This window comes from uncultured Friedmanniella sp., assembly GCF_964244005.1.
In the GTDB taxonomy this organism is placed as follows: Bacteria; Actinomycetota; Actinomycetes; order Propionibacteriales; family Propionibacteriaceae; genus Microlunatus.
In genome coordinates this window covers 1-56,790 of the sequence record NZ_CAXTHG010000005.1, presented here as the reverse complement: position 1 = coordinate 56,790, position 56,790 = coordinate 1, and the positions used below count along the sequence as shown (strand labels likewise).

At 70.1% G+C, this 56,790-nt stretch carries 52 protein-coding genes, 2 tRNA genes and 1 pseudogene (1 of these 55 only partly in view); 19 read left to right on the top strand and 36 right to left on the bottom strand.

Going from position 1 to position 56,790, the window contains the following annotated elements; genetic code table 11:
- The 5 genes in view from ACFE76_RS04625 to ACFE76_RS04605 are tightly spaced (at most 56 nt apart) and all read right to left on the bottom strand, a layout consistent with a single transcriptional unit that may run on beyond the window.
- Nucleotides 1-290, bottom strand: partial view of a histidine phosphatase family protein gene (locus tag ACFE76_RS04625; RefSeq protein ID WP_375430570.1) — the beginning only. Its footprint begins 349 nt before the window's first position; the window shows 290 of its 639 coding nt (coding positions 1-290); the start codon lies at nt 288-290; its stop codon lies off the left edge, out of view.
- The gene (rsfS, locus tag ACFE76_RS04620) at nt 287-655 is read right to left on the bottom strand and encodes a ribosome silencing factor (RefSeq protein WP_375430569.1); all 369 of its coding nucleotides are present in this window, start codon (nt 653-655) and stop codon (nt 287-289) included. Before rsfS ends, ACFE76_RS04625 begins: the two co-directional genes overlap by 4 nt.
- Before the next feature lie 52 nt (nt 656-707).
- A complete protein-coding gene (nadD, locus tag ACFE76_RS04615) occupies nt 708-1,385 on the bottom strand; it encodes a nicotinate-nucleotide adenylyltransferase (RefSeq protein WP_375430568.1) in 678 nt (225 codons plus the stop codon).
- A 10-nt stretch (nt 1,386-1,395) separates the two neighbouring features.
- Nucleotides 1,396-1,530, bottom strand: coding sequence for a hypothetical protein (locus ACFE76_RS04610; RefSeq protein ID WP_375430567.1), 135 nt, complete (start codon nt 1,528-1,530; stop codon nt 1,396-1,398).
- Nucleotides 1,531-1,586: 56 nt separating this feature from the next.
- Nucleotides 1,587-2,825, bottom strand: a complete 1,239-nt coding sequence (locus ACFE76_RS04605; protein ID WP_375430566.1) for a glutamate-5-semialdehyde dehydrogenase — start codon at nt 2,823-2,825, stop codon at nt 1,587-1,589.
- Nucleotides 2,826-3,206: 381 nt separating this feature from the next.
- Between ACFE76_RS04605 and ACFE76_RS04600 the strand changes: the two genes are divergently transcribed.
- Entirely contained in the window at nt 3,207-5,252 is a 2,046-nt protein-coding gene (locus tag ACFE76_RS04600) for an AAA family ATPase (RefSeq protein ID WP_375430565.1), read from the top strand.
- A gap of 215 nt (nt 5,253-5,467) precedes the next feature.
- On the opposite strand, the gene ACFE76_RS04595 is transcribed toward ACFE76_RS04600, so the two are convergent.
- From ACFE76_RS04595 to ACFE76_RS04570, 6 genes are all read right to left on the bottom strand, one after another.
- Complete coding sequence (locus tag ACFE76_RS04595) at nt 5,468-5,974, bottom strand: methylated-DNA--[protein]-cysteine S-methyltransferase (RefSeq protein ID WP_375430564.1); 507 nt, start codon at nt 5,972-5,974, stop codon at nt 5,468-5,470.
- A gap of 9 nt (nt 5,975-5,983) precedes the next feature.
- Nucleotides 5,984-7,069, bottom strand: a complete 1,086-nt coding sequence (locus ACFE76_RS04590; RefSeq protein ID WP_375430563.1) for an ABC transporter ATP-binding protein — start codon at nt 7,067-7,069, stop codon at nt 5,984-5,986.
- A complete protein-coding gene (locus ACFE76_RS04585) occupies nt 7,066-8,175 on the bottom strand; it encodes an ABC transporter ATP-binding protein (RefSeq protein WP_375430562.1) in 1,110 nt (369 codons plus the stop codon). The genes ACFE76_RS04590 and ACFE76_RS04585 overlap by 4 nt, the downstream gene beginning before the upstream one ends.
- Before the next feature lies 1 nt (nt 8,176).
- Nucleotides 8,177-9,121: an ABC transporter permease gene (locus tag ACFE76_RS04580; RefSeq protein WP_375430561.1), complete on the bottom strand. Its 945-nt coding sequence runs from the start codon at nt 9,119-9,121 to the stop codon at nt 8,177-8,179.
- Nucleotides 9,122-9,146: 25 nt separating this feature from the next.
- Nucleotides 9,147-10,172, bottom strand: a complete 1,026-nt coding sequence (locus tag ACFE76_RS04575; RefSeq protein ID WP_375430560.1) for an ABC transporter permease — start codon at nt 10,170-10,172, stop codon at nt 9,147-9,149.
- A gap of 76 nt (nt 10,173-10,248) precedes the next feature.
- Nucleotides 10,249-11,976 carry an ABC transporter substrate-binding protein gene (locus ACFE76_RS04570; RefSeq protein WP_375430559.1) on the bottom strand — a complete coding sequence of 576 codons (1,728 nt, stop codon included), beginning with the start codon at nt 11,974-11,976 and terminating at the stop codon, nt 10,249-10,251.
- Between the two features lie 492 nt (nt 11,977-12,468).
- On the opposite strand from ACFE76_RS04570, the gene ACFE76_RS04565 reads away from it, so the two are divergent.
- Both ACFE76_RS04565 and ACFE76_RS04560 read left to right on the top strand, forming a co-directional pair.
- Nucleotides 12,469-12,747, top strand: a complete 279-nt coding sequence (locus tag ACFE76_RS04565) for a hypothetical protein (RefSeq protein WP_375430558.1) — start codon at nt 12,469-12,471, stop codon at nt 12,745-12,747.
- Between the two features lie 8 nt (nt 12,748-12,755).
- Complete coding sequence (locus ACFE76_RS04560) at nt 12,756-13,271, top strand: hypothetical protein (RefSeq protein ID WP_375430557.1); 516 nt, start codon at nt 12,756-12,758, stop codon at nt 13,269-13,271.
- Nucleotides 13,272-13,308: 37 nt separating this feature from the next.
- Here ACFE76_RS04560 and proB read toward each other — a convergent pair whose 3' ends face one another.
- The 4 genes from proB to rplU form a co-directional block, all read right to left on the bottom strand.
- Nucleotides 13,309-14,451 carry a glutamate 5-kinase gene (gene proB, locus ACFE76_RS04555; protein ID WP_375430556.1) on the bottom strand — a complete coding sequence of 381 codons (1,143 nt, stop codon included), beginning with the start codon at nt 14,449-14,451 and terminating at the stop codon, nt 13,309-13,311.
- On the bottom strand, nt 14,432-15,865 hold the full coding sequence (gene obgE / locus ACFE76_RS04550; protein WP_375430555.1) for a GTPase ObgE: 1,434 nt from the start codon (nt 15,863-15,865) through the stop codon (nt 14,432-14,434). Before obgE ends, proB begins: the two co-directional genes overlap by 20 nt.
- Before the next feature lie 87 nt (nt 15,866-15,952).
- The gene (gene rpmA / locus ACFE76_RS04545) at nt 15,953-16,237 is read right to left on the bottom strand and encodes a 50S ribosomal protein L27 (RefSeq protein WP_375430554.1); all 285 of its coding nucleotides are present in this window, start codon (nt 16,235-16,237) and stop codon (nt 15,953-15,955) included.
- A gap of 7 nt (nt 16,238-16,244) precedes the next feature.
- Nucleotides 16,245-16,553: a 50S ribosomal protein L21 gene (rplU, locus tag ACFE76_RS04540; protein ID WP_375430553.1), complete on the bottom strand. Its 309-nt coding sequence runs from the start codon at nt 16,551-16,553 to the stop codon at nt 16,245-16,247.
- Nucleotides 16,554-16,689: 136 nt separating this feature from the next.
- Between rplU and ACFE76_RS04535 the strand changes: the two genes are divergently transcribed.
- Complete coding sequence (locus ACFE76_RS04535; RefSeq protein WP_375430552.1) at nt 16,690-17,463, top strand: HipA family kinase; 774 nt, start codon at nt 16,690-16,692, stop codon at nt 17,461-17,463.
- Nucleotides 17,460-17,846: a DUF3037 domain-containing protein gene (locus ACFE76_RS04530; RefSeq protein WP_375430551.1), complete on the top strand. Its 387-nt coding sequence runs from the start codon at nt 17,460-17,462 to the stop codon at nt 17,844-17,846. Before ACFE76_RS04535 ends, ACFE76_RS04530 begins: the two co-directional genes overlap by 4 nt.
- A 53-nt stretch (nt 17,847-17,899) precedes the next feature.
- On the opposite strand, the gene ACFE76_RS04525 is transcribed toward ACFE76_RS04530, so the two are convergent.
- The 3 genes from ACFE76_RS04525 to ACFE76_RS04515 all read right to left on the bottom strand — a co-directional run bounded on the left by ACFE76_RS04525 (nt 17,900) and on the right by ACFE76_RS04515 (nt 23,588).
- Nucleotides 17,900-19,309 (bottom strand): FAD-dependent oxidoreductase, encoded by a 1,410-nt coding sequence (locus tag ACFE76_RS04525; protein WP_375430550.1) that lies wholly within the window; start codon nt 19,307-19,309, stop codon nt 17,900-17,902.
- Nucleotides 19,310-19,383: 74 nt separating this feature from the next.
- Entirely contained in the window at nt 19,384-22,518 is a 3,135-nt protein-coding gene (locus ACFE76_RS04520) for an Rne/Rng family ribonuclease (protein ID WP_375430549.1), read from the bottom strand.
- Between the two features lie 332 nt (nt 22,519-22,850).
- Nucleotides 22,851-23,588, bottom strand: coding sequence for a TIGR03936 family radical SAM-associated protein (locus tag ACFE76_RS04515; RefSeq protein ID WP_375430548.1), 738 nt, complete (start codon nt 23,586-23,588; stop codon nt 22,851-22,853).
- A 126-nt stretch (nt 23,589-23,714) separates the two neighbouring features.
- On the opposite strand from ACFE76_RS04515, the gene ACFE76_RS04510 reads away from it, so the two are divergent.
- On the top strand, nt 23,715-25,229 hold the full coding sequence (locus ACFE76_RS04510) for a Dyp-type peroxidase (protein WP_375430547.1): 1,515 nt from the start codon (nt 23,715-23,717) through the stop codon (nt 25,227-25,229).
- Nucleotides 25,230-25,319: 90 nt separating this feature from the next.
- Here the strand turns inward: ACFE76_RS04510 and ACFE76_RS04505 are convergent, their stop codons facing one another.
- The 4 genes from ACFE76_RS04505 to ACFE76_RS04490 form a co-directional block, all read right to left on the bottom strand.
- On the bottom strand, nt 25,320-25,637 hold the full coding sequence (locus ACFE76_RS04505) for a putative quinol monooxygenase (RefSeq protein WP_375430546.1): 318 nt from the start codon (nt 25,635-25,637) through the stop codon (nt 25,320-25,322).
- Between the two features lie 14 nt (nt 25,638-25,651).
- Entirely contained in the window at nt 25,652-26,275 is a 624-nt protein-coding gene (locus ACFE76_RS04500) for a pyridoxamine 5'-phosphate oxidase family protein (protein WP_375430545.1), read from the bottom strand.
- A 92-nt stretch (nt 26,276-26,367) separates the two neighbouring features.
- Nucleotides 26,368-28,266 (bottom strand): sensor histidine kinase, encoded by a 1,899-nt coding sequence (locus tag ACFE76_RS04495; protein WP_375430544.1) that lies wholly within the window; start codon nt 28,264-28,266, stop codon nt 26,368-26,370.
- A complete protein-coding gene (locus tag ACFE76_RS04490) occupies nt 28,263-28,922 on the bottom strand; it encodes a response regulator (RefSeq protein WP_375430543.1) in 660 nt (219 codons plus the stop codon). Before ACFE76_RS04490 ends, ACFE76_RS04495 begins: the two co-directional genes overlap by 4 nt.
- A gap of 164 nt (nt 28,923-29,086) precedes the next feature.
- On the opposite strand from ACFE76_RS04490, the gene ACFE76_RS04485 reads away from it, so the two are divergent.
- Nucleotides 29,087-29,497, top strand: a complete 411-nt coding sequence (locus tag ACFE76_RS04485) for a hypothetical protein (protein WP_375430542.1) — start codon at nt 29,087-29,089, stop codon at nt 29,495-29,497.
- A gap of 14 nt (nt 29,498-29,511) precedes the next feature.
- Here ACFE76_RS04485 and ACFE76_RS04480 read toward each other — a convergent pair.
- From ACFE76_RS04480 to ACFE76_RS04460, 5 genes and pseudogenes are all read right to left on the bottom strand, one after another.
- Nucleotides 29,512-31,469: pseudogene (locus ACFE76_RS04480) on the bottom strand (TIGR03960 family B12-binding radical SAM protein).
- Between the two features lie 2 nt (nt 31,470-31,471).
- A complete protein-coding gene (locus ACFE76_RS04475; protein ID WP_375430541.1) occupies nt 31,472-32,710 on the bottom strand; it encodes an NAD(P)/FAD-dependent oxidoreductase in 1,239 nt (412 codons plus the stop codon).
- A 7-nt stretch (nt 32,711-32,717) separates the two neighbouring features.
- The gene (ndk, locus tag ACFE76_RS04470) at nt 32,718-33,149 is read right to left on the bottom strand and encodes a nucleoside-diphosphate kinase (RefSeq protein WP_375430540.1); all 432 of its coding nucleotides are present in this window, start codon (nt 33,147-33,149) and stop codon (nt 32,718-32,720) included.
- A complete protein-coding gene (locus tag ACFE76_RS04465; RefSeq protein ID WP_375430539.1) occupies nt 33,146-33,526 on the bottom strand; it encodes a DUF4233 domain-containing protein in 381 nt (126 codons plus the stop codon). The genes ndk and ACFE76_RS04465 overlap by 4 nt, the downstream gene beginning before the upstream one ends.
- The gene (locus ACFE76_RS04460) at nt 33,523-34,992 is read right to left on the bottom strand and encodes a bifunctional folylpolyglutamate synthase/dihydrofolate synthase (protein ID WP_375430538.1); all 1,470 of its coding nucleotides are present in this window, start codon (nt 34,990-34,992) and stop codon (nt 33,523-33,525) included. The genes ACFE76_RS04465 and ACFE76_RS04460 overlap by 4 nt, the downstream gene beginning before the upstream one ends.
- A gap of 102 nt (nt 34,993-35,094) precedes the next feature.
- Here ACFE76_RS04460 and ACFE76_RS04455 point away from each other — a divergent pair, with 102 nt between their 5' ends.
- Both ACFE76_RS04455 and valS read left to right on the top strand, forming a co-directional pair.
- Nucleotides 35,095-36,099, top strand: coding sequence for a hypothetical protein (locus ACFE76_RS04455; protein WP_375430537.1), 1,005 nt, complete (start codon nt 35,095-35,097; stop codon nt 36,097-36,099).
- A gap of 54 nt (nt 36,100-36,153) precedes the next feature.
- Nucleotides 36,154-38,754 (top strand): valine--tRNA ligase, encoded by a 2,601-nt coding sequence (gene valS, locus ACFE76_RS04450; protein WP_375430536.1) that lies wholly within the window; start codon nt 36,154-36,156, stop codon nt 38,752-38,754.
- A 57-nt stretch (nt 38,755-38,811) separates the two neighbouring features.
- Here valS and ACFE76_RS04445 read toward each other — a convergent pair whose 3' ends face one another.
- On the bottom strand, nt 38,812-39,846 hold the full coding sequence (locus tag ACFE76_RS04445; RefSeq protein ID WP_375430535.1) for an NADPH:quinone reductase: 1,035 nt from the start codon (nt 39,844-39,846) through the stop codon (nt 38,812-38,814).
- Between the two features lie 564 nt (nt 39,847-40,410).
- On the opposite strand from ACFE76_RS04445, the gene ACFE76_RS04440 reads away from it, so the two are divergent.
- From ACFE76_RS04440 to ACFE76_RS04430, 3 genes are read left to right on the top strand one after another with little or no spacing between them, the layout of a single operon-like run.
- A complete protein-coding gene (locus ACFE76_RS04440; RefSeq protein ID WP_375430534.1) occupies nt 40,411-41,088 on the top strand; it encodes a DUF998 domain-containing protein in 678 nt (225 codons plus the stop codon).
- The gene (locus ACFE76_RS04435) at nt 41,085-41,546 is read left to right on the top strand and encodes an SRPBCC family protein (RefSeq protein ID WP_375430533.1); all 462 of its coding nucleotides are present in this window, start codon (nt 41,085-41,087) and stop codon (nt 41,544-41,546) included. Before ACFE76_RS04440 ends, ACFE76_RS04435 begins: the two co-directional genes overlap by 4 nt.
- A 22-nt stretch (nt 41,547-41,568) precedes the next feature.
- Complete coding sequence (locus ACFE76_RS04430) at nt 41,569-42,180, top strand: mismatch-specific DNA-glycosylase (protein WP_375430532.1); 612 nt, start codon at nt 41,569-41,571, stop codon at nt 42,178-42,180.
- Here ACFE76_RS04430 and clpX read toward each other — a convergent pair.
- From clpX to tig, 4 genes are all read right to left on the bottom strand, one after another.
- The gene (gene clpX, locus ACFE76_RS04425) at nt 42,149-43,438 is read right to left on the bottom strand and encodes an ATP-dependent Clp protease ATP-binding subunit ClpX (RefSeq protein WP_375430531.1); all 1,290 of its coding nucleotides are present in this window, start codon (nt 43,436-43,438) and stop codon (nt 42,149-42,151) included. The genes ACFE76_RS04430 and clpX overlap by 32 nt on opposite strands.
- Before the next feature lie 134 nt (nt 43,439-43,572).
- Complete coding sequence (locus ACFE76_RS04420) at nt 43,573-44,250, bottom strand: ATP-dependent Clp protease proteolytic subunit (protein ID WP_375430530.1); 678 nt, start codon at nt 44,248-44,250, stop codon at nt 43,573-43,575.
- A gap of 14 nt (nt 44,251-44,264) precedes the next feature.
- Complete coding sequence (locus ACFE76_RS04415) at nt 44,265-44,879, bottom strand: ATP-dependent Clp protease proteolytic subunit (RefSeq protein ID WP_375430687.1); 615 nt, start codon at nt 44,877-44,879, stop codon at nt 44,265-44,267.
- Between the two features lie 656 nt (nt 44,880-45,535).
- Nucleotides 45,536-47,029 (bottom strand): trigger factor, encoded by a 1,494-nt coding sequence (gene tig / locus ACFE76_RS04410; protein ID WP_375430529.1) that lies wholly within the window; start codon nt 47,027-47,029, stop codon nt 45,536-45,538.
- A gap of 182 nt (nt 47,030-47,211) precedes the next feature.
- On the opposite strand from tig, the gene ACFE76_RS04405 reads away from it, so the two are divergent.
- The 3 genes from ACFE76_RS04405 to ACFE76_RS04395 all read left to right on the top strand — a co-directional run bounded on the left by ACFE76_RS04405 (nt 47,212) and on the right by ACFE76_RS04395 (nt 48,666).
- A tRNA-Pro gene (locus ACFE76_RS04405) sits at nt 47,212-47,284 on the top strand.
- Between the two features lie 46 nt (nt 47,285-47,330).
- Nucleotides 47,331-47,404: transfer RNA gene (locus ACFE76_RS04400), tRNA-Gly, on the top strand.
- A 23-nt stretch (nt 47,405-47,427) separates the two neighbouring features.
- Nucleotides 47,428-48,666 carry an alpha-hydroxy acid oxidase gene (locus ACFE76_RS04395; RefSeq protein WP_375430528.1) on the top strand — a complete coding sequence of 413 codons (1,239 nt, stop codon included), beginning with the start codon at nt 47,428-47,430 and terminating at the stop codon, nt 48,664-48,666.
- Here ACFE76_RS04395 and ACFE76_RS04390 read toward each other — a convergent pair.
- The 3 genes from ACFE76_RS04390 to ACFE76_RS04380 all read right to left on the bottom strand — a co-directional run bounded on the left by ACFE76_RS04390 (nt 48,663) and on the right by ACFE76_RS04380 (nt 51,684).
- Nucleotides 48,663-49,577 (bottom strand): SMP-30/gluconolactonase/LRE family protein, encoded by a 915-nt coding sequence (locus tag ACFE76_RS04390; RefSeq protein WP_375430527.1) that lies wholly within the window; start codon nt 49,575-49,577, stop codon nt 48,663-48,665. The two genes, ACFE76_RS04395 and ACFE76_RS04390, sit on opposite strands and share 4 nt — an antisense overlap.
- Nucleotides 49,574-50,905, bottom strand: a complete 1,332-nt coding sequence (locus ACFE76_RS04385; RefSeq protein WP_375430526.1) for an MFS transporter — start codon at nt 50,903-50,905, stop codon at nt 49,574-49,576. The genes ACFE76_RS04390 and ACFE76_RS04385 overlap by 4 nt, the downstream gene beginning before the upstream one ends.
- Nucleotides 50,906-50,991: 86 nt before the next feature.
- Complete coding sequence (locus tag ACFE76_RS04380; protein WP_375430525.1) at nt 50,992-51,684, bottom strand: IclR family transcriptional regulator; 693 nt, start codon at nt 51,682-51,684, stop codon at nt 50,992-50,994.
- Between the two features lie 95 nt (nt 51,685-51,779).
- Between ACFE76_RS04380 and ACFE76_RS04375 the strand changes: the two genes are divergently transcribed.
- From ACFE76_RS04375 to ACFE76_RS04360, 4 genes are all read left to right on the top strand, one after another.
- Nucleotides 51,780-52,028 carry a hypothetical protein gene (locus ACFE76_RS04375; protein ID WP_375430524.1) on the top strand — a complete coding sequence of 83 codons (249 nt, stop codon included), beginning with the start codon at nt 51,780-51,782 and terminating at the stop codon, nt 52,026-52,028.
- Complete coding sequence (locus tag ACFE76_RS04370; protein WP_375430523.1) at nt 52,025-53,197, top strand: acetyl-CoA C-acyltransferase; 1,173 nt, start codon at nt 52,025-52,027, stop codon at nt 53,195-53,197. The genes ACFE76_RS04375 and ACFE76_RS04370 overlap by 4 nt, the downstream gene beginning before the upstream one ends.
- Before the next feature lie 1,188 nt (nt 53,198-54,385).
- Nucleotides 54,386-55,123 carry a hypothetical protein gene (locus ACFE76_RS04365; protein WP_375430522.1) on the top strand — a complete coding sequence of 246 codons (738 nt, stop codon included), beginning with the start codon at nt 54,386-54,388 and terminating at the stop codon, nt 55,121-55,123.
- 279 nt (nt 55,124-55,402) lie between these two features.
- A complete protein-coding gene (locus ACFE76_RS04360; protein WP_375430521.1) occupies nt 55,403-56,194 on the top strand; it encodes a hypothetical protein in 792 nt (263 codons plus the stop codon).
- A gap of 98 nt (nt 56,195-56,292) precedes the next feature.
- Here ACFE76_RS04360 and ACFE76_RS04355 read toward each other — a convergent pair whose 3' ends face one another.
- Nucleotides 56,293-56,625 carry a CPCC family cysteine-rich protein gene (locus tag ACFE76_RS04355; protein WP_375430686.1) on the bottom strand — a complete coding sequence of 111 codons (333 nt, stop codon included), beginning with the start codon at nt 56,623-56,625 and terminating at the stop codon, nt 56,293-56,295.
- Nucleotides 56,626-56,790: the final 165 nt, after the last annotated feature.

The window sequence follows — 56,790 nt, the reverse complement described above, 5'->3', positions numbered from 1 at the left end:
TCGTCACCGGTCAGCCCCTCCCAGGAGCCGACGTGGATCTCGCGCAGCCGCTTGTCGGTGGTCACCTCGAGCCCGGTCAGGCTGGCCAGCGCGCCTGCGGTCTCGCGGGCCCGGCTCAGGTCGCTCGACCAGAGCACGGCGGGCTCGAGCGCGGCCAGCACGCGGGCGGCCCGGGCGGCCTGACCCCGACCGACCTCGTCCAGCTCGATATCGGCCTGCCCCTGGAACCGGTTGATCAGGTTCCACGCCGTACGGCCGTGCCGCCACAGGATGATCCGCTGCGCGGTCACCGGCGCTCGTCCACGCCCAGCGGGATCACCGGGCAGTCGCTCCACAGCCGCTCGAGGGCGTAGAACTTGCGCTCCTCGCTGTGCTGGATGTGCACCACCACGTCGAGGTAGTCCAGCAGCACCCAGCGCTGCTCGCGGTCCCCCTCGCGGCGTACGGGCTTGGTGTCCAGCTCGCGGAGGGCTTCCTCGATGCCGTCGACGACGGCGCCCACCTGGCGCTCGTTGCTGGCGGTGACGACGAGGAAGACGTCGGTGATGGCCAGCTGGTCAGAGACGTCATAGGCGATCAGGTCGGTGCCGAGCTTGTCGACGGCAGCGGTGGCTGCCTTCCGGGTGAGCTCGAGGGCACGGTCGGTTGCGGTCACAAGGTTCCTTCGGTTGAGGACCGCGGCGCGATCCTGACGGGACGCACCGCCCTCAGGGGTGGTAGAGCCCGCGCTTGGCGATGTACTGCACGATGCCGTCCGGCACCAGGTACCAGATCGGGTCCAGCTGGTGCACCCGTGCCCGGCACGCCGTCGAGGAGATGGCGAGCGCTGGGATCTCCAACAGGGTCACCCGCCGCTGAGGCAGCTGGTCGATCACGGTCGTGTCGAGCTCGACCCCCGGTCGGGTGCACCCGACGAAGTGCGCCAGGTCGAAGAGCCGGTCGACCTGGTGCCAGGTGAGGATCTGGGTCAGGGCGTCGGCTCCGGTGATGAAGTACAGCTCGACGTCGCCGCCCCGCTCGGCACGTATGTCGGTCAACGTGTCGACGGTGTAGGTCATTCCCGGCCGGTCGATGTCGACCCGGCTGACCGTGAAACGGGGGTTGGAGGCGGTCGCGATCACCGTCATCAGGTAGCGGTCCTCGGCGGCGGAGACCTGGCGGTCGATCTTCTGCCACGGCTGGCCGGTGGGCACGAAGACCACCTCGTCCAGACCGAAGTGCATCGCCACCTCACTGGCCGCGACCAGGTGCCCGTGGTGGATGGGGTCGAACGTGCCACCCATCACGCCGAGCCGGTGCGGTCGGCTGGGGTCGGCCCCCGGCGTACGGGCGAGGCCGGTAGCCCGGTCCGGTCGGACTCGCGCGCCCTCGGTCGAGTCGGTCACAGCCTGACCACTAGCTGTGGGGACGGCCCTTGCCCAGCGCGAGCGTGATCAGCAACAGGATGACCAGCAACCCGAACGCGATGATGCCGAACACATACGGCGGCACCGGCAGCTCGGTCTCCAGCAGGGTCAGTCCGTAGGTCATGCCCGCAGCCTACCGTCAGCGCCGGGGTGGGCTCGCGAGCCCAGCACGCGGCGCGTTCAGCCGCGGACCTGACCCGATCCGGTGACCACGTACTTCGTGGACGTCATCTCGGCCAGGCCCATCGGCCCCCGTGCGTGCAGCTTCTGGGTCGAGATGCCAATCTCGGCGCCGAAGCCGAACTCGCCCCCGTCGACGAACCGGCTGGACGCGTTCACCAGCACGGCCGCGGCGTCGACCTCGGCGGTGAACCGGGCCGCCGCCCGCTGTGACTCGGTGACGATCGTCTCGCTGTGGCCAGTGCTGTAGCGGCGGATGTGCGCCAACGCCGCGTCGAGGTCGTCGACCACAGCGGCAGCGAGGTCGAGGGACAGGTACTCCTCGGCGAAGTCGCCATCAGTGACGGGCACGACCTCGCCGTAGGCGGCCACCCCGGCGTCGCCGTGCACCGTGACGCCGGCGGCCGCGAGGGCGGCGAGCGCGGCGGGCAGGAACGTCTCGGCCGCCGCTGCGTGCACCAGCAGGGTCTCGGCGGCGTTGCAGACCGACGGTCGCTGGGTCTTGGCGTTCAGCAGGATCGCGAGAGCCGTGTCCGGGTCGGCAGTGGCGTCGACGTAGACGTGGCAGTTGCCGACCCCGGTCTCGATCACCGGCACCTGGCTGCCGCGGACGACGTGATCGATCAGGCCGGCCCCACCGCGCGGGATGAGGACGTCGACCAGTCCGCGCGCCGCCATCAGCTCATCGGTCACCGCCCGCGGGCCGGGGACCAGCTGCACGGCGTCCGCCGGCAGGCCGACCTCGGCGAGCCCGGTGCGGAGCGCCTCGGTGATCGCGGCGTTGGAGTCGGCGGCCGAGGACGAGCCGCGCAGCAGGACGGCGTTGCCGGACTTGAGGCAGATCCCCGCCGCGTCCGCGGTCACGTTCGGACGCGCCTCGTAGATGATGCCCACGACCCCGAACGGGACGCGCACCTGTCGCACCTCGACGCCGTTCGGGTTGGTCCAGCCGCGGACGACGTCACCCACCGGGTCCGGGAGCGCCGCCAGGTCACGCAGTCCGGCGCCCATCGCGTCGACCCGGTCGGGAGTGAGCCGCAGCCGGTCGACCAGCGCCGCCGACGTCCCGGTGGCCTCGGCGCGGGCGACGTCACTGGCGTTGGCCTCGAGCACGGTGGACCCGGCCTTGGCCAGGGCGTCCGCCATCGCGTGCAGGCCCTCGTCCTTGTGTGCTCGGGTGGCACGGCCGAGCACCCGGGCTGCGTCCCGGGCCCGGATCGCGTACGCGTTGACCGTCACCACCCCAACGTATAGCGGTCAGGTCGATCGCTGGAATTCAGTTCACCAACCGGGCGGCGGGAGCAATCCGGCCGCCGGTCCGCTTCACATTGATTAGCCGGCCATCTGGTGGAGCAAAGCCACCTCCCGATGACAAACTGGACTCACATTCGCACACGTCCGGACGAGCGGCGGTCGTCGACGGCAGCCGGGTAACCTCCACCACAACGCCGCCGCAGGCGTGCTCACCGCCACCGTCACGGTCGGCTCGATATCGGTGAGCTATTCTTCAGAGCCCATTCTGGCCCGCACAGCCGATGGGAGATGGAAAGATGTCAGCACACTCGAGACCGGGGACACCGTTCGCGTGAGACGGCGGTTTTCGAGGACAGGAGCACGGACGTGAGCAGACTGGTGTTGCCAGACGATCTGGCTGTGCTGATGTCGGGTCGCCCCTACATCGATGTGGTCGGCCCGGCCTCGCCGTGGCCGATCCCGGCCGGCTGGTGGGAGCAGACCCGCGCCCGCGTCCGTGAGCTCGTCGAGGACCCGCGGGCCGGCGCCACCCAGAACTGGACCAGCTGGCCCGACCAGACCCGAGACGTGGCCCCGTTCCTGCAGAACCTGGCGATGTCCCTCGGCGGCTACGTCGCGATCTTCACCGGCGAGTTCGCCCAGTTCCCCGAGCAGCTGGTCGATGAGTACCTCGCACCCAACCAGCGCCGAGAGCCGATGGTGGCCCGCAACTGGTACATGACCGACTGCGAATGGCCGCTCTTTCTCTACAAGTACGCCGGTGCCGACCCCGGCGCGCGACGCGGCGCTCTCGAGCTGTCCCTGGAGTGCGTCCGGCTGCTCTCTGCGGTCGGACCACTGCGCCCCCGGGCCGAGGCGCTGATCGGGCTCTATCACCGGGTGCTGGCCACCCCCAGCCTGCTCGACTTCCACACCAGCGCCGGTTTTCCCGAGGTGGCACGGCTGTGGCGGCACTCCCTGATGACCGATGCCGAACAGGAGGTGCTGCCGGAAATCGGTGGGTGGGGTGCGGCTCTGTCCTGGTCGTACCAGGGTCTCGAGGCGGTGCACGACCACCTGAGCCAGGTCACCAACCGGGCGGAGACGCTGCCGGAGGTCGTTGCGGCGATGGCGCTCGGCGACCAGGTCGAGACGCTGCCCGCCGGACTGGCGATCGCGGTCGGCTCCGAGCGGTTCTACGAGATCACCGCCGCCTTCGAGCAGCGCCAGCACGGCTTCGACGGGGCCGAGTGGCTGCAGTCGAACCGCGGCTGGCTGACCCGGGCGTTGCTGAGCGGCGAGATCGCCGCATGCCGGGCCTGGCTCGCCATGGCCGCGCAGGTCTCCCGCGTCGTGGCCGGGCTGCCCGGGCCGCCGACCCCGTCGGCCGCGCCGGACACCATCGGCTTTGTCACCGACGTCGAGGAGCTGTTCACCTTCAAGCGGACCGTCAACCCGATGGTGCGCTCCTTCGCCGACGCCGGCCTCAGCCGGACCGCGCTGGCCAAGCCGGTCCGCCCGCGGGTGCCCCGCCCGCTGGGCTCCGAGGCCGAGGAAGAGGAGTTCGAGGACGACACCGTCGTGCCCGAGGTCGAGATCGGCGACCCGCAGCAGGAGCTGGCCGAGCTGGTCGGCCTGGCCCCGATCAAGGAACAGGTCCGGCGGCTGGTGGCTGAGGCCAAGGCCGACCAGCTGCGGATCGACGCCGGCATGCCCCAACGCGACCGGTCGCGGCACATGGTCTTCGTCGGCAACCCGGGAACGGCCAAGACCACGGTCGCCCGGCTGCTCGCGCGTATCTACGCCCAGCTCGGCACCCTCTCCAACGGTCACCTGGTCGAGGCGAGCCGCGTCGACCTGGTCGGGCAGTACATCGGCCAGACCTCGCCCAAGGTCCGCAAGATGGTCAACAAGGCGTCCGGCGGGGTGCTGTTCATCGACGAGGCGTACGCGCTGATCCCGCACGACTCGCACCGCGACTTCGGTGTCGAGGCGGTGTCGACGCTGCTCAAGCTGATGGAGGACCGACGCGACGAGGTCGTCGTGATCGTGGCGGGCTATCCCCGCGAGATGCAGCGCTTCCTCTCCTCCAACCCGGGCCTGGCCTCCCGCTTCCCCAAGACGCTCACCTTCGACGACTACGACGACGACGAGCTGTTCTCGATCTTCGAGCTGACCGCCCGCCGCCAGGGCTTCGAGATCGGTCCCGGTGTCGAGTCGCGCGTCCGCGCCCTCATCCCCGCGCCGCACCCCGCCGGCTTCGGCAACGGCCGCTTCATCCGCAACGTGTTCGAGGAAGCGGTCTCGATCCAGGCCGAACGCCTGGTCAGCCTGGACGCCCCCACCTCGGACCAGATCCGTACGCTGCTGGCCGAGGACCTGCCCACCGAGCCGCCCGCCGACGACGCCGGCCCGCAGGGCATGTACCTGTAGGTCCCATCCCGGCCCGGCCCGGCGCTGTCACCGGCCGCTGCTGCCGGGACCCGCGGCCACCCGGCCCACCCTGTCCGGTCACTTCACACGCTGTGGGGCGACCTCACCGGTGCGCGCGCACTGGTGAGGTCGCCCGCGAGCCTGTGAAGTGACCGTGCAGGAAGGTACGGGTGCCCCAAAAGCGGGGAGCGGTGGGCCGGGAGAGCGCTGGCGGGTCAGAGCAGGGTCGGCGGGAGGGCGCCTTCGAGCTCGAGGAGCCAGCGCTTGGTGGCGAGCTCATGGCCGGGCTCGCCGCCGGAGAAGCCGCCGAGACCGTTCGAGGCGACGACGCGATGGCAGGGGATGACGATCGGGATGGGGTTGCCGCCCATCAGCGAGCCGATCGCGCGGGGCGGCAGGCCGGTGCCGCTGCGGCGGCCGAGCTCGGCGTAGGTGATGGTCTCCCCGTAGCCGATGGTGGACATCGCCTGGAGCACGGCGCGCTTGCGCGGCTCGAGCGGCGGCAGGTCGAGCACGAGGTCGAAGTCCCGGCGCTCCCCCGCGAAGTACTCCCGCAGCTGGTCGAGCACCTGCTCGAGGCTCTCGTCCGCCTGGGTCGACTCGTCCCGCGTCTCCGGTGATCCCCAGCCGCAGGCTCGCAGTCCGGCCGGTCCGCCCACGACGTGGATGGTGCCGACCGGTGAGGCGTACGAGGCGTGCGCCAGCGTCGCGGTCAAGACCATGGCTCCAGCCTAGGCCGAGGCAGCCACAGGCTCCACGACCAGATCGGGATCGTTGACCCCGATCCGGCCGACCAGGATCTCCTCCGCGAAGTGGCAGGCGACCCGACGGCCGGGGGCCGGCTCGATCTCGCGCAGCACCGGCACCTCGTCGTCGCAGCGGGTCGGCTGCCGGTACGGGCAGCGGGTGTGGAAGCGGCAGCCGCTCGGCGGGTTGGCCGGGCTGGGCAGGTCGCCGCGCAGCAGGATCCGTTCTCGCCGGTCCTCCACCGCCGGGTCGGGGATCGGGATCGCCGACATCAAGGCGATGGTGTACGGGTGCAGCGGCTGCGCGTACAGGTCGTCGCTGTCGGCCTCCTCCACCAGGGTGCCGAGGTACATCACGCCAATCACGTCGCTGATGTGGCGGACCACGGCCAGGTCGTGCGCGATCACCAGGTAGGTCAGGCCGAGGATGTCCTGCAGGTGCTCGAGCAGGTTGATCACCTGCGCCTGCACCGAGACGTCGAGCGCGCTGACCGGTTCGTCGGCGATCACCAGGTCGGGGTTGAGGATCATCGCCCGCGCGATGCCGATCCGCTGTCGCTGACCGCCGGAGAACTCGTGCGGGTACTTGGCCAGCGACCCGCGCGGCAGCCCGACGACGTCCAGCATCGACGCGGCCTTGGCCAGGTGGCTGCGGCCGGAGTCGGACCCGAACTCGGCCCGATCGGCCTCGGCCAGACCGTGGACGCTCAACGGCTCGGTCAGCGAGCTCTCCACCGACTGGCGCGGGTCGAGGCTGGAGAGCGGGTCCTGGAAGACCATCTGCATCCGCCGCCGGATCAGCCGCAGCGGCTCGGCTTTGAGCTGGCGGATCTCCTGGCCGTCGAAGACCACCTTGCCCGCGGTCGGCTCCTCGAGCCGCAGGATCGCCCGGCCGAGCGTGGACTTGCCGCAGCCGGACTCCCCCACCAGGCCGTACGTCTGGCCAGCCCGGACGGCCAGGTCGACGCCGTCGACCGCCCGGACGTGCCCGATGGTCCGGTCGATCACCAGCCCGCGCTTGATCGGGAAGTGGACCTTGAGCCCCTCGACCCGCAGCAGCACCTCGCTCATCGCCGCTCCCCTTCCGAGTCGGCGTCAGTGAGCGCCCGAGCAGCCACGGGCGCTGACAGCTCGGGCTCCTCGGGGGCGGGGTGGACGCAGCGGACGAGGTGTCCGGCCCGGCCCAGCGGCTCCAGCTCGAGGTCAGAGACCACGCAGTCGTCGGCGGCGTGCCGGCAGCGGGGGGCGAACGCGCACGCCTTGGACCAGGCGATCGTGTCCCGTGGCGTACCCGGGATCGGCTGCAAGGGTTCGCCGCGCGGCGCGTCGAGCCGCGGGATCGAGCCGAGCAGACCCTCGGTGTAGCGGTGCCGCGGGTGCTCGAACAGCTCACGCCGCGACGCGGACTCCACCACCCGGCCCGCGTACATCACGTTCACCGAGTCGCACAGCCCCGCAACCACTCCGAGGTCGTGGGTGATCATCACCATGGCCGTGCCGAGGTCGTTCACCAGCTCTTTGAGCAGCTCGAGCACCTGGGCCTGGATGGTCACGTCCAACGCGGTCGTCGGCTCGTCGCAGATCAGCAGGGCCGGCTTGCAGGCCAGCGCGATCGCGATCAGCGCCCGCTGTCGCATGCCGCCGGAGAGCTGGTGCGGGTACTCGTGCAGTCGCCGGCCCGGATCGGGGATGCCGCAGCGACGCAGCAGGTCCTCGGCCTCGTCCTCGGCCGCTTTCCGGCTGATGTCCTGGTGCCGGCGCAGCACCTCCGTCACCTGCAGCCCGACCGGGATCACCGGGTTGAGCGAGCTCATCGGGTCCTGGAAGACCATCGCCAGCTCGCGGCCCCGCAGGTCGGACAGCTCGGCGTCGTCCATCTCCAGCAGGTTCCGGCCGCGGTACAACGCCTTGCCGCTGACCTGGACGCCGCGGCTCGGCAGCAGACCCATGATGGCCATCGAGGTGACCGACTTGCCGCTGCCGGACTCCCCGACGATCCCGACGACCTCGCCGGGCCGGACGCTGAAGGAGACGCCGTCGACCGCCCGGGTGGCCCGGCCGCCGCGGCGCTGGAAGGTGACGTCGAGGTTCTCGACCTCCAGCAGCACCTCGTTGCGGTTGACCGGTTCGCGGGTGGACCGGCGGACGAGCGTGGTGTCGCTCACGGCGTGGCTCATCTCATCTCCTGGACTTGGGGTCGAGGGCCTCGCGCAGTGCCTCGCCGAAGAGGGTGAACCCCAGGGCGGTGATGGCGATGCAGATGCCGGGCAACAGGGCCAGGTGCGGGTCGGACTGCAGTCGGTCCTGGGCCTTGACCAGCATCCGGCCCCACTCGGCGGTGGCTGGGTCGGGCGCGCCCAGCCCGAGGTAGGACAGGGCAGCGACCTCGATGATCGCCGTCGCCAGCGTCAGGGTCGCCTGGACGATCACCGGACCGAGGGAGTTGGGCAGTACGTGGCCGAGGATGATGCTGTGCCGCTTGAGCCCGAGCGAGCGCGAGGCGAGCACGTAGTCCTGGTTGCGTTGCGCCAGCATCGAGCCCCGCAGCAGCCGGGCGAAGATCGGCACCTGCGCGGCGCCGATGGCGATCATGATCGCGCTGGGCCGCTGACCGAGCACGGCGGCGATGCTGACCGCCAGCAGCAGCGACGGGATCGAGAGCAGGATGTCGACGATCCGCATCACCAAGGTGTCGACCCAGCCACCCAGACCACCGGCGAGGGTGCCGAGCACCGCGCCGCCGACCAGTCCCAGCGCGGTGGAGACGACGCCGATGATCAGCGACGCGCGAGCCCCGTAGATCAGCTGGGTGAACAGATCCGAGCCGAACGGGTCGAGCCCGAGCAGGTGGTCGGCCGAGGGACCGGGCACGCTGCTCGGGGTCACCTGGTCGATCCACTCCGTGCTGGCCTGCCGGTAAGGAGCGAGCAGGGGCGCAAAGATAGAGATCAGCACAAAGACCAGGACGATCGCGGCTCCGACGATCGCGCTGGGGTTGCGGCGGAGCCGGATGAACGCGCCCCGCCACAGGCTCGTCCCGCGGTCGTCGGCCTCCAGGTCGCCCATCAGATCCGACAGGGCCTGCGGACGGGCCGGCTGCATCACCTCGAGGGCGCTGGTCATCTGCTGCTCCGTCCGTCGAAGGTGGTCATGCTGCCCGCAGGCGGGGGTCGATGACGCCGTAGAGCAGGTCGACGACCAAGTTGATCAAGGCGTAGATCACGGCGATGAAGAGGATGAACCCTTGCAGCACAGCGAAGTCGAGTCCGCTGATGGCGTCGAAGAGGTAGGAGCCGATGCCGTTGAACGCGAACACCGACTCGGTCAGCACGGCCCCGGCCAGCAGCGCGCCGGTCTGCAGCCCGATCGTCGTGGTGACCGGCAGCATGGCGTTACGGAGCACGTGCCGGCGGGTGATCAGGCTGCGAGCGAGACCCTTCGACTTTGCCGTCCGCACGTAGTCCTCGTTCAGCACGTCGATCACCGATGCCCGGGTCATCCGGACGATGATCGCCAGCGGGATGGAGCCGAGCGCGATGCCCGGCAGGATCAGGTGGGTGATCGCGTTCCAGGAGGCGTCGAACTCTCGGGTCAGCAGTCCGTCGAGGACGTAGAAGTTGGTGATGTGGGTGGCGTCGATCTTGGGATCCTGGCGGCCCGAGGTCGGCAGGAACGCCAGCACGTGCAGCGGTCCGGGGATGCCGACGGCGAAGACGATCTTGAGCAGGTAGGCCAGGACGAACACCGGCACCACGACGCCGAGCAACGAGCCGGCGACGAAGATCCGGTCGATCCAGCCGCCCGCGTTCTTGGCGGCGAGGTAGCCGATCGGGATGCCGAGCACGATGGCGAACAGCAGCGCGGCGAGCGACAGCTCCACCGTGGCGGGGAACCGTTCCAGGAAGGTGCCGAGCACCGGCTGACCGGTTCGCGGCGAATCGCCAAAGTCGCCGCGCAGGAGCCGACCGCTGTAGGTCAGGTACTGGGTCAGCAGCGGCTTGTCGAAGCCGTACGTGGCGTTGACCTGGGCGATCGAGGCCGGGGTGGCCTTCTCCCCGAGCAGTGCGCGGGCCGGGTCGCCCGGTAACGCTCGCACCCACGCAAAAAGGAGCACGCTCAACCCGAACAGCACCGGCACCAGCAGCAGCAGCCGCCGGATCACGAATCTCAGCACCTCAAGGGTCCCCCCGTCTGCGGCGATGGAGAAGCCCGCTCCGGCCCCCGGTGAGGGGCCAGAGCAGGACCCGTGGTCACTTGCTGACGGTGATGTTGTTCCAGACCTCGTCCTGGGTCGGGCTGGGCTGGAAGCCCTGCACGTCCTTGGAAAAGGCCAACGAGGGTGCTGGGTGAGACAGCGGAACGCCGGGGACGAAGTCGGCGATCTCCGCGTTGATCTTCTCGTAGGCCGCAGTCTGCTCCTCCCGCGTCGACAGCTGACGGGCGCTATCGAGATCCTTGAACAGCTGCTCGTTGTCGAAACCCCATTCGGCCTGCTTCTGGCCGAAGAACACGCCGATGAAGTTGTCCGGGTCGTTGTAGTCGCCGGTCCACCCGAGCAGGTGGATGTCGTGCTTGTCGGCCCCCGCGTCACCCTGGATCAGCTGAAGGTAGTCGGGGTTCCACTTGGCGGCCACCGGCGTGATCTTGATGCCGACCTTCTCCAGCTGGGACTTGATCACCGCGAAGGTGTCCTCCGGCGCCGGCATGTAGGGCCGCGAGACCCCGGTCGGGTAGGCGAACTTCAACGTCAGGTTGCTCTGCCCCGCTTCGGCCAGCAGTGCCTTCGCCTTCTCGGGGTCGTACGGATAGGCGTTGACCTTATCGTTGTAGCCAGCCACGGTCGGCGGCACGAACTCGATCGCCGGCACGGAGCCCTCGGGCAGCGACGACTTCACCACGGCCGTACGGTCGATCGCGTACGTGATGGCCTGGCGCACCCGGATGTCGGCCAGCGCCTTGTTCTTCTGGTTCATGCCTAAGTACAAGATGTTGAAGGCGGGCCGGTTCACGATCGAAAAGCCGGCGTCCTTCAGCGGCTGGATGTCAGCGGGGCCGACGAGGTCGTAGCCGTCGATATTCCCAGCCTCGAGCTCCTGAGTGCGAGCCTTGGGATCGCTGATGGTTCGGATGATCACGGTCTGCGTCTTGGCCTTCTCGCCCCAGTAGTCGGGGTTGGCCTTGAGGACGATCTGCTGGCCGCGGTCCCACTTCTCGAAGACGTAGGGACCGGTTCCGGTCGGGTGAGCCGTGGCGTACTCGGAGAAGCGCGGGCTGTCCGTCGTGCCGGTGGTGTTGTCGGCGTTGTACTTCTCGAGCGCCGTCGGGCTCTGCATCGAGAAGGAGGGCAGCGTCATCGCCTGGACAAAGCTGGCGAACGGCTTCTTCAGCTTGATCACCGCGGTCGTGGCATCCGGAGCGGTGCAGTTGTCGTAGATCCCGCCGGTCTTGCCGGTCTTGAAGCCCCTGAACAGGGCGCCGTAGTAATACGTGATGTCAGCGGACTGGTTGACGCCGGTCCACTTGTACCAGCGGTCGAAGTTGGCACAGACGGCCTTGCCGTCGAAGGCCGTCCCGTCAGAGAACTTGACCCCCTCCCGCAGCGTGAAGGTCGTGCTCTTGCCGTCGCTGCTGATATCCCACTTCGTGGCCAGCGAAGGCTCGACCTCGGTCGTGCCCGGCTTGGAAGCAACCAGGCCCTCGAAGATCTGACGTGCTGGCCGGAACGACTCACCGTCGCTGGCCATCGCCGGATCGAACGTCGCCGGGTCCGAGGAGGCAGCAAAGGTGAACGTGGTGTCACCGGTGGTGGTGGTCGTCCCGGTGTCGCGTTCGCTCTTGGCGCAGGAAGCCATCGCCGTCACGGCCGCGACCGACGCCAGGACGGCGACGGTACGGGTGAACGCGGTCGAGCGCGTGCGAGCGGAAAAACTGGCGCGAGCGGAGCGGGCTCCGGCCTTCGCGGCGAGCGATGTAGTCAACGTCCACCTCTGGTGTGCAGGCGACGCCCCCGGGCTGACCAGCGTCTACTGTTCACGAGGAAGCGTCGGTCTGGGAAATTGCTCTGACCCTATCCCAGGCCTGAGGAAAAGCCGTGAATGGACTGTGTGCCGCAACATGGCAGTAACAAGCGCAGCCTCAGTGGTCCTATCACGATCCAAACTTTGGTCGGCAGCCGTCGAGCGGACCCGCCGATCCTTCCGTTCCGACCTGTAGCTCCCGAGCGGCCGGCCGGGGTGTTGACAGCTGCGTGGATGTCGTGTCAACCTCCACAGGTGCTGCGCAGCTCAGGTCGACAGGTCCTTTGCGTAGCGACGCTCTTGGTGGCGAGTTCTGGGTGCAGCTCGTCGCTCGGGCCTGCACCACCAAGCCCGGAAACGCCTGGGAATCGCGCTACAACCGCTGCCGTCGCCCCGCTTCCTGATCCTGCCGCGGTCCGCGCCGGCTTTCCTGACGTCCTCTCCACTGTGCCCGTGGCTCAAGCCAGTCAGGAAGGTTCGGGCACCGTCACTACTCACGACTGGCCGGCGGAAAGCAGCGCTGTCCGGGTATTTATAGGGTGCCTGGGTGCTGGTGACTTCACCGTGAGGACTGATGACAACTTCTATACGGGCACCTGCACGATCTCGGCGCAAGCAAGTGCCTTGATTCCTTTCTCGTCCAGCAAGCCACCAAAGACGCTTCGGCTTGATGTCGAGCCGTCCACTACGTATTCCTTCATCGCCTACCCGGCGAAGAAGCTCAACAACTGAGGAGCTCTATGCCAAATCGGGTAGCGAAGCGCATTGCAGTGGTTCTTGCGATCACCAGCTGCGTACTCGCGATGCAGGTCGTTGCAAGCCCCGAAGCGCACGCGGAGGCTTGTGCTCGGAACAATCCTTCGGTCAAAGTTGGCAAGGAATACTTCAAGGCGTCGAAGGAGCGGGTTGGGGGCGGCGCAGGTGTCACCTTGCACTTGGAGGAGGGCAACGACTGGACCGTGAGTGCCAATCTCAAGGCCACGGCAGGGATTGACACGACCAAGATCAAGAAGTTGGTCAAGGCCGAGATCGATGTTACGGTGAGCGGCAGCTACTCGGGACACGTCAAGAAAGGAGCCGACTGGACCGTGCCTGACAATTGGAAACGCGGCTGGTTCGCAGCTGGCGTCGACAAGCACAAGGTCTCAGTTCGCAATGACATCCGTCTCCCCAACTGCAAGCTCGTCCGAACCGACAAGGGCACCACCTATGTCGTTCAGCCAGGCGCCGTTTACGACCACTGGCGCACTGCCTGAAACCTGGACCCTTTCAGCGACACGAAGCCTGACTGAGTCAGAGGTCGAGCAGCACCAGGGCGTCGCGGTGGACGACCGTACGGTCGTAGCCGGCGCCGAGCTCGGCGGCCAGGTCGCGGGTGCTGCGGCCGAGCAGCGGCGGCAGCTCGTCGGCGTCGTAGTTGGCCAGGCCGCGCGCCACCACGGTGCCGTCCGGGCCGACGAGGTCGACCGGCTCGCCGGCGGAGAACTGGCCCTCGACCCCGGTCACGCCGGCGGGCAGCAGCGAGGCGTGCCGCTCGACGAGCGCCCGGACCGCCCCGGCGTCGAGCCGCAGCACGCCCTGGGCGTCGCTGGCGTGCCGCAGCCACAGCAGCCGGGTCGGGCGCCGCTTGCCGGTGGGGTGGAAGAGGGTACCGACGGGTTCCCCCGCCAGCGCCTCTGCGGCCTGGTCCGCGTTCGTCAGCACCACCGGGATGGCCGCCGAGGTGGCGATCCGGGCGGCGTCGATCTTGGTCACCATCCCGCCGGTTCCCACCGCCGTGCCGCGGGCGGAGACGTCCAGACCGTGGAGGTCGGCCTCGCCATGGACGTCGGTGATCCGCCGGGCCCCCGGGGTGCTCGGCTTGGCGGTGTACAGGGAGTCGACGTCGCTCAGCAGCACCAGCGCGTCGGCGTGGACGAGGTGCGCGACCAGCGCGGCCAGCCGGTCGTTGTCGCCGAACCGGATCTCGTGGGTGGCGACGGTGTCGTTCTCGTTCACCACCGGGACCACGCCGAGCTCGAGCAACCGGCCGAACGTACGGAAGGCGTTGCGGTAGTGGCCGTGCCGGGTGACGTCGTCGACGGTCAGCAGCACCTGTCCGATGCCGAGCCCGTACGCCCCGAAGAGGTGGGTGTAGTAGCCCATCAGCAGGCCCTGGCCGACCGAGGCGGCCGCCTGCTGGGTGGCCAGGTCCCGCGGTCGGGTCCGCAGCGCGAGCGGCGCCAGGCCCGCGGCGATCGCGCCGGAGGAGACCAGCACCACCTCGCGACCGGCCTGGCGCACCCGGGCGAGCGCGTCGACCAGCGCCTCGATCCGGGCCGGGTCGATGCCACCCTCGGGGGTGGTCAGCGACGAAGAGCCAACCTTGACCACCACGCGGTGCGCGGTGGCGATGGCGGTTCTGGTTACTGCGACCTCAGTCACTGCCGGGTTCATCGTCGTCGGCGCGGTAGGCCGCGTCCTTGTCCCGACGGCGGCGCACTGCCGGACGCTCCTCCGTGAAGCGCTGGTCCTCGCCGCGGCGGCTGAGGATCTCGGCCCCGACGTCGACCTGCGGGGCAAAGTCGAAGACGACCGCGTCGGCCCCGCCGATGGCGACGCCGTCGCCGGCACGCGCGCCCAGGTCGAGCAGCTTGTCCTCGATGCCGATCCGGTTGAGCCGGTCGGCGAGGTAGCCCACAGCCTCGGTGTTGTTGAAGTCGGTCTGCCGCACCCAACGCTCGGGGTTGTCGCCGCGGACGCGCCACAGCTCGCCCTCGGCGGTGACCGTGAACTCCACGGCCTTGCCGTACGCCTTGGGTCGCAGCACGATCCGCTGCGGGGCCGGGGCGGGCATCGCAGCCCGGCGGGCGGTGACCAGCTCGGCCATCGCGAAGGTCAGCGCCTGCAGCCCGACCCCGCTCTTGGTCGAGATCTCGAAGACCGGCAGGCCACGAGCCCGGACGTCGTCGGCGACCAGCTCGGCCAGCTCGTGCGCGTCGGGGATGTCGATCTTGTTCAGCGCGACCAGCCGGGGCCGGTCCTCCAGCCCGCCGTGCGCGGTGAGCTCGGCCTCGATCACGTCGAGGTCGCTGAGCGGGTCCCGACCCGGCTCGAAGGTCGCGCAGTCCAGCACGTGCACCAGCGCGGCACAGCGTTCGATGTGGCGGAGGAAGTCGTGTCCGAGCCCACGGCCCTCGCTCGCGCCCTCGATCAGACCGGGCACATCGGCGACGGTGTACGTCGTCTCGCCGGCGACGACCACGCCGAGGTTGGGGATCAACGTGGTGAACGGATAGTCGGCGATCTTGGGCCGGGCCCGAGAGATCGCGGCGACGAGCGAGGACTTCCCCGCGCTGGGGAACCCGACCAGCCCGACGTCGGCGACGACCTTCAGCTCGAGCGTGATCGTCCGGGTCTCGCCCTCCTCGCCGAGCAGCGCGAAGCCTGGGGCCTTGCGGGCCGCCGAGGCGAGCGCGGCGTTGCCGAGACCGCCCTTGCCGCCCTGGGCGACCACCAGCTCAGCGCCCTCCTCGGTGAGGTCGGCGAGCTGTTCGCCGGTGTCGGCGTCCAGCACCACGGTGCCGTCGGGGACCGCCAGCACGATGTCCTCGCCGTTCGCGCCGTTGTTGTGGTCACCGCGGCCCGGCTGACCGTTCGTCGCGCGACGGTGGGACTGGCGGTGGTAGTCCACGAGCGTGGTCAGCCCGTGCTCGACGCGCAGGATGACCGATCCACCGTCGCCGCCGTTGCCGCCGTCCGGTCCGCCGAGCGGCTTGAACTTCTCGCGGTGGACCGAGGCGACGCCGTTACCACCGTTCCCGCCGTACACGTGCAGCGTGACCTGGTCGACGAAGCTAGGGATCGCCATGCCGCGCTCCTCTCGTACGGGGTGAAATGACAGAAGGGCGGCCCCCCGAAAGGGCCACCCTCCTGGTCGAGCTCGTGCTGGGCGAAACTAGGCGGAGACGGCCTCAGCCGGCGTCGTCTCCTCGACGAGCAGGATGTTCACGACGCGACGGCCACGCTTGGTGCCGAAGTCGACGTGGCCCGGACGAAGCGCGAAGAGCGTGTCGTCGCCGCCACGACCGACGCCGTCACCGGGGTGGAAGTGGGTGCCGCGCTGCCGGACGATGATCTCGCCGGCGTTGACCAGCTGGCCACCGAAGCGCTTGACGCCGAGGCGCTGAGCGTTCGAGTCGCGGCCGTTCCGGGTGGAAGATGCGCCCTTTTTGTGTGCCATGTCTGCCTCAGCTCTCGATACCGGTGACGCGGACCTGGGTGTAGTGCTGTCGGTGACCCTGGCGCTTCCGGTAGCCGGTCTTGTTCTTGTACTTCAGGATGTGGATCTTGGGGCCCTTGGACGCGCCGATCACCTCGGCGGTCACGGACACGGACTCCAGCGCGGACGCTGCCGAGGTGACGGTCTCGCCATCGACCAGCAGCAACGGCTGCAGGTTGAGGCTGGAGCCCACCGCGCCGTCGAACTTGTCGAGCTCGAGGACGTCGCCGACGGCGACCTTGTGCTGGCGGCCGCCACTACGCACGACTGCGTACACGCCTGACCTACTCTCTTGGGATGTCTTTCGGAGGCATGCACGCACAGTGCAACCACGGGCGCACGCCGAGGAACTAGATTACGCGGCGGCCATCAGCGGCGTCAAACCGCCGAAGCGCCACACTACTGTGGCTCGCGTGCTCCCCCAGATCGAGGCGACCGCCTACCTGACGCCCCTCCGCGAGGGCGGGTCGCTGCCGGGACTGATGGAGGCCGACGACCTCGGCACCTACGTGGTCAAGTTCACCGGCGCCGGCCAGGGGCCCAAGGCGCTGGTGGCCGAGATCGTGGTGGGTGAGCTGGGCCGGGCGCTCGGCGTGCGGGTGCCCGAGCTCGCGCTGATCGAGGTAGACGTCGAGATCGGTCGACGCGAGCCCGACGAGGAAGTCCAGGAGCTCGTCACCGCCAGCGCCGGGCTGAACCTCGCTGTGGACTTCCTGCCCGGGTCGGTGGGCTACGACCGCGGCTTCGAGGTCGACCCGGTCGATGCGGCCCGGATCCTCTGGCTGGATGCGTTCGTGGCCAACGTGGACCGCAGCGTCCGGAACACCAACTTGCTGATCTGGCACCGGCAGCTGTGGGCGATCGACCACGGCGCCTGCCTCCGCTTCCACCACGCCTGGGGGCGGGTCGAGGCGTTCGCGGGCTCGACGTACGACTACGGCGACCACGTGCTGGCCCGGATCGGCGACGCCCGCCGCGTGCACGAGGAGCTGAGCGCCCTGGTCACGCCGGGACTGCTGGCGCAAGTCCTCGCGCTCGTGCCCGACGCGTGGCTACAGCCCGACCCGACCCGTCCGGACCCGCGTTCCCCCCAGGACGCCGACGCCGCGCGCGAGGCCTACCAGGAGTATCTGCTCGCCCGCCTCGCCGCGGCCGAGCGGTGGCTACCGACGGAGACCCGCTCGTGAGCCGGCACGCCTTCCAGTACGCCGTGCTGCGGGCGGTGCCGCGGATCGACCGCGGCGAGTTCGTCAACGTCGGGGTCATCCTCTACTGCCAAGCCCTGGACTACCTGCACGCGTCCGTCGTCGTGGACCCGGTCCGGCTGCGAGCCCTGGCCGGCGACGTCGACCTGGACGCGGTCCGGACGTCGGCCGAGGCCGTGGTCGAGGCCTGCCGCCGGCCCGAGGGCACCGCCCGGGAGAACACCGGCCTCGCCCACACGTTCGGTCGGCTGACCGCCCCGCGGAGCACGGTCGTCCAGCCCTCCCCCGTGCACGCCGGGGTCACCGCCAACCCCGAGCACACCCTGGCTGGGCTGCTGACCCGGCTGGTGGCGCCCCCGCGCTGATTGTGTGTTCACTTCTGTGGCGTAGTCGCCAGAAAAGTGCACACACTCCTGGCTCAGACCGGCGAGCCGCTCTCGCGCGCGGCCGCCAACAGCTCGACCCGGTGCGCCAGGGTGGTCCGCAGCCGACCGTGGGTGGCGCCGAGGGCGACTTCGGCGGCGTCGATCCGGCGCCAGGCCGGCAGGTCGAGGGCGGTGATCCCGCGGCCGGTGAGCATCTCGTCGAGCCGGCCCGACCGGCCGTGCACCCTCAGCCGGCCGGCGTCGACGTCGGCCAGCAGTGAGCGGACGGTCTCGACGGCGTCCGAGCGGTTGGTGCCGATCACGCCGGTCGGTCCGCGCTTGATCCAGCCGGTCACGTACTCGTCGACCGAGAAGCCGCCGTCGCGGATCACCCGGCCCTCGGCGTGCGGGACCCGACCCGTGCTCGCGTCGTACGGCACCCCGGGCAGCGCGACCCCGCGGTAGCCGACGGAACGGACGACCAGCTCGGCGGGGACCTCGCTCAGCTCGCCGGTCCCCACGACGAAGCCGTCCGGGCCGATGGTGGTTCGCTCGAGCTCGACGCCGGTGACCGCCACGCTCCCGAGGACACGGGTCGGGCGGGTCCAGAAGTGCAGGTGGATCCGGCGGGACGCCCCGGTCAGCGGCCGTCCGGCCCACGCCCGCAGGACCGCGACGTTGCGGGCGGCGACCTTGTCCTGACCGACGACCGCGAGGCTGGACGCGTCGAGCTCGAGGTCGGCGGCGCTGAGCACGATGTCGAGGTCGGGCAGCTGGCCCAGCTCGCGCAGCTCCTTGGTGGTGAAGGCCGTGTACGCCGGCCCGCGGCGGCCGAGGACGTGCACGTCGGTCACCTGCTTGCCGGCGAGGGAGGCCAGCACCTCGTCCGCCATGTCGGTCTCGGCGAGCTCGTCGGCGGTCTTGACCAGCACCCGGGCCACGTCGAGGGCAACGTTGCCGACCCCGACCACCACTGCGGAGCGTGCACTGGTCACCAGCTCGGCGATCCGTCGGTCGCCCGCGTCCGCGCCGTCCAGGTGCTCGTCGGGATGCACGTCCGGGTGGCCGCAGTACCAGGCGACGAACTCCGGGGCCGCGACGCTGCCGAGCAGATCCTCGCCCTCAATCCCGAGCCGCTTGTCGCTGCCCGCGCCGTAGGCGTAGACGACGGCGTCGACGCTGGCGCGCAGCTCGTCGACGGTCAGGTCCCGGCCGATGGTGATGTCGCCGTAGAAGGCGACGCCCGGCTCGCCGAGCGTCCGCTCGAGGGTGTGCCGGATGGAGCGGATCGCTTCATGGTCAGGCGCGACGCCGTACCGGACCAGGCCGAACGGCACCGGCAGCCGGTCGATCACCGCGACCTCGACCGGGACGGCCGACTGCAGGGCAAGGGCTTCCGCGGCGTAGATGCCGGACGGGCCGGCACCGATCACCGCGACCACCAGCGGCGTCGGCTCGGTCACGCCCTCAGTATGCCCAGTGGGAACTTGTGTGGAGAAACCCCTCGACTACGGGGGGTTTCTCCACACAAGTTCCGTCAGCTCGCTGGAGCAGGCTCACCCAGGGGGTCGCTCGCCGGCGCGGCCTGCGGGTCGGCGACCGTCGGGGCCCCCTGCTCACGGGTCGCACGTCGCCGGGTGCCGCTACGGCGGGTCGGGCTGCTGGGTGCCGGCTCGGCGTCGGCAACCGGCTCGGCGTCGGCAACCGGCTCGGCCTGTGCGACCTGCTCAGGCTCCGGCCCCGGTTCCGCGATGGGCTCGGGCGTCACCGCCGCGGGCTCAGCGTGCTCGGTTGCCTCGACCTCGCGGTCGGGAACCTCCGGCACTGCCACCTCAGCCTGGACGACCTCGGGTACTACCGCCTCGGGCTCGGGAGCCTCAGGCTGCGGCGCCTCAGGGTGCGGAACGGCGGGTTTGGGGTCGGGCCGCAGTTCGGGCGGGATGCCGCCGCGAGCGGGCTGGCTGTTCCCGTTGCCGTCGTTGCCGTGGTGACGGCCGCTGCCGTGGTCGCCGTTCGAGCCGCCGCCGCGACGGTTACCGCCGCCACCGCCCCGACCGCTGTCACGGCCGCCGTCGCGGGTACCGCCGTCAGCCTGACGCTGGGACTCCACCGGCAGGTCGTGGATCGTCACGCCCCGGCCGTGGCAGGTCGGGCACTCCGACGTGAAAGCCTCGGCCAGACCGGTCCCGATCTTCTTGCGCGTCATCTGCACCAGACCGAGGCTGGTGACCTCGGCGACCTGGTGCCGGGTACGGTCGCGGCCCAGGCACTCCACGAGCCGACGCAGCAGCAGCTCGCGGTTGGCGGGCAGCACCATGTCGATGAAGTCGATGACGATGATGCCGCCGACGTCACGCAGCCGGAGCTGGTTGACGATCTCCTCCGCGGCCTCGAGGTTGTTGGAGGTGACCGTGGCCTCGAGGTTGCCGCCGCTGCCGGTGAACTTGCCGGTGTTGACGTCGATCACCGTCATCGCCTCGGTGCGGTCGATGACCAGCGATCCGCCCGAGGGCAGGAAGACCTTGCGCTCCAGGCCCTTGGCGATCTGCTCGTCCAGCCGGAACACGCTGAACAGGTCGCCCTCGCTGCCGTCCCAGGCCCGCAGCCGGTCCTTGAGGTGCGGCGCCACGTGGGTGACGTAGGCGTCCACGGCTTCGTAGGCGTCGTTGGCCGCCCCGTTGCCCTGGATGATCAGCTCGGAGAAGTCCTCGGTGAAGAGGTCACGGACGATCCGGACGGTCAGGTCCGGCTCGCCGTAGAGCTGCTGCGGCGACTGGCCAGCGCTGACCTTCTTTTCGATGTCGGCCCACTGCGCCTTGAGCCGGTTGACGTCACGGACCAGCTCTTCCTCACTCGCCCCCTCAGCAGCCGTACGCACGATGACGCTGGCCTCGCCGATGAGGTCGGAGAGGATGTCCTTGAGCCGCTTGCGTTCGGTGTCGGGCAGCTTGCGCGAGATCCCGGATAGGTGTCCGCTCGGCGCGTACACGATGTAGCGGCCCGGGATCGAGACGTGGTTGGTCAACCGGGCGCCCTTGGCCCCGACCGGGTCCTTGGTGACCTGCACCAGGATCGTCTGGCCGGACTTGAGCACCCGCTCGACCTTGCGGCCCTGGCCCTCGGCCCCGAAGGAGTCCCAGTCGACCTCGCCGGCGTACAGCACGGCGTTCCGGCCCCGGCCGATGTCGATGAACGCCGCCTCCATGGAGGGCAGCACGTTCTGCACCCGACCCAGGTAGACGTTGCCGATCAGTGAAGCGGCGGAGTCGCGGTCGACGTAGTGCTCGACGAGGATGTCGTCCTCGATGACGGCGATCTGGGAGAGATCGTCGGTCTGCCGGATGATCATCTTTCGGCTCACGGCCTCGCGGCGGGCCAGGAACTCAGCCTCGCTGAGGATCGGCGCGCGACGACGACCGGCCTCGCGGCCGTCCCGCCGACGCTGACGTTTGGCCTCCATCCGGGTGGAGCCCTCGATGCCCGTCACCTCAGAGCTGGCGGACTTGGTGTTGCGACGCGGCTCGCGGACCCGGACGACGACCTCGGTCGGGTCGTCAGGAGCCGACGCCGAGTCCTCTCCGCGACGGCGACGCCGACGCCGGCGACGGCGGGTACCGTCGCCTTCCTCGTCGCTGCTGGCGTCCTCGTCTGCGCTGTCCTCGGTGTCGTCAGCGGACTCCGCCACGGGCGCCTCGGCCGGCTGTGCGGCGGACGCGTCATCGGTCTCGCTGGTGTCGGTCTGCTCGTCGTCGCCACCGGTACGGCGACGACGACGGCCGCCACGGCGACGGCGACGACGACGGCCGTCGCCACCCTCACGGTCGGAGTCGTCGGTGTCCTCAGCTTCGTCGGTGTCCTCGGCCTCGTCGGTGTCGTCCGACTCGTCCTCGGGCTTGACGGTCTCGGGCTCGACGGACTCAGTCTCGGCGGTCGCGGTCACCTCGGTCTCAAGCTCGGGCTCGGGCTCGACCGTGGGCTGGGGCTCGGGGGCCGGCCGGCGCGAGCGCTTCGGCTTCACCTGGGCGTACGTCCGCAGGTCATCGTCGGAGAGCGGGCCGGCACTGAAGGAGATGGCGTAGCTCGGTTGCGCTGCGGGCGCCTCAGCGTCGGCGGGGACGGACGCCTCAGCGACGGCCTCCTCACCGGCCCAGGCCGCGACCGGCGCAGCCGTGCTGGCCAGGTCGTCGGCGGACTCCTCGGCGGCGGGAGCCGCGACCTTCTTCGGGGTGCGCTTACGGGGGGCGCGGGTCCGCGGGGCGGGCTCGGTCGGCGCCGCGCCCTCGGCGGCGAAGGCACCCTCGACGGCCTCGGCGACCGGGTCGGGCAGGGCCGCCTGGTCCGGAGCTGCGGCGGTCTTCTTGGCGGGACGCTTGGCCGCAGCCTTGCGGGCCGGCTTCTTGGCCGGCAGCGACTCCTCGAGCGCGCCACTCTCGGCGACCAACAGCTCGGGGGCGACCGACTCGGGCACCAGGGTCTCGGGAGCCGCTGCTTCCGGGGCGGTGACCGGCTCCGCCACGACCGACGCGATCGGCGGCGCGTCGGGCGCGGTGGACGGGGGGCCGGCGGGTCGGCTGGCTGCGCGACGGCGGCGGACCGGGCGAGCCGGGGCGTCCGTCGTCAGGTCAGGGGTGTCACCGGTCGGCGTGTTCGTGTCGGGCTCGTGGTCGAGCATCCGGACTCCTTGGTGGCGCGAAGCTCGCGCCCTACTCGTTCGCGCTCCGGCTCGCAGGCCAGGCAGCGGAAGCTTCGGTGGACCGATGTGGTGAGCCGGGAACTCCCGCGGTCAAGCGCCACCCGCGTTACACGCGCGGGCTGTCTCGTCGCGGTGGAGAACCGAAGTCCTCACCGTCGCAGCGGACTGTCACTCCGCCACGTCTCATCGGGACCGCCCGTCTGGTGACGCGCAGCCAGGGCGAGTATCCCACACGGATCAGCCGAAACCCGTATCCGAGTTGTCAGGCGCTGACGGTGTTCGGCCCCCTCGCGGCTTGACAGGTCGGGCCGTCAGGGTTCGCGAAGCAGCCCGGTCGAGGGATCGAGCACCCCTTGCGCGAGTCGGGTCAGCACCGGCGGCACCAGCGGAGCCGTGGTCGGAGCGAACGCCGCCAGGGCGGCGAGCACATCGTCCGGCCGGACGGAGGGCACGGTGTGGGCGAGCGTCATGGTCAGCACCAGCCGGTCCGTCGGCGCGGGACCGTCGGTGGTTGCCGGCGTCGTCACGGCGAGGCTCACCAGCGCCGCCCGGGCGTCGAAGGTTCGGACGCCGTTCTTGGTCAGTCGCTCCACCAGCGCCTGGTCGCTGGCCAGCAACCGCGCGACGCCCTCGGTCAGTACGGCCTCTTCGACGCCAACGACGTCGACCGACCACCGTGACCCGGTGAGCGCGTCGGCCAGGGCGCCGGGCGGCGCGGACACCACCTCGACGACGTCCAGCCCGGGCGGCAGCGCGGCGTCCAGGGCGCGCTGGACCGCAGCCGGCTCGCAACGTTCAGCAAGCCCGATCTCCAGGTACTCCGCCTCGCTGGCGGCGCCGGTGGGCGACGCGTTCGCGTACGAGATCCGGGGGTGCGGGCTGAAACCCGAGGAGTAGGCCATCGGTACGCCGGCCCGGCGTAGCGCCCGCTCGAACGCCCGGCCGAAGTCGCGGTGGCTGGTGAAGCGGGCGCGACCGCGCTTGGCGTAGCGGATCCGCAGCCGCTGCACCGGCGGCGCCTGCTGCTCCGGCTGCGTCCGCGCTCCCACCCAGTCACCCTAGAACCACCCGTCGCGGAGTCGCGGTATCAGGGCCGGCCTGCCCTGCTCTGTCTGGTATCGGGCAGCGCCAGCCACTGGCGAGCTGCCACCACCCGTCTCGAGGAGGCACGGCCGATGAGCCGCAACCTGCACGCTGAACCGGAGCTCGCCACGCACGCCATCCAGGGTGACATCCTGCCCGGGCTGCTCAAGAAGGACGAGGTCCTGCTCTTCTTCACCATCGACAACGTGGCGACCTTCCGCACGTTCCTGCACGCCCTGCCGGTCACCTCGATGGCGACGGCGCTGGAGCAGCGCGAGGAGGTTGCCCGGCGCAAGGCGGCCGGGGTCGAGACCCTGCTGCCCGTCCCCGGGCTCAACGTCGCCTTCACCTACGCGGGCCTCACCAAGCTCGAGGTGAACGGGCTCGACACGCCTCCTGAGCTGGCCGAGTTCCGCGACGGGATGGGAGCCCGGACGACGGTGCTCGCCGACCCGCCCGACACCGAGTGGGCGATCCTCGGCCCGACCCAGTCGGTCGACGGGGTCTTCGTGCTGACCGGCGCCTCGCCCGCGGAGATCGCCGACACCATTGCGCTGCACCTGGCCCCGGTGGGGGCGAACGGGTGGAGCCTGGTGCACGAGGAGGTCGGTACGGTCCGTCCCGACCCGGTCAAGGGTCACGAGCACTTCGGGTACGCCGACGGGGTCTCCCAGCCGGGCGTCCGCGGCCGGACGCCGGAGGGCAAGCCGGTCACCCCGAGCGTCGACCCCGCAGGCCACCCGGACCAGGGCGAGCTGGGGCAGGACCTGCTCTGGCCAGGCGAGTTCGTCTTCGGCTACCTCGGGCAGAACCCGGCCGGCCCCAAGCTGACCGCCAAGGGGCCGAAGTCCAAGCCGCCGGTGCCGATGATGAAGAACGGGGCGTTCCTGGTCTTCCGGCGCCTGGTGCAGTCGGTCCCGGAGTTCGACCTCGCGGTCAAGTCGCTCGCGGCGGTCGCGACGACGGCGGACAACGTGGTCACCCCCGAGCTGATGGGGGCCCAGCTGGTGGGCCGCTGGAAGAGTGGGGCGCCGCTGGTGTTGAGCCCGACCGCGGACAACCCGTCCCTCGCCGAGGGCACCGGGGCCGAGAACGACTTCGAGTTCGGCAAGGACCGGGAAGGGACGCTCTGCCCGTTCGCCGCCCACGTCCGCAAGGCGTACCCCCGCGACGACACCCCGTTCAACCAAGACCCGGATCCGGAGCAGTCCGTGGTCAACAAGGCCGAGTCGGTGACCCAGACGCACCGGATGATGCGGCGCGGGATCTCCTTCGGACCGGAGCTGAGCCACGCCGAGGCGCTCGCCGGCGCCAGCGACCCGGCTCAGCCACGGGGCCTGCTGTTCGCCTGCTACGTCACCTCGATCGCCGACCAGTTCGAGTTCGTGCAGCAGGCCTGGGCCGACAACGCCAACTTCGCGCAGCCCGGCTCGGGCGTCGACCCGATCATTGGTCAGTCCGCCGACCCGACGACGCCGTTCCGCGGTGCCGCGCCGGTCAGCCTCGACCCGGACGACCGACCCCAGCTGAGCGTGTCGCACTTCGTCCGGATGGAGGGCGGGCAGTACTTCTTCGCCCCCTCGACGACGGCTTTGCGGACGCTCTGATCCGCCCCAGGGCGGGCTAGGAGGGTGGTGTCGAACGCCGACCTACTGCGCGGCACCCGCTCGCTACGGCCGCCGTTCGACACCACCCTCCTAGAGCAGCCCCTGCTCCGACGTCCCGGCGGGGATCGGGAACATCCGGGTGACCGTCACGTCGGCGGCCAGTCCCGCGGTGGCCCGGCCGAGGGCAGCGACCGCCTCACCGGCCCCGTGCACGTCGAGGTCGTCGACGGTCGTCCACTTCTCGATCATGTGGATCCGCCCGTCGGCGCCGTCGTGGATGGCGTACAGCTCGCAGCCCGGCTCGGCGTGCACGGCGGGTATCGAGGTCACCAGGGCGGCGCGCAGAGCGTCGAGCTGGCCCTCCTCCGGGGTGAAGAGGGCGGTCACGACGACAGGTCCGGTGGGCATGCCCGTCAACCTACTCAGCCGTAGAGGTGCTCAGCGTAGGCAGGGCCGTAGTAGCGCTGGAGCTCCTCGAGGCTGTCGTCGGGGCGTTCGAGGGTACGGGCGATGGTCGGACGGGTGGCCACCAGCTCGGGCTGCCAGGTGGTCGGGTCCCACAGCTTCGAGCGCAGGAACGCCTTCGAGCAGTGGTGGAAGACCTCCTCGACGTCGACCACCAGGGCCAGCACCGGCCGGTGGCCGCGGACCACGAGGTCGTCGAAGAACGGTGCGTCGCGCACCAGTCGGGCGTGACCGTTCACCCGCAGCGTGTCGCCGCGTCCGGGCAGCAAGAAGATCAGCCCCACGTGCGGGTTGGCGATCACGTTGCGGAAGCCGTCGACCCGGCGGTTGCCGGGCCGCTCGGCGATGGCGATGGTGCGGTCGTCCAGGACGTGGACCAGCTCACCGGGCGGGTCACCCTTGGGCGAGACGTCGCAGCGTCCCTCGGCGTCCGCGGTGGCCAGCAGGCAGAACGGCGACGCGGCCAACCACTCCCGGTCGAGCTCGTGCAACGCCGCCCGCTGCTTGGCCACCGCGGCCGGGCTGGGTTGCCCGATCAGGGTCTCGAGCTCGTCGACGGTCGTGATCTCGGCCCAGTTCATGGACTCGACCCTAGGTTGCGAGGGCCGCGGACCGCACCCGCGTTTTGTGTGTGCAATTCTGCGGCGTAGTCGCCACAGAAGTGCGCACACGGTCAGCGGATGGGGAGGGTGACCTGCACCCGACCCCCGCCCCCGTCAGCCGATTCGGGCGCCTCGGGCCCGACCGCGACCGTTCCGCCGAGCTGGTCGACCCGCTCCTGGATCGACTGCAGACCAACGCCGGGCACCCAGGCGTCGCTGGTCGAACCGTGGTCGGCGATCTCGACGAGCAGCACGTCCTCGGCCAACCGGTCGAGACGGACCCGCGCCGTGCCGCTGTCGGAGTGCCGGGCGACGTTGGTCAGCGCCTCGCTGATGATGCGGAACACCGCGACCTCCGTCGCGGCTGACAGCGCAGGCATCGGGGCGGTGAGGTCGAGCGACACCTCGATCCGGCGTCCGTCCCGGCCGCGCAGCTGCGCGGCCTGTTGCTGGATCGCCGGCACCAGCCCGAGCTGGTCGAGCACCGAGGGCCTCAGCCCGTCGACCAGCTCGCGGATCTCGGTGATGGCCCTGCCGGTGTCGGCCCGAGCGGCAGCGAGCAGCTCCTCGGCCTGCGCGGGGTGCCGACGTAGGAGGTTGCGGGCGGCGTCGGTGGCGTAGGCCACACCCGTGAGCGTCGGCCCGAGGCCGTCGTGCAGGTCGCGTCGCAGTCGACGGCGGTCCTCCTCCACCGCCAGCACCACCCGCTCACGGGAGGCGGCGACCTCCTCAGCCAGCGACCGCGCGCGCAGGGCCTGGGCGAGCGCGGGGACCACGATGCGAAGCACGGGTTGGTCGCGGGCGGCAGGAGCGGTCTCACCCGGACGGAGGCCGAGCCGGAGCTCGCCGACACGGTGCCCGGCCGCGGTCAGCGGCAGGGCGAACTCGCCGTGGGAGGACGGCCGGCCCGAGGCCAGCACCGACCGGCCGTCCGCGACCGCGGCGTAGGGCAGGTTGAGCAGGGAGCGCAGCTCTCGGAGAGCGGCGACGGGATCGTCGGCGGCGGACAGCTCCGCGGCGAAGCGGGAGGCCGCCCCCACCGGGTCGAGCCGGTCGCCGAAGAGAAGCCGTTCGACCGCCATGTCAATCAGTCGGCGCATCGGCGCGAACAAGGCGGCGACGCCGGTAGCGACCAGGCCCAGCAGGCCGAGGGCAGGCGAGGGCACGCCAGCCAGCTCGAGCAGGCTGACCGCGCCCGCAAAGAGGGCGAGAGCGGTCAGCAGCGACAGCAGCAGACCGCCGGCTCGGGCGGCCAGCGTGCGGATCTCCACCGCGTTCAAGGGTCGCGATCCCAGCACCGTGGCGACCGGTAACACCAGCAGGACCAGGATCTCGGCGACGTCGCTCGCCCCCAGAGGTAGCAGGAACGCGGCCGGGATGGTCACGAGCAGCATCAGCCCCAGCGCGAGCGCCAGCCAGACCAGCGCGTCCCGTTCGGGACCGGGCCGCCGCCCGTCCCCCTGCTCGAACCGCCACCACACCGCCGCGATCACGACCAGCAGCACGGCCAGGGCGAGAGCCTGCACCGGACCGGTCCGCCGGTCCAGGACCAGGGCGAGCACCCCGGCGGCCCCCAGCAGCGGCAGCACGACGACGCGGTGCACCGTCGGCCAGGTCCCGGGCAGCCCGACGACGGCCGCCGGCAGCAGGCTCAACGCGGCCACCAGACCCAAGCGCTCGGTCATTCCTGCCGGCGCCCATCCGGCACCGCCCAGCGCGGCGACCAGCTCGACGAGCCCGGCGGTGACCCAGAGCAGGGCGTCGCTCCGCAGCCGCCCGGCCGCCATGGGCAGCAGCAGTCCGGTCGCGACCCAGGAGCTCCCCAGCACCAGGCCGCCGACCAGGAGGTGGAGCGACCAGCCGTTGGCCGGCGGCAGCGCCGACGACGCGGCGAGGGCCAGGACCAGTGCTGCGGCCACCGCGACCAGCACGCCCCGGGTCCGGCTGACGCCGCCGCTCGTCGCGGTCACGGGCCCTCGGCGCCCAGCCCCCGCCGGTGCGCGAGGACGATCGCCTCGCTGCGGGTGGCGACGCCCAGCTTGGTGAAGACCGACGAGATGTGGTTGCTCACCGTCTTCGACGACAGCGCGAGCGAGGCGGCGACAGTCGCGTTCGACCAGCCACGGGCCAGCCCCTCGAGCACCTCGTGCTCCCGCGCGGTGAGCTCGGGGAACGCCGGTCCGGCCGGCACGGCGGGCGCCTGCAGCAGCCGAGCGGCGACCCCGGCAGCCATCACCGTCTGCCCGGCGACCACGGCCCGCAACGCGCTCTCGATCGCCTCCTGCTCGGCGCCCTTGAGCAGGTAGCCTCGGGCCCCGGCCTGCAGCGCCGCGCGTACCGTCTCGTCGTCCTCGTGCATCGTGAGCACCAGCACCGCCACGGACGGCGTGCCGGCCGTGATCCGGCGGACCGCCTCCAGGCCGCCGATGCCGGGCATGGCCAGGTCCATCACGACGACGTCCGGTCTGGTCAGCTGGGCATCCTTGACCGCCGTCTCGCCGTCCACGGCCTCCCCGGCGACGGCGAAACCGGGCAGCGTGGCGATCAAGGCGGCCAACCCGCGCCGGACCACCGGGTGGTCGTCGACGACGAGCACCCGGATCGGGGAGCTGGGATCAACGGCCATGCCTCATTCTGGCCTGCCGGGACCGGAACCGCCCGGGGACGCGTTCCCGGTCCGGCCGGGCAGCTTCCCGGGTCGGCCGGTACCCACGACCCGTGCACCGGGACGCGGCGAGCGGCAGCGTGGCAGCATCGCCCTCGCCGAGGGCCTCACGATCGGAGAACGCCATGACCACCAGCACCGCCCGCCTCGACGCCGCACCGGCCGTCCGGGCCCCGTTCAGCCGGGCCAACAAAGCCGGCCTCGTCATCGCCGCCCTGCTCGGTCTGAGCGACGTCATCTCACTCGCCAGCCCCACGCCGAGCGGCGAGGTGGGTCCGCCGACGGCCATCCTGGCGCTCGACGCCGTGCTGGGGCTGATCACCGTCGTCGCGGTGGTGGTGGCCTGGCGCTCGCGCAGTCGGGGGCTCGTCCGGCTGGCGGCCGGCGCGCGGATCCTGTCGCTGATCACCGCCCTGCCGGCGTTCTTCGCCGGCGTGGCCCCCGCCCTGGTGGCCCTGGTCGCCGGATTCACCGTGGTGACCGTCGCAGCGGTGGTGCTGATGCTGCTGCCGCCGCGGCGACCCGCGGACGACTGAGCGCAACGGGCGGGTCAGGCGAGGCTTGGGCTGACCGGGGTGAGCGGCAGCAGTGTCCGCCCGGTCGGCCCGATCTGGATGCTCGTGTCGAGCTGCGGGCACACGCCGCAGTCGAAGCAGGGCGTCCAGCGGCAGTCCTCGACCTCGGTCTCGTCGAGGGCGTCCTGCCAGTCCTCCCACAGCCACTCGCGGTCGAGGCCCGAGTCCAGGTGGTCCCAGGGCAGCACCTCGGCGTAGTCCCGCTCGCGGGTGGTGTACCAGGCCAGGTCGACGCCGGTCCCGGCGAGACCGGACGCGGCGCAGGCGACCCAACGGTCGTAGGAGAAGTGCTCGCTCCAGCCGTCGAAGCGGCCGCCGTCGCGCCAGACGGCCTCGATCACCCGGCCGACCCGCCGGTCGCCCCGGCTGAGCAGTCCTTCGATGATGCCGGGCTTGCCGTCGTGGTAACGGAAGCCGATCGCCTTGGCGTACTGCTTGTCGCGCTGGACGGCCTGCCGCAGCTGGGTCAGCCGGCGGTCCACGGTGTCGGAGTCGCACTGGGCGCCCACTGGAACGGGGTGTGCGGCTTGGGCACGAAGGCGCCGATCGACACCGTGCAACGGATGTCGCGGCGACCGCTGACCCGGCGGCCGGTGTCGATCACCCGCTTGGTGAGGTCGGCGATGGCCAGCACGTCCTCGTCGGTCTCGGTCGGCAGCCCGCACATGAAGTAGAGCTTCACCTGCCGCCAGCCGTTGGCGTACGCGGCGGCGACGGTCCGGATCAGGTCCTCGTCGGTCACCATCTTGTTGATCACCTGGCGCAGCCGCTGCGAGCCGCCCTCGGGCGCGAAGGTCAGGCCGGAGCGACGGCCGTTGCGGCTGAGCTCGTTGGCCAGGTCGATGTTGAACGCGTCAACCCGGGTGCTGGGCAGCGACAACGAGACGTTCGTGTCCTCGTAACGGTCCGCCAGCTGGTGGGTGATCTCGGCGATCTCGGAGTGGTCGGCGCTGGACAGGCTGAGCAGCCCCACCTCCTCCAGACCGGTGGCGTCGATGCCGCCCTGGACCATCGCGCCGATGGTGTCGATGCTGCGCTCGCGGACCGGGCGGGTGATCATCCCGGCCTGGCAGAAGCGGCAGCCGCGGGTGCAGCCGCGGAAGATCTCGACCGAGTAGCGCTCGTGCACGGTCTCGGCCAGCGGTACCAGCGGCTTCTTGGGGTGCGGCCAGGCGTCCAGGTCCATCAGCGTGTGCTTGCGGACCGAGAACGGGACGCCGCTGCGGTTGGGCGCGACCCGCTGGATCCGGCCGTCGGGCAGGTAGTCGACGTCGTAGAACTTCGGCACGTAGACCCCGCCGCTCGCCGCGAGCCGCAGCAGGAGGCCATCTCGCCCGCCCGGACGGCCCTCGGCCTTCCACTCCCGCAGCACCGCCGAGATGGCGAGCACGACCTCCTCACCGTCGCCGAGGACGGCGGCGTCGATGAAGTCGGCGACCGGCTCAGGGTTGAACGCCGCGTGCCCGCCGGCCAGCACGATCGGGTCGTGCTCGCGCCGGTCGACCGCGTGCAAGGGAATGCCGGCGAGGTCGAGCGCCGTCAGCATGTTGGTGTACCCGAGCTCGGTGGCAAAGCTGAGGCCGAAGATGTCGAACGCCCCGACGGGCCGGTGGCTGTCGAGGGTGAACTGCGGCACGTCGTGCTCCCGCATCAGCGTCTCGAGGTCGGCCCAGACCGCGTACGTCCGCTCCGCGAGGATCCAGTCGCGCTCGTTCAGCACCTCGTACAGGATGGCGACGCCCTGGTTGGGCTGGCCCACCTCGTACGCGTCCGGATAGCTGAGGCACCAGCGGACCTCCGCCGACGCCCAGTCCTTCTCTACGCTGTTGAGCTCTCCGCCCACGTACTGGATCGGCTTGCTGACCCGCGCCAGCAGCGGTTCCAGGCGGGGGAAGAGGGACGCGGGAACGGTCTCCTCGTGGGTGCCGGTCATGGTCAGCTCAGGTTAGCGCTCGTCAGCACCGCCGTGGCGGCTCTCCGGCCCGAGACGAGCGCGCCCTGGATGGAGGCGGTGTCGCGGTGGTCGCCGGCCCAGAAGAGCCCGTCGGGCAGGGTGACCGGACGGCGGGCGTCCAGCGGTGGGGGTTGGACGGGCAGTGCGGCCGTGACCACGTGGGTGGTGATCAGCTCCCAGCGGGTGGCGTCGACGCCGTAGATCAGGCCGGCGTGCGTACGGGCAGCCCGTTCGGCCTCGGCGCTGCCGTCGGCGCCGACGACCGTGGTGGCGATCAGCGGCCGGCCGGCCGGCGCGTAGCTGGGGGCGACGGTGGTCATCACGGCCGTGTTCACCACGGGTCCGCGACGGTCGGCGTCGACGTGCAGCAGCGGCCGGTCGGTCGGCGGTTCGGCCGCGGTGTGCCAGAAGGTGGTGAGCGACTTCATCGCCGGCGCGGGCTGACCGGTGAGAGCACCGGCGGTGGCCGGGTCGGTGGTCACCACGACCGCACGGGCCGGCAGCGACTCCCCCGCCTCGGTGACCACCCCGGTGGCGCTGACGGAGCGGACCGGGGTGTTCAGCCGGACGGTGCCGGCCGGCAGCGACGCCGCGACCAGCTCAGGGAGCCGCCCCATCCCCAGCGACGGGATGGCGGGTGAGCCGAGCAGGAAGGAGCGCAGCAGCAGGGCGGTGAAGTTGGCCGAGGTCGTCTGGGACCAGTCGGCGAGCACGCCGGCCAGGAACGGCTCCACCACCCCGGTCCGCAGCGGGCCGGTGAGGCCGGCCCGGTCCAGCGACTCGGCCAGCGTCCGGTCCGGGCGCCGCAGCAGGGACCGGACGGGCAGCAGGGAGGTCGCGGCCCAGCGGGCGAAGCGGATCTTGTCGGCGAGACTGCCGATACCCGCGGTCAGGGTCTGCGCGAGCAGCGTCGGCTCGCGTCGCGGGTCGGCGAGCACCCCGTGGCCGGAGCCGGTGGCGACCCGCACCCCCGCCGCGAACGGCCGCAGGTCGAGCGCGGCCCGCTCGATCACGTGCTTGAGCACCGGATAGGCCGGGTTCAGCAGCTGGAAACCGCGGTCGCAGCGGAAGCCGTCGACCACGTCGGTCCGCACCCGGCCGCCGACCGCGTCGGACGCCTCGAGGACCACCACGTCGACACCGGCGCGGGTCAGCCGCTGGGCGCACGCCAGACCTGCGAGACCGGCGCCGACCACGACGACCGGCCCTGCGCCAGGCAACGGCAGCTCAGCCGAGCTCGGGGAACCAGAGCGCGATCTCGCGGGCGGCCGACTCCGGGGAGTCCGAGCCGTGCACGAGGTTCTCGCGGTTGGAGAGGGAGAAGTCGCCGCGGATGGTGCCGGGAGCGGCCACGCGGCCGTCGGTCGCGCCGTTCAGCGCGCGGACGACGCTGATGGCCTCGTCGCCCTCGACCACCAACGCCACTGACGGCCCGGAGGTGATGAAACGACGCAGCGGCGGATAGAAGGGCCGCTCGAGGTGCTCGGCGTAGTGGGTGTCCGCGAGCTCCTCGGTGACCTGGCGCAGCTGCAGCGCGACCACGGTCAGGCCCTTGGCCTCGAAGCGGCTGAGCACGGCCCCGACCAGCCCGCGGCGGACCGCGTCCGGCTTGATCAGGACGAACGAGCGCATGGTCGGGACCTCGGCGGCGGCAGTCATGGGGTGACCTTATCGGGGCCGGCCGGGTCGACGGTCCGCGAGGCGGCCATCTCGTCCAGCCGCCGGCCGAGCAGGAACGAGATCAGCCAGAGCGCCAGGAAGAGGGCGCCGATGACGTACATGGGTGCGGTGAGCACTCCGAGCGCCACCCCGACGAGCTGGGTCAACCAGCCGAGCGGATAGCCGACCGGACGCCGCATCAGCCCCGCCGCGACCAGCGCGAGCACCGCGGCGGCGCCGGCGAAGAGCCCGGCGGTGCCGGCCGGGACGTTCGAGACCAGCACCATCACCGGGATGGCCAGGCCGAAGACGAGCACCTCCGAGAGCAGCACCGTGAGCAGCACCACCCGCATCGGGTTCTTCGCGCTGAGCCTCACCGCCGGTCCGCCTGCGGGCCGAAGGCGCCGTACGGGTCGTCGTCCTCGGCGCCCTCGCTCGCGTCGTCGTCCTCGGCGAGCTCGTCCTCCCAGTCGTCGTCGGGATCCTCGGCCGGCTCGGGGGCGAGCAGCGCGTCCTCGTGCACCAGCAGGGCGCGGGCCTCTCCGACGAGCACCACCGAGCCGGTCACCAGCACCCCGGGCGACCCCGCACCCTCAGCCTCGGCCTGGTTGATCGCCGCTTCGAGCGCGTTGTCGAGTCGCGGTGCCACGGTGACCCGCTCGGGCCCGAACACCTCCGCCGCCAGCTCGCCCAGCACGTCCGCGGGCATCCCGCGGCTGGTGGAGGCGACGGCGGTCACGACGACGGAGTTCAGCACCTCTTCGAAGACCTGCAGCAGGCCGCGGGCGTCCTTGTCGGCCATCACCGCGACCACCCCGACCAGCGGGGTGAAACCGAACGCCTCGGTGACCGCGGCTGCGGTGGCCCGGGCGCCGTGCGGGTTGTGTGCGGCGTCCAGGACCACGCTGCGTCCCCGCCGGACCACCTCGAGCCGACCCGGGAAGCGGACGGCGGCAAAGCCCTCGCGGACGACGTCGGGGTTGACCGCCTTGAGGCCGAGGAACGCCTCGACGGCGGCGAGCGCCTGGGCGGCGTTGGCGGCCTGGTGGGCGCCGTAGAGCGGCAGGAAGACGTCCTCGACCGGACCTTCGGCACCGTTCAGCCGCAGCAGCTGGCCGCCGACCGCGAGCGAGCGGCCCAGCACGCCGAAGTCGATCCCCTCGCGCTGCGGCAGCGCGCCGACCTCGGCACAGCGGGCCAGCAGCACCTGCGCCGCCTCGAGGCTCTGACCAGCCAGGATGGCGTGCGCGCCGGGCTTGATGATGCCGGCCTTCTCGGTCGCGATCTTGGCGATGGTGTTCCCGAGCAGGTGGGTGTGGTCGAGGTCGATCGGGGTGACGACCGCGACGTCGCCGTCGGCGACGTTGGTGGCGTCCCAGGTACCGCCGAGTCCCACCTCGAGCACGGCCACGTCGACGGGCGCGTCAGCGAAGGCCGCGAACGCCATCGCGGTGATGATCTCGAAGAACGTCATCGAGACGCCGTCGATCTGTCGGGCGTCGACCATCGCCACGTACGGCTCGATCTCGCGCCAGGTCGCGTCGAACCGTTCGTCGGTGATCGACTCGCCGTCGATGGTGATCCGCTCGTTCACGCTGGTCACGTGCGGGCTGGTGAAGCGGCCGGTCCGCAGCCCGGTCGCCCGCAGCAGCGACTCGATCATCGCGGCCGTGCTGCCCTTGCCGTTCGTGCCGGTGACGTGGATGACGGGGAAAGCCTGCTGTGGGTCGCCGAGCAGGCCGGTGAGGGCGGCGATCCGGCCGAGGCTCGGGGCGATCCGGTGCTCGGGCCAGCGGCCGGTCAGCGCAGCGACGATCTGGGCGTGGGTCTGAGGCTCTGACATGGCCTGTCGAGTCTAGGTGGCTGCCGCCGAAGCGGGCTACTGTGCCGAGCCCAGGGGTAGGAGGCAGACATCCTGACATCAGCGCGCAGGATCGTGGCGGTCGTGACCGCCGTGGCCCTGGTCGGTACGGCTCTGGTGGCCGGGGTCAGGACGACGGACGGGGACGACGGCGACCCCTCCTGCTACACGACGCGCAGCACCACGTCCCCGTCGTACGCCGGCCGGTCGGCGAGCCGGGTCTTCGACTGGGTCGACGTCGCCGCGCAGACGACGCCGCGGTTCAGCCCCGGGGTGGACGTCCCCGCCGGACTGCTCGGCTCGCGGTACGTCCCCCAGGGTCTGGCCGGCTGGGCCGGGTTCGGGTCGGGCGAGGACGTCCTGCTGATTTCTGCCTACCACGACGGGAACGCCGACAAAGGGAGCGACGGTCCCAGCGCAGTGTTCGCGGTGGTGGCCGACGGCCCGCGTGCAGGTACCAGCGCGGGCCGGATGCTGATCGACCCTGGCCATGTCGGCGGCCTGGCGGTGTACGGCGGCTGGCTCTACGTCGGCAGCGAGCACACCATCCGCGGCTATCGGCTGGCCACCGTCCGCCGCGCCCTGGACAGCGGGACCGATGTCGTCCAGCACCCTGACTACACCCGCCCCAGCAGCCACGACCTGGCCAACCTCGGCGTGGGCGACGGGCGGCTGTGGGCCGGTCGCTACAACATGACGACGGCGACCGCGCTGACCGGCTACGTCCAGACCAGCCGCAGCACCGGCGCCCTGGAGCTGCAGCCCGACGCCGGCATCACGCTGCCGAAGAAGACGCAGGGGCTGGCCGTCACCACCGACCACGCCATCTTCTCGACCTCGTACGGTCGTCGCTCCCGCGGCAACCTGTGGGTGGTCCCCAGGAGCGGGTCGTCGACGCCCTACTGCTTCCGGGTGCCGTCGATGAACGAGGGCGTCACCGTGCTGGACGGCCGGCTGTACGTGATCTTCGAGAGCGGGGCCCACACCTACGACCGGGGGCTGCTGCGTCCCGCCAACGTCGTCACCCGCGTGTACTCGGCTGCCCTGTCCGACGTGACCTCCCTCGACACCACCGGACCGACGGACTAGGGGTGCCGCGGGAAGCCGGGTGAGGCTGTCAGCGGCTTCTCCTAGAATTGCCCCATGACCGCACCAACCCTCGACCGCCAGCCCGACGCGACCGCCACCGGTGGCGCCCGGGTACCGGAGAAGGTGGCGCTGGAAGGTCTGGAGGACAAGTGGCTGAGCCGCTGGCGGACCGACGCGACGTACGCGTTCGTCCGGCCGGGCTCGCGGGCCGTGGTGTTCAGCATCGACACCCCACCCCCGACCGTGTCCGGATCGCTGCACATCGGGCACGTGTTCTCCTACACCCACACCGACCTGATCGCCCGCTACCAGCGGATGACGGGCAAGCACGTGTTCTACCCGATCGGCTGGGACGACAACGGTCTGCCGACCGAGCGCCGGGTGCAGAACTTCTACGGCGTGCGCTGCGACCCGTCCGTGCCCTACGACCCCGACTTCAGCCCGCCCCAACGTGCTGGATTGACGGGGGCCGACGCCAAGCGGCAGCTGCCGATCAGCCGGCGCAACTTCGTGGACCTGTGCCACGAGCTGACCCACGTGGACGAGGGCACCTTCGAGGAGATGTGGCGGCGGGTGGGGCTGAGCGTGGACTGGTCCACGCTCTACACCACCATCTCCGACGACTCGGTGAAGGTGGCCCAGCTCGGCTTCCTCCGCAACGTCGCGCGCGACGAGGCGTACCTGGCCGAAGCCCCGACGATGTGGGACGTGACCTTCCAGACCGCGGTCGCCCAGGCCGAGCTGGAGGCCCGGGACTACCCCGGTGCCTTCCACCGGGTGGCCTTCCACGCTGCGGAGGGCCCGGTCTACATCGAGACCACCCGGCCCGAGCTGATCCCCGCCTGCGTGGCGCTGATCGCGAACCCCGACGACGCCCGGTACGCCGACCTGGTCGGTCAGACCGTGACCTCACCGGTGTACGGGGTTGAGCTGCCCGTGCTCGCACACCCGGCCGCGGAGATCGACAAGGGCTCGGGCCTGGTGATGTGCTGCACGTTCGGCGACCTCACCGACGTCACGTGGTGGCGCGAGCTGCAGCTGCCGGCGCGGGTGATCATCGGTCGCGACGGGCGGATCCTGCGTGACAAGCCCGAGTGGCTGGGCGACGCGGTCGACTGGGATCAGTTGGCGGGCCTGACGACGTTCTCGGCCCGGGAACAGGTGGTGGCGGCGCTGCGCGCGTCCGGCGACCTGGACGGCGAGCCCACGCCGACCCAGCGCAAGGCGAACTTCTACGAGAAGGGCGACAAGCCGCTCGAGATCGTGTCGACCCGCCAGTGGTACATCCGCAACGGTGGCCGCGACGCCGACCTCAAGGCCACGATGCTGGAGCGGGGCGACCAGCTGGCCTGGGTGCCGCAGCACATGAAGTACCGCTACGACAACTGGGTGGGCGGTCTGAACGGCGACTGGCTGATCTCGCGCCAGCGCTTCTTCGGCGTGCCGTTCCCCGTCTGGTATCCCCTGGACGCCGACGGCGAGCCCGACTACGCGCACCCCGTCGTGCCGACGGAGGACCAGCTCCCGATCGACCCGAGCTCGGAGGTGCCGCCCGGCTTCACCGCCGACCAGCGGGGCGTCGCCGGCGGCTTCATGGCCGACCCGGACGTGATGGACACCTGGGCGACGTCGTCCTTGAGCCCCCAGATCGTGTGCGGCTGGGAACGGGACGCCGAGCTGTTCGAGCTCACGTTCCCGATGGACCTGAACACCCACGCGCACGAGATCATCCGAACCTGGCTGTTCTCGCGGGTGGTCCGGGCGCACTACGAGAACCACTCGCTGCCCTGGAAGCGGTCGATGATCTCGGGCTTCGTGATGGACCCCGACCGCAAGAAGCAGAGCAAGTCCAAGGGCAACGCGATCGTGCCCGACTCGATCATCGACAGCTACGGCTCTGACGCCGTGCGCTGGCGGGCGGCGAAGGCCCGGCCCGGCATGGACTCGCCGTTCGACGAGCGGGAGATGAAGGTCGGCCGTCGGCTGGCGACGAAGGTGCTCAACGCGAGCAAGTTCGTGCTCGGGGTGGCCCAGACCACCGAGCTGGCCGCGGTCACCGAACCGGTCGACCGCGCGCTGCTCGCGGCGCTCGCCGACACGGTGGGGCAGGCGACGACATCGTTCGACGCGTTCGACTACACCGGCGCGCTCGAGGTGAGCGAGCACATCTTCTGGGTGTTCTGCGACGACTACCTCGAGCTGGTGAAGGAGCGCGCGTACGGCGACCCGGCCGACGCGGGCGTCCGGTCGGCGCAGGCGGCGCTGGGACTGGCCCTGCACGTGATGCTGCGGCTGCTCGCCCCGATCATGCCGTTCGTGACCGAGGAGGTCTGGTCGTGGTGGCAGGAGGGGTCGATCCACACTGCACCCTGGCCGACCACCGCCGAGCTCGAGTCCGACGGTGACCCGGCGGTGCTCGCCGCAGTGTCGGCCGCGCTGGGCGAGATCCGGGGCGCGAAGTCCCAGGCCAAGGTGTCGATGCGGACCGAGGTGGAGGCCGCGACCTTCTCCGGGCCCGCCGCCACCCTCGGATTGCTGAGCTCGGTCGAGGCCGACCTGCGCGCCGTAGGCCGGATCACCGGAGACGTGCGTTGGGTGGAGCAGGACGGCCCGGTGAGCGTCGAGGCCGTCCTCGCCGCCCCCGCACAGGCCTAGTTCCGACTTGTCAGCGTCAGTGGTCGCCCGAGCGGCCGCTGACGCTGACAGGTCGGATCAGGCGATGTCGATCAGGACCTTGCCGACGGTGTCGGCCTCGACGGCGGCGTGGGCGTGGGCGGTCTGCTCCAGCGGGAACCGGGTGATGGGTAGCCCGGCCGCCTCGCCGACGTCGAGGACGCCGGCGCGCAGGGCGACCGTGATGTCCTCGGCCGCGACCTGCAGGGCGTCCTCGCCGACGGTGTAGAGCAGCAGCCCCTGCAGTCGCAGGTTGCGGGCGAAGAACGGTCGGACGTCGAAGGTCACGGAGTCGCCGCCGTTGTTGGCGTACACCGCGATGGTGCCGTGGTTGGCCAGCACGGTGAGGTTGAGTGCGGCGTTCGGTCCGGGCGCGACCTCCACGACCAGGTCGACGCCGTCCGGGGCCGCCGCGAGAATCTCCGCGGCTGCATCGGACTCGCGGTAGTTGACGACGTGGTGCGCACCGGCGGCCCGGGCCAGCACGGCCTTGACCTCGCTGCTGACCGTGGTCACCACGGTCGCTCCGGCCCATCGGGCCAGCTGGATCGCGGCATGACCGACGGCCCCCGCCCCTCCGGCGACCAGGACGGTCCGGTCGGCCAAGGCGCCGGGCGAGAGCCGGGTCGGCCCCTGCTCGGCGACGGTCAGCGCCCGGTGGGCGGTCATGGCCGGGACGCCGAGCGAGGCGCCGACGTCGAACGAGACGCCGTCCGGCAGCCGGACGACGTGTTCGACCGGGACGGTGACGTACTCCTGCGCGGTGCCGCCCGGCTGCAGGTGCTGGGCGAGGAAGATCCAGACCGGATCGCCCACCTCCAGCTGCGGGTTGAGCTCGGCGGCCTCGGGGCTGATGGCTTCGACGGTGCCGGCGCCGTCCTGGTTGGGTGTGACCTCCGCGAACGGCAGCCGGTCGCCAGATTTACTCCCTCGCCGGGACTTCCAGTCGGTCGGGTTCACCCCGGAGACGGCGAGGTTGACCCGGACCTCACCAGGACCCGGCTTGGGGATCGGACGCTCGACGAGCGTGAGGACGGACGGGTCACCAGTGGTTCGGTAGACGATGCTCTTCATACCTGGGACAAGCCCGACGGGTGCCCCGTTCTTCCCGGCACCTGACTGCGGCGACAACGGAACGGACGGAGCTTTGGCGCGGAGACTACCGAGGTCGGTACACGTCGGCTCGGTGTCGGAGGTGGACGACCTCGACCGTGATGCGGTAGATCACCCGACCTCGTCGTCGCCGGCGCGAGCACGAAGCGGGGGTTGTCCGAGGCGAGCAGCTCGGCCCGGATCGCGACGCGGGCGGCGCGATGAGCATCGGGCCCGTGATCTCCGCTTCCGCCAAGCTGCCATCGCTGCCGGGTCCGTCACCTTCTCCAGCATTCGCTCGATCGACTCCCAGTCCTCGACGGACACGATGACGGCAGCAGAACCTTCCGTTCTTCGTCACGGTCGTTCGTTCGTGCGTCGGGTGGGCTCACGGATGAGCTCACTGAGATGGTCCTTCGCATCGGCAAGCGTCGTGGTCCGCAAGCCACGACTCTAGCCATGACCGATCCAGCAGCGCCGTAGTTCCGATCGGCTTCCACCCGGCGAGCGCGCGGACAGCGCCCGCTCCGTCGGCCATGATGAGCCATGCAACCCACCCCCCGCCGGACCACGCAGGTCGGACTGCTCTGCTGGGCGATCCAGCCGCTGAGCCTGATCATCGAGGTCGTGGTCGCGGCGACCGTCCGCGCCCCGTACAGCTGGCTCGACAACACCATCAGCGACCTCGGCGCCCGCACGTGCACCACCGTCGCCTACCCCGGGGTGGACGTCCCGGTCTGCTCGCCGCTGCACGGGCTGATGAACGCTAGCTTCATGATCGGCGGCATCACCACCGCGCTCGGCGCTTGGTTGCTGCTGCGACGGCAGGACGGGCGCTTCGCCACGCTGCCGATCGCGCTATGGACGATCTACGGGCTGAGCGGGGTGCTCACCGGCTTCGTGCCGCTGGACGTCGGCCCGGTGCTGCACTACGTCGTCAGCACCCCGGCCGTCCTCCTCGGCGGCGTCGCCGTGGCCGCCACCGCCCGGCTGCTGACCCGGCGCGGCTGGGGAGGAGCGAAGGTCTGGGTGGTGATCGGCATCATCAGCACCCTGGCCTCGGTGTTCCTGACCATCCGGCTCGACCCGGCGTGGGGCGGCCTGCTGGAGCGCATCGGCATCTGGCCCTCCGCCGTGGCGCTCGCGGTCTTCGCCTGGGCGATCCGGTACCGGCTCCCCCGGTGGACCTTTGGTGCCTACTCGTCAGCGAGACTGGACCCATGACCACGACATCCCAGACCGCCACCCGAACGATCAACGCGCCCGCCACCGAGATCTTCGACCTGCTCTCCAACCCGGAGCGGCACACTGAGTTCGACGGCTCCGGCTTCCTGCGCTCCGCGGTGAAGTCGCAGCGGATCACCGCCGTCGGCGACACCTTTCGGATGAACATGGAAGGCCCCCACATGGGCGGGGAGTACCAGATGGACAACCACGTCAGCGGCTTCCAGCCCGGCATCCTGATCGCCTGGAAGCCCGCCCCCGCCGGCACCGAGCCGCCCGGGTGGGAGTGGCTGTACGAGCTCAAGTCGGCCGGCTCAGACTCGACCGAGGTCTCGCTGACCTACGACTGGTCCAAGGTGACGGACAAGGAGATCCTCAAGCTGGTCTCCTTCCCGCTGATCACCGGGTCCCAGATGGACGACTCCCTCGCCGCTCTCGCCTCCGCGGTCAACGGTTGAGAGAGGACCGACCCGCAGCGACGTGGACGCACCCGACCCGCTGACGACCTGGCCGGACGGCAGTCTGCTGCGGCCCGGCCTTCGCCTGCTGATCGCCGGGACGATCGGCCGTGGCCGGCGCCCCGATCAGTACTACGCGGGCCCCGGCAACCGTTTCTGGGAGCTCTTGCACGCCAGCGGGCTGGTCGGGGAGCGGCTGTCCCCAGAGCTGGCCGGCAGGCTGCCCGACCTCGGCGTGGGGCTGACCGACCTGGTGATCGAACGGGTCCAACTGGGCGGCCGAGAGCCGGAGATGGTGGTCCACCGCCGACCGTTCGACGATGCGGTGCGGGCGGTGGCTCCGCAGGTGGTGGCGTTCGTGAGCAAGACAGCGGCCAGCTGGTACGCCCGCGGCGCGGGCGAGCGGCTGCCCCGGGGCTACGGGGAGCTGGCCTGGACGGTCGCGGGGAGGCCGTCCTTCGTGCTCCCCGGGCCGTCGGGCGCGAACAACGGCATGCCGCTGGCACTGCGGCTGGGGATGTGGACCGACCTCGCGGACTTCCTGGACCACCTCGGTCCGCGCAGCGGAGCCTCGGGGGAGCAGGGTCAGCTGCTGCTGAAGGTCAAGCCGACTTCTCCCGACGCTCCCGCTTAGCCAGCTTTTCGCGTGGCACCAGGGTCGGTAGCGCGGCGTCCCTGACGACCTCGGCGGTGATGATCACCTGGGCGACGTCGTCACTGCTCGGGACGTCGTACATGACGTTGAGCAGCACCTCTTCGAGGATGGCGCGCAGACCGCGGGCGCCGGTCCCGCGCAGCAGCGCGAGGTCGGCGATCGCCTCGATGGCGTCGGAGGAGAACTCGAGCTCGACGCCGTCCAGCGCAAAGAGCTTCTTGAACTGCTTGACCAGCGCGTTCCGAGGCTCCACGAGGATCCGGATGAGCGCGTCCCGGTCGAGCGGGCTGACCGAGGAGATCATCGGCAGCCGTCCGATGAACTCCGGGATCAGGCCGAACTTGACCAGGTCCTCGGGCCGGACGTCGCTGAACGGGTCCTCGGTCTCGGGCCGCCGGAGCGCGGAGTCGTTGTTGAAGCCGAGCGGACGCTTGCCGACCCGCGAGGAGATGATGTGCTCCAACCCCGCGAAGGCGCCGCCGACGATGAACAGCACGTTGGTGGTGTCGATCTGGATGAAGTCCTGGTGCGGGTGCTTACGCCCACCCTGGGGCGGGACCGACGCGGACGTGCCCTCGAGGATCTTCAGCAGCGCCTGCTGCACGCCCTCACCGGAGACGTCACGGGTGATCGACGGGTTCTCGCTCTTGCGAGCGATCTTGTCGACCTCGTCGATGTAGATGATGCCGGTCTCGGCCTTCTTCACGTCGAAGTCCGCAGCCTGGATCAGCTTGAGCAGGATGTTCTCGACGTCCTCGCCGACGTAGCCGGCTTCGGTCAGCGCGGTCGCGTCCGCGATGGCGAACGGCACGTTGAGCATCTTGGCCAGCGTCTGCGCCAGGTAGGTCTTGCCGCAGCCGGTCGGGCCGATCAGCAGGATGTTCGACTTGCCTAGCTCGACGCCGTCGTCCTCGGCGCGCCGCGCCGGGTTGGCCGCCTGCGACTGGACCCGCTTGTAGTGGTTGTAGACCGCCACGGCCAACGCCTTCTTGGCGTTGCCCTGGCCGATGACGTAGCCGTCCAGGAACTGGCGGATGGCGTGCGGCTTGGGCAGCTCCTCGAGCAGACCGACCTCGGTCCCCTCGGAGAACTCCTCCTCGATGATCTCGTTGCAGAGGTCGATGCACTCGTCGCAGATGTAGACCCCGGGGCCGGCGATGAGCTTCTTGACCTGCTTCTGGCTCTTTCCGCAGAACGAGCACTTGAGCAGGTCACCGCTCTCTCCGATGCGCGCCACGCCGCTTCCTCTCCTACTGCTGAGTCAGGCCCCTCGGGCGGCCCCCGACGTACGAGGTTGACCGATGGACCAGGTTAACCCGACCCGTCGGTGATGTGCAGCACCTCTCCGCCGGGTCAGGCGAGCCGGTCAGGTCAGGCGTCGACAGCCTTCAAGGACGTCAGGATCTCGTCGATGATGCCGTACTCGAGGGCCTGGTCGGCCGTCAGGTACTTGTCGCGCTCGATGTCGTGGCTGACCTCGTCGGTGGTCTTCCCGGTGTCGGTAGCCAACATGTCCTCCATCAGGGACCGGATGCGCAGGATCTCGCGCGCCTGGATCTCGATGTCGGACGACTGCCCGTAACCACCCTCGGTCGCGGGCTGGTGGATCAGGATCCGGCTGTTCGGCAGGGCCAGCCGCTTGCCCTTGGTGCCGGCCGCCAAGATGACCGCCGCCGCTGACGCCGCCTGACCCAGGCAGACCGTACGAACGTCGGGCTTGATGTAGCGCATGGTGTCGTAGATCGCCGTCAGCGCGGTGAACGAGCCACCGGGTGAGTTGATGTAGATCTCGATGTCGCGGTCGGCGTCCATCTGCTGCAGGCAGAGCAGCTGGGCCATCACGGCGTTGGCGATCTCGTCCGAGATCGGCGTGCCGAGGAAGATGATCCGGTCCTCGAACAGCTTGGTGTACGGGTCGATGCGACGCATCCCGTAGGACGTGCGCTCTTCCCACTGCGGGATGTAGTAGTCCATCGTCGGGGCGAACGGCTGGCCCTCGGCGGTCGGAGTGGCGGCGCGCCCGAAGGGGGCGGCGAAGTTGGCGGGCACAGGAATCAGCCCTTTCACTGGTTGGGGGCCTCGGCCTGGGAGGCGGGGATCTGCGCCGCGGAGGCGTAGACGTGGTCGATCTGGCCGTACTTGAGCGCGTCCTCGGCGGTGAACCAGCGGTCGCGGTCGGAGTCGGCCTCGATCTGGTCGAGGGTCTGCCCGGTGTGCTCGGCGATCAGCTTCTGCATCACGCTCTTGATGTGCAGGGACTGCTCAGCCTGGATCCGGATGTCGCTGGCCGTTCCGCCCAGCCCGCCGGACGGCTGGTGCATCATGATCCGGCTGTGCGGCAGCGCGTAGCGCTTGCCCTTGGTGCCGGCGCAGAGCAGGAACTGGCCCATCGAGGCGGCCAGACCCATGGCCACGGTCGCCACGTCGTTGGAGATCCAGTTCATGGTGTCGTAGATCGCCATGCCCGAGTCGACGGAGCCGCCCGGGGAGTTGATGTAGAGGAAGATGTCGCGGTGCGGGTCCTCCGCGTTCAGCAGCAACATCTGCGCGCAGATCGCGTTCGCGTTCTCGTCGCGCACCTCGGATCCGAGGAAGATGATGCGGTTCTGCAGCAGAGCCTGGTACACGTTGTCGTCGAGGCCGATACCGCCCCGGCTCGCGGCGCGCGGCTGTGCGATGCCGGCGGATCGTAGATCTCCAGAGTGTGCGTTCACGATCACGAACCTACCCCGCAGGACTGACAGTCCGAGGGGCAACGAGGCTCTGTTCGCTGTCGGCGCAGCCGCGGCCAGCTGCGTGGCGGGTGAGGGTAGGCGGGCGACTCTCCCCCTGATCTGGATCGCCGCGCCCTCCCCACCGCCGTCGCCGGCGCGTTCTGGCCCTCCCCTGACCTGGGCTGACACGCCGCTTCCTGCTTGGTCCTGCATCGGTGCCGCGACGCTCCCCCTGACCTGAGCCGCAGTACCGATCCCCTGCCGTGCCTGGCGCTGCAGCCCTCCCCTGACCTGGGCCTGCGCACTGGTCCGAACGAGCGAGACCTCCCCCTGACATGGTCCGCCGATCGAGCCGTTCCCGGTGTCCTCGTCGCGACGCCCTCCCCCTGATCTGGGCGCCGCTCCCGGACTACCGGAGCTGGTGGCCGGTCGGTCTCCCCAAGACCGCCCGGCAAGAAGAACTCTGGTTGACCGACCTCGGTGGGACGTCGGCGCCGGATCGAGGTTTCCTCAAGATCCGCGCAAGGTTCACTTGATATCTCAAGTCCTGTTGAGAGCCGCCTGAGAACGACGGAACCCCCGTCCACAGGACGGGGGTTCGGTCGTGCCAGCGGGTGAGGTCAGCGCTGCGCCGGCTCCTCAGCCGTCGCGGACTTGTCGACCCCGGCCTCGTCGACCCCGGCCTCGTCGACCCCGGCCTCGTCGACCCCGGCCTCCTCGACCCCGGCCTCGTCGACCCCGGCCTCGTCGACCTCGAGCTCGTCGACCTCGTCGTCCCCGATCGTGCCGTCCTCGCGAAGACGAGCCAGCTCGACCGGCGCACCGGCAGAGTCGGTCACGGTGGCGGACTCCACGATCAGGGCGAGAGCCTTGCCGCGGCGGATCTCCGTCAAGTACTCGTCGATGTGGTGCGGGTGCTCCTGCAGGTGGTCGGCCACCTGCTGCGGTGCGGTGTTCTCGGCCTGCGCCTTACGGATGATGTGCTGGGTCAGGTCGTTCTGGTCGACCCCGACCTGGCGCTCCTCGGCGACCTTGTCCAAGATCATTTGGGCCTTGAGGGCCTGGGTGGAACGCTTCTCCACGTCGGCCCAGAACTCTTCCTCGGTCTGACCCACTTCGGCCTCGTCGAGGTACTGCTCCAGGCTCAGCTGGGCCTGGGCGAGCTGCGTGGTGATCTGGTTGGTGCGGGCCTCGAGCTCGGACGCCAGGATGTTCTGCGGCACCTCGATCTCGAGCTGCCCGATCAGCGCCTCGAGGACGGCGTCGCGGGCCAGTCCGGCCTGCTCGAGCCGAGCCATGGCGGTCAGCTGGTCGGCGATGCTGCTGCGCAGCTCGGCGATCGTGTCGAACTCCGACGCCAGCTGCGCGAAGTCGTCGTCCGCGGCCGGTAGCTCCTCGGCCTGGACCTTGGTGACGGTGACCTCGATGTCGGCCTGCTCGTCCTTCAGCGGGCCACCGACCAGGGTCGAGACGAAGGTCGCGGACTCCCCCGCCGACAGGCCCGTGACGGCGTCGTCGAGCCCGTCGAGCATCTGGCCGGAGCCGACCGTGTACTCCAGGTCCTCGGCCGTGGCGTCGGGCAGGGCCTCGCCGTCCTTGCTGGCCACGAGGTTGATGGTCAGCACGTCGCCGTTGGCGGCGGGGCGCTCGGCGACCTCGCGGGAGCCGAAGCGGTGCCGGAGCGCGTCGACCTGCTCGTCGACCTGGCTGTCCGCCACGTCGACCGCGTCGACGCTGGCCTCGAGTGTGGCGAAGTCGGGAAGGTCGAAGGCGGGGCGGACGTCCACCTCAGCGGTGAACTCGATGCTGTCACCGTCCTCGAGCTTGGTGACCTCCACGTCGGGCTGCGCCAGCGGGGCGAGGGAGTTCTCCGTCACGGCCGCGCCGTAGAAACGCATCCAGGAGTCGTTGAAGGCCTCCTGGATGACCGTGCCGCGACCGAAGCGCTGGTCGATGACGGCCGGCGGCACCTTGCCGCGCCGGAAGCCGGGGATGTTCACGGTCTTGGCGATCTCGGCGTAGGCCTTGTCCATGCTGGGCTTGAGGTCGGTGAACGGGACCTCCACCGTGATCTTGACCCGCGTGGGGCTCAGCTGCTCGACGGTGCTGGGCACTCTTCAACTCCTGGATTTGGCAGATCTTCACTCGTGGGCGCGCGTCGGTCGGCGCCTCGAGGTGTGGCTCGGTGAAGAGCACCATCCTAGGGCGGGTCGTGCGGCCGGGCCAAAAGTGCGCTTGGTCGCGGTCGTGGACTACCCCTAGACTGCACGGGCGTCACCGGGTCGACCGGTCGCCGCGGGGCGTAGCGTAGTGGCTAGCGCGTCTGCTTTGGGAGCAGAAGATCGCAGGTTCGAGTCCTGTCGCCCCGACTCGCGCGAGCGGAGCCTGGCGTGTATTTTCGTGCGTGCTCGTCCTGCGGGTGTAGCTCAATGGTAGAGCCCCAGTCTTCCAAACTGGCTACGCGAGTTCGATTCTCGTCACCCGCTCCAGCCCCGCCGGTCGAGGAGGACCCATGGCTCTGCGCCCGAGCGCGATCGCCGATCTGGCCAAGATGCTCGTTGCGGGTGGGATCACCGTGGACCCGCTGGCCTACGCCCCCACCGTCGACGACGTCCGGCGGCTGGCGAAGGGCAAGCTGCCGCGGATGGCGTTCGACTTCGTGGACGGCGGTGCCGACGCCGAGATCACCCTGCGCAGCAACGTGGCCGACCTGGCACGCGTCCGCTTCGTCCCGTCCTCGCTCCGCGACGTCTCGACGATCCAGCTCGCCAAGCCGGTCCTCGGACAGACGATGCCGATGCCTCTGCTGCTCGCCCCCTGCGGTTCGGTGCGGGTGGTGGGCCGCGACGGAGAGCTGAGCGCGGTCCGAGCGGCGGGCGCGGCGGGGCTGACCTACACGATCAGCACCGCGTCGAGCTGGTCGATCGAGGAGATCGCCGAGCAGGCCACCGGTCCGCTGTGGTTCCAGCTCTACATGTGGCGCAGCCGCGAGGTGATCGCGGGACTGGTCGACCGCGCCCGAGCGGCCGGCTGCCGCGCCCTGGTGGTGACCATCGACGTGGCCGTCAACGGCAAGCGGTCCCGGGACCAGCGCAACGGGATGTCGATCCCTCCGCAGGTCACGCTGCGGAACGCGCTCGGGGCAGTCCGGCACCCGGGCTGGTTCACCAGCCTGATGACCGGCCCGACGATCGGCTTCCGCAACCTGATGGGCGTCGCCGAGGGCTCGAGCGCGATGTCGCACCAGGCCTACATCAACACCGAGATGGTCAACCTCAAGGCCAGCTGGGACGACGTCGCCTGGCTGCGCAGCGTCTGGGACGGACCGCTGCTGGTCAAGGGCATCACGTCCCGGGCCGACGTCGAGCAGTCGCGCCGGGTGGGAGCTGACGGGGTCTGGATCAGCAACCACGGCGGCCGACAGCTGGACAGCCTGCCCAGCACCGTCTCGGTGCTGGCCCCGCTGGTCGAGGCGGCCGACGGGATGGAGGTCATCGTCGACAGTGGGGTGCGCACGGGTGGGGACGTGGTGAAGATGCTGGGCCTCGGCGCCACCGCTGCGGCGGTCGGTCGGCCCTGGGTCTACGGGGTCGCCGCGGCCGGCGAGCGCGGCGTGACCAAGGTGATCGACCTGCTCACCGCCGAGCTGCGCGAGACCATGATCCTGTTGGGCGAGACCGACGTGAGCCGGCTGGGTCGGCAGCACCTACGGGTCCCGCCGGAGTTCCTGACCGACTCCGCCAGCGTCTAGCGGTTCCCGGACCGCCGGTGCAGGACCGCGTCGGTGACCGTGGTCCGGATCCGGTAGAGGCTGGTCGAGGCAAGGATGTACAGCGTCTGCAGGTCCTCCCCGCCGAAGCAGAGGTTCGCGATCTTCTCGGGGACCTCGATCCGTTCGATCAGGTCGCCGGCCGGTGAGAACACCTGGACCGAGTCCAGGCTCGAGGACCACAGGTTGCCGAGCTGGTCGACCCGGAAGCCGTCGGGCAGTCCCGGTGACACCTCGACGAGGATGCGGCCGTTCTTGGCGTGCCGGCCCTCGACCACGTCGTAGACGTGGATGGCGTGCCCCGCCGGCCGAGCGGGGTTGGGTTCGGCGGGCGAGTCCAGCGACGAGTCGGACACGTAGAGCAGGCTCTCGTCCGGGGAGAAGGCGAGCCCGTTGGGCTGCTCGAGGTCGATCACCACCGGGTCCAGCCGGCCGGTCGTCGGCTCGAAACGGAAGACGTAGCGGTCGCCGTACTCCTCCACCCCGGCGTAGCCCTCTCCCTGCTTGAGGATCCCGTAGGACGGGTCGGAGAACCAGATCGTGCCGTCGGAGGCCACGACGACGTCGTTCGGGGAGTTGAGCCGGGCGCCGCGCCAGGAGTCGACGACCGTGGTGACCACCCCGTCGACCTCCCGCTCAACGCGGCGGTTCCCGTGCGAGCACTGCAGCACCGACCCGTCCAGGTCCAGGGTGCGGCCGTTGGTGAACCCCACCTCCTCGCGGTGCACGGTGAGCTCGCCGGTCTCCTCGCTGAACTCGACGATCCGGTTCGCAGGGATGTCGCTGTAGCGCACCGCCCGCCGCTCGGGCAGCCAGACCGGACCCTCGGCCCACGTCGTCCCGGTCGCCACCTTCTCCAGCTCCGCGCCCGGGGCCAAGAGCTCTTCGCTCATCGAGCCACCTCCTTGCCCCGTCCAGCGACGGTCTCCTTGATGCGGGACAGCGGGATGAGGGCCAGCGCCACGATCGCGGCCAGCACGATGTAGTGGGTGGTGAATCCGTAGGCGTCGATGATGGCGCCGGCGACGATGGAGGCGAAGACGCCCGAGAGCCCGAGCGCGATGCCGATCATGATGCCCATGGCGGTGCCTGCAGCCTTGGGCACCGAGTCGATCAGCAGCGCGTAGACCACCGGGAACGGCGCGTTGCGGAACAGACCCCAGAACAGCAGCACGAGCCAGGCGCTGGTGGTGCCCACGATGAAGATCATCCCGAGCAGGGCCAGCGACCAGCCGATGATCAAGAAGGCGATGGAGAACTTGCGGCCCACGTGGTCCGACACGGTCCCCCAGACCACCTGGCCGATCCAGCCGGTCAGCCCGGACGCGCCGGCGATCAGCGCGGCCTGGCCCGCACTCATTCCCAGCTGGACGAACTGGGTGGTCAAGAACGTGACCGCCCCCGCCTCCCCCCACAGGAAGAGGAAGACCAGCACCACGGCCCAGCGGACGTTAGGGCTTTTCAGCGCCTCGCGGACCGGGGCCATCACGCCGCCGCTGAGCTTGGTGGAAAGCTCGGGCAGAGGTCGCGTCAGGTGGTTCTCGTCGATCCAGTCGTACACCTTCTGCTGGTTCTTCTTCGTGCCCACAAAGGCTTGCAGGACGACGATGATGATGCCCAGCAGCGGGATCAGCAGGAACGCCTCCCGCCAGCCGGCCACCCCGAGGATGGCGGCGATCAGCGCGCCGGTGGCGAACTGCCCGATCGGGAAGCCCGTGTGGTGCACCCCGAGGGCAAAGCCGCGGTGCTCTTTCGGCCACCACTCGCTGACCAGCGCTACGTTGACCGGCTCCGAGCCGCCGCGGCTGAGCCCCATCGGGACCCGCCAGAGCAGCAGCAGGAAGAAGCTGGTGGTGGCACCGAAGGTGAGCGCCCCGCCCAGGATCGCCAGCAGCATCGCGATGTTCCAGGTCCACGTGCGGCGGTAGCCCGTGCCGACCCGGTCGGCGATGATGCCGAAGAGGATGCCGCCGAGCACCAGCGCCCCGAAGAAGACGGAGTTGATCAAGCCGCCCTGCTTGGCGTCGAGGCCGTACTCCGCCGAGATCTGCGGCAACACGGCCGGCAGGATGCCGTTGTCGATCGAGGTCATCAAGATCGCGCCGGTGGTCACCACCAGCGTCAGCCACGAGATGGGGTGGGCCCGGGGCTTCCACGACTTCGTTCCTGGGTTGAGCTCGGCGCCGCTCCCGGTGGCCGCGCTCGCCTGATCTGCCGTCATCATCATCCTCGCTCGTCGTCGAACCGGATCTCCGTGCAGCACGTCGAACCCTGTGCGCCGAGGTGATCTTGCATAGCGCAGTCGGCCTATGTCAACGACCTCGGCCGGTGGTGGACAACCGGTGAAGTTCCTGGGTCAGCAGGTGCGCCTGTTCGAGCAGGTGCGCGCCCAGCTCCGGCTGTCGCCTCGGGCTGAGACGCGACTCGATACCGGTCAGGCTGAGGGCCCACGCCGACGCTCCGGTGGCGTCGAAGACGGCGGCCCCATCCCCAGCTGCCTTCGACGATCAGGCCCGGTTTGACGGCGTAGCCCTGCTCGCGGGTACGGGCGATCCGGCGCCGGACGCGGTCCGCCCGGTGCTGCGGACCCCACGCCCGCTCAAGGCCGGCAGAGCCGAGGTAGGCCGTGATCTCCGCGTCGGAGGAGAAGGCCACGGCCAGACCGGCCGAGGCGACGCCGAGCGGAAAACGCACCCCCTCGGTGAGCACGAACGACCGGACGGGAAAGCTGCCCTCCTCGCGCAGCAGGTAGACCGTCTCCGACCCCCGCCGGATCGAGAGGAAGGCGCTCTCGCCGGCGAGTCGGGCGAGCTCGCGGACGTACCCCCGCGCCAGCTCGGCGACGGGAAAGCGGTCGGCGGTCAGCGTCCCCAGCACGAAGAGCTCGGCCCCGAGGTGCCAGCGCGTCCGGCGTGCGTCGGTGTCCGGGAAGCCCTCAGCGGCCAGCGAGGACCGCAGTCGGTGCGCGGTCGGTCGGGTCAGACCGGCCTCGCTGGCCACGGCGGGGACCTGGCCAACTGGACGATCCCGGGCAAGCTCGTCAAGGGCATGGCCGGCGCGATGGACATGGTCGCGGGACGCCTCGGGTGGTGGTGGTGACCGAGCACGTGGCCAAGGACGGCTCGCCCAAGATCGTCACCCAGTGCACGCTGCTGTTGACCGGTTCGCGGGTGGTGCAGCGCATCGTCTCCGACCATGCTGTGTTGGACGTCGGCCCGGACGGGCTGGTGCTGGGGGCGGTCGCGTGCGGTACGTCGGTCGAGGACCTACGCGCCACCACCGACGCTCCGTTCGACGTCGACCTCGATGCCGAGGTCGCCCGACCTGCCGAGGAGGCATCATGACCACGGTGATCGTGGGCTACGCCCGCACCCCGTTCGTGAAGTTCAACGGTGTCTTCGCCACCTTGCCCGCCGTCACCCTGGGCGGACACGCCGCCGCCGCCGCCCTCGCGCGCGCCGGGGTGCCGGCGGAACAGGTCAATCACGTCTATTTCGGCCAGGTTTTGCAGGCTGTGGCCGGCCAGAACCCCGCCCGGCAGACGGCGGTGGCCGCCGGCATCCCGCTGACGGTCCCAGCCATGACCCTGAACGCGGTCTGCCTCTCGGGTACCGAGGCCGTGGTGGCGGCCGCTCGGCTGATCGACGCCGACGAGGCCGAGATCGTTCTGGCCGGCGGGCAGGAGTCGATGAGCTTGGCGCCGCACGCCTGGTCGGGATCGCGGGCCGGCGCTCGCTACGGCGCCGTCCAGCTGGTCGACGCCCTCGAGCACGACGGACTGACCGACGCCTTCGAGCGCCGCTCGATGGGCGCCTCGACGGAGGCCCGCAACGACGGGCTCGGCGTCGACCGGGCGGCGTGCGACGCCTGGGCTGCGGCGTCGCACGTCCGGTTGGCCGCGGCGACGGAGTTCCTGGCCGGCGAGATCGCGCCATACATCCTCGCCGGGCGGCGCGGGTCGACGGAGGTCACGCTCGACGACGGGCTGCGGGCCGACACAACCGTGGAGACCCTGGGCCGGCTGCGGCCGGCCTTCGGCGGCAGCGGGACGACGACCGCCGGCAACTCCTCCCAGATCACCGACGGTGCGGCCGCGCTAGTGCTGATGAGTGAGTCGACGGCGATCGAACGCGGCATCCCGATCCTCGCCCGGGTGCTGAGCCACGCCTTCGTCGCCGGCCCGGACGTCTCCCTGCACGCCCAACCGGCGAACGCGATCCTGGCCGCGCTGGCCAAAGCCGGCCGGGAGTCGGCCGACCTCGCGGCGGTGGAGATCAATGAGGCCTTCGCCGCGGTCGCCGTCCACTCCACCCGACTTCTCGGCGTCGACGGCGCCCTGGTCAACGCGCACGGCGGCGCCATCGCCCTCGGCCACCCGATCGGCGCCTCTGGCGCCCGGATCGTCGGTCACCTGGCCCGCCGGCTCGCGGGTGCTGAACCAGGTGCGGTGGGCGCCGCCGGCATCTGCGGCGGCGGCGGGCAAGGTTCAGCGGTCGTGCTGGAGTCCGTCTGACCGCTCCCCCAGGGTGCGCCGTGCGATCCGTCCACCCTCGCCCCACGGCAGCACAGTGATGACCGCACTCCCGACTCAACAGTTGCCCAGTGGACCTCCCCTCACGAGGCGACTACCCGGACGGTTACACCGGGACAGCCCGCTGACCAGGCCGGCTGGTCGCTCGAGATCGGATTCCGCAGCTCGACACGCTTTCGAGCGGCCGCTGCGGCTGTCCCGTCAAGGGGTCGGCTACTGCGTGCGTCCCGCAAGAGAGTCGCTTCGGTCAGACCGGCAAAGTCATGCTCGCGTGGATCAGGCGGAGGATCACCTGCCGTAGTCCATCGACCAAGAACCGGCCCGATGGCCCGTCGTCAACGGTTCCGATTGCTTGCTGGCCGTTGGCCGCGGTGTAGGTGACGGCGTGTACCACTGTGTTCCGCATCCTCACGGCAGGCCGCCCGACGTTGGACACCCAGTCCGACTTGATCAGCTCCAGCGGCAAGCCTGGCCGCCTCCTCAAGCTTGCTCACCGCTTGCCCAAGGGTCAGAGCGAATGGTTGGTCGGAAGCTTGGCCCTGGTAGTGGTTGAAGGCATCCCGCACGCCAGCGTGAGCCGTGCTGCCGCCCAGGTCACGCGCCCCAGCTCCAACAGCAGGTCAGGATCGCAGGGCATGGAGTCGACGTAACTCTCGGGCGGTAGGGCCATGTTGCCATCCTCTCAAGGGCGCGGTCCCAGTCGTACAGATGCTCGAGGATCGCCGTCGAGACCGCAACAGGAAAGCCAGGAGTCCGCTTTGCCTGGTGATACGCCTCGCCTCGGGACAGAAGTTGAACAAGCGCCCGGTATCTAGCTCCTGCTGTGCGAGGATTGCCGAACGACTTTGGGGGGTACTAGTGGAAACCATCACTGATGGCAAGTTCTGGCTCGGTGCAATCCTGGGCGCCATCGTCGGCGCTGTTGTGAGCCTAATCCTTACTTCGCTTTTTCAGCGACCTCTGGATACGTTCTTACATCGTGCGCGAGCGCGAGTGAGACGACGGGATCCAAAACCAAATCCCTCAGAGGACCTTGAATCGCTCGGCTTCTACCAAATCATGAGTTGGTCTCGCGCCAGACCATTAGATCCAGCACGCCACAATGTTTTACGGGATTCGAATCCGGAACCGAAGCAAGACTGGATTCCGACCGATGTTCTAGACGCCGCAGTGGCTGAGATGTCCGCTTACGTGTCAGGTGACGTCTGCGAGGTTACCAACTCAACCGTCGACCATGGCGAATCAGGGCCTAGTTCGAAAGACTTCGTAATATACGTACGTCCTAGCAAGTACGCGGCGAGCCTTGCCCTTCCAAAGCTCCTCGAAGACGAGGCCATCTGGAAGCCAGTAGAGAACCTAATTTCGACTCGCGGTATCGAAGGTGCGCTCCGGACAGCACCGCTGAGGTCACTATTCGTTGCTCTCACGCTTTCAACGCCGACGGGAGAGGTGTTGAAAACCCGGAGGTCCACCGCAACCGCGTCGTCGCGCGGTATCTGGTCGCTCGGAGTCTGCGAGACGATGAACTCCTTATCAGACCAGCCCGGTCATCCTGCTGAGGATCTATTTGCCCTTGCTCGTCGCGCCGCCCGGGAAGAACTTGGGTTGCATGGCGAAGATATCGGGCCCATCTGGTATACGTGGTATGGCTTTGGTAGGACGCACGGACAGTTTGTCGTTGCGCACACTTCCACTTCTCTACCTCAGGCAGTGGTTGAGCAGAAAGCACGCGAAGCCGAGGCCGGGTGGGAATCGGATGCGTTCCAGTGGATCGCTTTGGACAGCGCGGAAATGCGTCGCATCTCCACGCTGGATCGACATGCAGGGTGGCTCGATTTGACACCCCTCGCTGCCAGAGGACTTCTTGCGGTTCACGATGTACTAACCAGGGAGCCGACTCGCTACTGATTCAGCCGAGAGCCGGCGCCCCAACGCCCCACCCCACGCGACGAACGATGGGCCGTCGGTGAATTGGCGCTGCGTGATGCAGGCCCCAAGGTGGTCGTCTTCAGCCGCGTTGCCACCCGGTCGAAGGTCTGCTCCTCGTAGTCGGCCTCCGGAGCTGCGAGGCGATGCCCTAACGTCGGCCCGTGATCAACGTCTGCAAGAGCTGGTGAACGCAGGCGAGCTGTGGAACCTCCGCCGCCGCCGTCAAGACCGCCGCACGTCGCGATCGACGCTCACCCGGTGGAGATCGCCCGCCGGCGGCTCGATCGTGCTCTGCTGCACTGCGAGCAGCTCGAGGGAGGCCTGCGGGAGTTCTTCCGCGACCGACCGTTCAGGGTTTTCCTCGAGCACGATCGGGAGTTGGGGCGCTTTCTCATCCGCGGACGGATCCTGCGCCAGCCACCGGAGGAGTTCTCGCAGATCGCCGGCGACGCAATTCACAACTTGCGCGCCTCCCTCGACAACCTGATGTGGGGGTTCGCCCGCATGCATCAGGACCCGCCGAAGCGTCCGCGGCGCGTGGCCTTTCCGATCTACGACGTGAAGACCGCACAGAGCAAGAAGCAGCCATCCTGGGACGTCGAAGGCCGCGAGGCTGTCGACGGTGTGGTCGCGCCGGCCGTCGCCGATGTGATCGAGCAGTTCCAACCGTGTATCGGGTCTCCTGAGGACCCTCAGGGCCATCTGCTGTGGGTGCTCAACCTGTTGTGGAATGAGAACAAGCACCGAAACCCTTCGGTCACCGCCGGAGCCACCGTTCTCTGGGAAACGGTGCTTCAAGACCTCGTCTTCGTGAATACCATGATTACCCCACCTCTCTCTTACGACGGGCCGTTCCAGGACGGGGATGCGTTGGCGTGGCTGGACTACGACCCGGCGGGAAGCATCGAAGGGGAACCCGACTTTCGCTTTGCGCTGCCGGTCGCGTTTAGCGCCGACAGTGCTGCTCGCGGAGCGAACGTCCAAGCTTTGCTTCGACAGCTGCACACGTTTCTTCTTCACTCCGTGCTGCCAGCCTTCGAGAGGCTCTGAAGTGGGCCGAGACGCCGAAATCGCAGTTGCGGTCGCCATGGCACTCTGCGTGCGTGCCGCACAAGGGTCGTCCATTGACCTGCTCGCACGACGGTCGGCTACTGAGGCGGGCTGGGTGGATTATGCGGCAAGAGTTCGCCGCGGGTACGGCGGTACACCTCGCGAGCCGCGTCGAGGCTCATGCCGCCGTTGGGCCCGAGGCGAATCAGGTGGCTGTCGTGGTCATCCTGGCCGTCGTCCTCCCAGTCACAGTTCGGGCAGAGGTCGTAGTTGCCGCGAGTGGGGAGGCTGGGGTGGCCGCAGCAGGGGCAGGTGTAGGGCCCGCCGGCGGTATCTGCTCGGACGTTGGTCAGGCTGGCGCGGAAGGCAGCTTGGGCCTGGTCTCGGGCCTGTTGCTTCGGAGTAGCCGGCTCGTCGTGGACACCAACCATCGAGACGCGGCCGCGAATGAGTGGTGGAAGGCGCACCGCTCGAGTATCAACTGTTCAGGGTTCCTGTGCTGCTGAATTGGCAGCTAGGGAAGCGCTGATTTTCTCTTGGGCCCGGGGCGGCGTCTGGTCTGGTGGTGGAGCCGGGGAGAGGATGAGTTATGGGTA

Excerpts from the sequence above, each read along its gene's own strand:
- ACFE76_RS04460 (WP_375430538.1), bottom strand. The coding sequence starts at position 34,992 with ATGTCAGAGCCTCAGACCCACGCCCAGATCGTCGCTGCGCTGACCGGC.
- ACFE76_RS04580 (WP_375430561.1), bottom strand. The coding sequence starts at position 9,121 with ATGACCAGCGCCCTCGAGGTGATGCAGCCGGCCCGTCCGCAGGCCCTG.
- ACFE76_RS04445 (WP_375430535.1), bottom strand. The coding sequence starts at position 39,846 with ATGAAGAGCATCGTCTACCGAACCACTGGTGACCCGTCCGTCCTCACG.
- ACFE76_RS04490 (WP_375430543.1), bottom strand. The coding sequence starts at position 28,922 with ATGGCCGTTGATCCCAGCTCCCCGATCCGGGTGCTCGTCGTCGACGAC.
- ACFE76_RS04370 (WP_375430523.1), top strand. The coding sequence starts at position 52,025 with ATGACCACGGTGATCGTGGGCTACGCCCGCACCCCGTTCGTGAAGTTC.
- ACFE76_RS04610 (WP_375430567.1), bottom strand. The coding sequence starts at position 1,530 with ATGACCTACGGACTGACCCTGCTGGAGACCGAGCTGCCGGTGCCGCCG.
- ACFE76_RS04520 (WP_375430549.1), bottom strand. The coding sequence starts at position 22,518 with ATGCTCGACCACGAGCCCGACACGAACACGCCGACCGGTGACACCCCT.
- ACFE76_RS04440 (WP_375430534.1), top strand. The coding sequence starts at position 40,411 with ATGCAACCCACCCCCCGCCGGACCACGCAGGTCGGACTGCTCTGCTGG.
- ACFE76_RS04385 (WP_375430526.1), bottom strand. The coding sequence starts at position 50,905 with ATGACGGCAGATCAGGCGAGCGCGGCCACCGGGAGCGGCGCCGAGCTC.
- obgE (WP_375430555.1), bottom strand. The coding sequence starts at position 15,865 with ATGGCGATCCCTAGCTTCGTCGACCAGGTCACGCTGCACGTGTACGGC.
- ACFE76_RS04510 (WP_375430547.1), top strand. The coding sequence starts at position 23,715 with ATGAGCCGCAACCTGCACGCTGAACCGGAGCTCGCCACGCACGCCATC.
- rpmA (WP_375430554.1), bottom strand. The coding sequence starts at position 16,237 with ATGGCACACAAAAAGGGCGCATCTTCCACCCGGAACGGCCGCGACTCG.
- ACFE76_RS04485 (WP_375430542.1), top strand. The coding sequence starts at position 29,087 with ATGACCACCAGCACCGCCCGCCTCGACGCCGCACCGGCCGTCCGGGCC.
- ACFE76_RS04355 (WP_375430686.1), bottom strand. The coding sequence starts at position 56,625 with ATGGTTGGTGTCCACGACGAGCCGGCTACTCCGAAGCAACAGGCCCGA.
- ACFE76_RS04595 (WP_375430564.1), bottom strand. The coding sequence starts at position 5,974 with ATGGTCTTGACCGCGACGCTGGCGCACGCCTCGTACGCCTCACCGGTC.
- ACFE76_RS04505 (WP_375430546.1), bottom strand. The coding sequence starts at position 25,637 with ATGCCCACCGGACCTGTCGTCGTGACCGCCCTCTTCACCCCGGAGGAG.
- ACFE76_RS04500 (WP_375430545.1), bottom strand. The coding sequence starts at position 26,275 with ATGAACTGGGCCGAGATCACGACCGTCGACGAGCTCGAGACCCTGATC.
- ACFE76_RS04435 (WP_375430533.1), top strand. The coding sequence starts at position 41,085 with ATGACCACGACATCCCAGACCGCCACCCGAACGATCAACGCGCCCGCC.
- ACFE76_RS04395 (WP_375430528.1), top strand. The coding sequence starts at position 47,428 with ATGGCTCTGCGCCCGAGCGCGATCGCCGATCTGGCCAAGATGCTCGTT.
- ndk (WP_375430540.1), bottom strand. The coding sequence starts at position 33,149 with ATGACTGCCGCCGCCGAGGTCCCGACCATGCGCTCGTTCGTCCTGATC.
- ACFE76_RS04590 (WP_375430563.1), bottom strand. The coding sequence starts at position 7,069 with ATGAGCGAGGTGCTGCTGCGGGTCGAGGGGCTCAAGGTCCACTTCCCG.
- ACFE76_RS04585 (WP_375430562.1), bottom strand. The coding sequence starts at position 8,175 with ATGAGCCACGCCGTGAGCGACACCACGCTCGTCCGCCGGTCCACCCGC.
- valS (WP_375430536.1), top strand. The coding sequence starts at position 36,154 with ATGACCGCACCAACCCTCGACCGCCAGCCCGACGCGACCGCCACCGGT.
- ACFE76_RS04390 (WP_375430527.1), bottom strand. The coding sequence starts at position 49,577 with ATGAGCGAAGAGCTCTTGGCCCCGGGCGCGGAGCTGGAGAAGGTGGCG.
- proB (WP_375430556.1), bottom strand. The coding sequence starts at position 14,451 with ATGAACCCGGCAGTGACTGAGGTCGCAGTAACCAGAACCGCCATCGCC.
- ACFE76_RS04560 (WP_375430557.1), top strand. The coding sequence starts at position 12,756 with ATGCCAAATCGGGTAGCGAAGCGCATTGCAGTGGTTCTTGCGATCACC.